Origin of the sequence: Mesorhizobium sp. M1396 (assembly GCF_040317725.1) — a bacterium.
In the GTDB taxonomy this organism is placed as follows: Bacteria; Pseudomonadota; Alphaproteobacteria; order Rhizobiales; family Rhizobiaceae; genus Mesorhizobium.
On record NZ_JAMYLA010000022.1, the window covers coordinates 1 to 55,918 of the forward strand.

Below are 55,918 nucleotides of genomic sequence, written 5' to 3' on the forward strand. Positions count from 1 at the left end.
GACAAAACCGACCAGAGCTTCAACGCCATCATCCATCTCGCCGCCGCCGTGATAAACTCCAGATGAATCTCAACAGGCCCTAGTCAGCCCTTTTCGCGACAGGCAGCCGAGGATCACATATCCTCGGCTGCCTGCTGTTCGAAAAGCGGCTGCAGATCTGTCCTTGACCTGGCCTGCCCGGATGCGGGAACAAACTTTGCGCAAGGCCGGATGCGACGACACGGTTTTGCCCTTTGGCGCCCTTCAATGACCTCGCTCTTGCCTTCAAACTGCCGTCACGTATCTCGTATAAGACCGGCTCGTGGCGGGAGAGGAAGAAGGAGGCGACCCGATATGCAGAACGAACGTGAAATCGACGCCCTGCTCTCAGCGGGCGAGGCTGGATCGATCATCGATAGGCTGATGGCAATGCCGCATCCGAAGGATGGCACACACCGCTCGAACGAATGGGACCGCGCCGTGGCCAGCCGCTTCGAGACCCATCTTGCCAGACAGATGCGCTCGCAAATCGACAGCGGCAGCGATCACCAGGACGCTGCCTGATCTTTCCGATTTTGTGCATGTCATTGTCCCAAAACCGAAATACACTTTTGGGTGACATGCACTCAGCCCCGGCGCAGCCTGACCGGCGCTTCGCCGAAAGCCCGTGAAAAAGCCCTCGAAAACGCCGCGGCGGACGAAAATCCGGTCCGCCCGGCAATATCGGCCATCGCCACCCTGGTGTCGACCACCAGCCTGCGGGCAGCACCGAGGCGCAGCCTGAGATAATAGGCGCCTGGCGTCTCGCCGATCGACTTGCGAAAGATGCTTTCCAGCGTCCGTGCCGTCACCCCGGCGCGTTTTGCCACCGCTTCTATGGTGAGCGGCTGGTCGACATGCGATTCCATAAGCCGAATGGCTTGCGCCAGCCGCGGATCGTAGCCGTCGAGCCGGCCGAGCGAGACCAGCGGCTGGGCGTCGGTCGCGGCACGCGCCTGGTCGTAGATGAAGACGCTGGCGACATCGAGCGCGACGGCCATGCCGAGCCGCGTGCGAATCAAATGCAGCATCAGGTCGAAGGTCGGCGACGCGCCGCCCGACGTGAACACCGGCCCGTCGATGACATAGCGGTCCGGGCGCACGTCGACGCCGGGGAAGGCCGAGGAAAAGTCCTCCATGTCCTCCCAGTGGGTGGTGGCGCTGCGCCCTTCCAGCAGGCCGGCGCGCGCCACCAGCCAGGTGCCGGCTTCGACGCCGCCGCACGCGCGTGCTGTCCGCGCCGCCCGGCGCAGGCCTGACAACAGAGCCGATGTCGCATAATTCTGGGTGCCGAAGCCGGCGACGACGACAAGAACGTCGGTTGGCTCGCCCGCATCGAAGCGGCCACTGACTGCCACCGGCAGGCCGCAGGTGGTGACCGGAGCCTCGCCGGTCACCGAGACCAGCCTGAAATCGAACAGGGTCTCGCCGGAAATACGGTTGGCGGCGCGCAGCGGATCGACGGCCGACGCCACGCACATGATCGACGAGCCGGAAAACACCAGCAGCGTCACCTTGAGCGAAGAGCGCTCGGCGCAAAAGATCGTCGGTTTTTCGCCTTTCGTCATGGAAGCTTCGTAAAACGCAAAACAGTTTCCGGCAAGTCGGGCATTGTGGGTCAGCTCTTGTGCATGTCGTCATCCCAAAACCGGCTCCCACTTTTGGGCGACATGCATGGCTTGTTCTATTCGGAGGAGAGTTCCATGCCGCTTGCGATGAACCGTGAGGTTTTCATTACCTGTGCCGTGACCGGGTCCGGCGGCTCGCAGGATCGCAGCCCGCACGTGCCGCGCTCCCCCAAGCAGATCGCCGATTCGGCCATCGATGCGGCCAAGGCGGGCGCTGCCATCGTCCACTGTCATGTGCGTGACCCCGAAACCGGCAAGCCCAGGCGCGACGTGCATCTCTATCGCGAAGTGACCGAGCGTATTCGCGCGGCGGAAGTCGACGTCATCTTGAACCTGACCGCCGGCATGGGCGGCGACATGGTGTTCGGCTCGCCGGAAGCGCCGCTGCCGCTCAACGAAAAAGGCACCGACATGGGCGGCGCCACCAACCGCATGGAACATGTGCGCCAGTGCCTGCCGGAAATCTGCACGCTCGACTGCGGCACCATGAATTTCGCCGAGGCCGACTATGTCATGACCAACACACCCGGCATGCTGCGCGCCATGGGCGGCATGATGACGGCGCTCGGCGTCAAGCCGGAGATCGAGGCCTTCGACACCGGCCATTTGTGGTTCGCCAAGCAGCTGGTCGAGGAAAAGGTGCTCAATCCCGACGCGCTGGTGCAGTTGTGCATGGGCGTGCCGTGGGGTGCGCCAGACGATCTCAACACCTTCATGGCCATGGTCAACAATGTGCCGTCGACCTGGAACTGGTCGGCCTTCGCCATCGGCCGCAACCAGATGGCCTATGCCGCCGCCGCCGTGCTGGCCGGCGGCAATGTCCGGGTCGGCCTGGAAGACAACCTGTGGCTCGACAAGGGCGTGCTGGCGACCAATGCACAACTGGTCGAACGCGCCGCCAGCATCGTCACCAATCTCGGCGCCAGGATTCTTGGGCCGGAAGAGGTCCGGCAGAAGCTCAACCTCACCAAGCGGGCGCCGATCGCGGCATAAGCATGATCCCGAAAAGTGGGAACCGGTTTTCGGATAAGATCATGCTCAAACAGGAAGGTTCATTCGCCGGGAGGGTCAGCATGACTACCGTCAAATTCACCGCGATGAAGGATGGCGACCGGGACGACTACGAGTTCCTGACCGCGCATGAAATCGACTATGCGGCCAAGACCGGCGAGCGGTTGCTCGATGCGCTGGTGCGACTCGACGAGGGCCTGTCGGGTTACAAGATCACCCGGCTCGGCCATTCGCTGCAGGCGGCGACGCGCGCCTGGCGTGACGGCGCCGACACCGACTGGATCGCCTGTGCCTTGCTGCACGACATCGGCGACATCTACGCGCCCTACAATCACGATGAATATGCCGCTTCGATCCTGAAACCCTTCGTGCGCGAACAATGCACCTGGGTGGTGGGAGAAGCATGGCGACTTCCAGCGGCTCTACTATGCCCATCATCTGGGCGGCAACCGCCATGCGCGCGATCGCTTCGCCGGCCACGCCTATTTCGACGATTGCGATCAGTTTTGCGAACGCTGGGACCAGTCGAGCTTCGACCCCGACTACGACACCCTGCCGATCGACTTCTTCCGGCCCTTCGTGCTCGAGGTGTTTGCCCGCAAGGCCTACGACGCCTCCGTGGTCCGCGCCGGCGAGCGCGTGCCTCTCATCGACCTTACAACAGCCAAGACAAGAACCGGAGCTTCCGCATGAGCATCATCAACAAGGCAGCCGCCATCGGTGGCGGCGTCATCGGCGCCGGCTGGGTGGCGCGCCTGCTGCTCAACGGCATCGACGTGTCGATCTTCGATCCCGATCCCGAGGCATCGCGCAAGGTCGGCGAAGTGATGAAGGGCGCGCGCCGCGCCTACAAGCAGATGGTGCCCGGCGGACTGCCCAAGGAAGGCAAGCTGACCTTTGCCAAGACCATCGCCGAGGCGGTTGCCGATGCCGATTTCATTCAGGAAAGCGTGCCCGAGCGGCTCGACCTGAAACACCGCGTGCTGGCCGAGATCGACGCCCACGCGCCGGCCAACGCCATTGTCGGCTCCTCGACCTCCGGCATCAAGCCGACCGACATGCAGGTGGCGATGAAGAAGCATCCGGAGCGACTGGTCGTCGGCCATCCGTTCAACCCGGTCTACCTTCTGCCGCTTGTCGAGATCGTCGGCGGCGAACAGACCTTCCCCGAGGCGATCGAGGTTGCCAAGGAGATGTACGCCTCGATCGGCATGAAGCCGGTCGTCATCCGTAAGGAGATCGAGGCCTTTGTCGGCGACCGCCTGCTCGAAGCGGCATGGCGCGAGGCGCTGTGGCTGATCAAGGACGGCATCTGCACCGTCGAGGAACTCGACGACATCATGCGTTACGGCTTTGGCCTGCGCTGGGCGCAGATGGGCATGTTCCAGGTCTATCGCGTCGCAGGCGGCGAGGCCGGCATGCGCCACTTCATGGCGCAGTTCGGGCCATGCCTGAAATGGCCATGGACCAAGCTGATGGACGTGCCGGAGTTCAACGACGAGCTGGTCGACCTGATCGCCACGCAGTCGGACGACCAGGCGCATGGGCTGTCGATCCGCGAGCTCGAAAAGATCCGCGACGACAACCTGGTCGCCATCATGGACGCGCTGTCGAAGCAGAACAAAGGCAAGGGCTGGGGCGCCGGCGCCCTGCACAAGGACTATACCAAACAACTGGCCAAGCTGGCGGCGAAGAAGCCTACGGCCTCCAAGGCCGCCGAGAAGGCCAAGGCGTTGAAGCCGGTGAAGAAAGCCGAAAAGCCGAAGAAAAAGACCGGCAAGAAGAAAGGCTGAGAGCATGGATTTCGGGCTGTCGGAGGAACAGAAGCTCATCGTCGAGACGACGAAGGCGTTCGTCGAGAACGAGCTTTACCCGCATGAGCGAGAGGTCGAGCGCACCGGCGTGCTGCGCCGCGAGCTGATCGAGGAAATCAAGGCCAAGGCGATCGAGGCCGGGCTCTATGCCGCCAACATGCCGGCGGATGTCGGCGGCGCGGGCCTGGATACGGTGACATGGCTGCTCTACGAGAAGGAACTCGGCCGCGCCAATTATGCGCTGCACTGGACCTGCGTGGCGCGGCCCTCCAACATCCTCCTGGCCGGTACGCCCGAGCAGCGCGAGAAATACCTGTTCCCTTGTATCCGTGGCGAGAAATGGGACTGCCTGGCGATGACCGAGCCGGGCGCCGGCTCCGATCTGCGCGGCATGAAGGCGACCGCCGTGCAGGATGGCGACGACTGGGTGCTGAACGGCACCAAGCATTTCATCAGCCACGCCGATCTGGCCGACTTCGCCATCGTCTTCATGGCCTCGGGCGAGGAAGAGTCCGCGCGCGGCAAACGCAAGAAGATCACCGCGTTCTTCGTCGACAAGGGCACCAAAGGCTTCACCGTCCGCGATGGCTACCGCAACGTCTCGCATCGCGGCTACACCAACGCCATCCTCGAATTCGACGATTGCCGGCTTCCCGCAAGCCAGGTGCTGGGCGAAGTCCATAAAGGGTTCGACGTCGCCAACTCATGGCTCGGCGCCACGCGCCTGCAGGTCGGCGCCACCTGTCTCGGCCGTGCCGAGCGGGCGCTTGGCCATGCCGTCGAATACGCCGCGCAGCGCCAGCAGTTCGGCCAGCAGATCGGCAAGTTCCAGGGCGTGTCGTTCAAGCTCGCCGACATGGCGACCGAACTGAAGGCCGCCGACCTGATGGTGTTCGAAGCCGGCTGGAAGTACGATCAAGGCACCGTCACCGATCAGGACATGGCCATGGCCAAGCTGAAGGCCACCGAGATGCTCGCCTTCGTCGCCGATGAGGCGATCCAGATCCATGGCGGCATGGGGCTGATGGACGACCTGCCGCTGGAGCGCATCTGGCGCGACGCCCGCGTCGAGCGCATCTGGGAAGGCACTTCGGAGATACAGCGACATATTATTTCGCGGGCGCTGCTGCGTCCGTTCGGGGCTTAGAGCATGATCCCCAAAGCCGGAGTTCGGCATGGGAGAAGATGATGCTCAAACGAAAAGATGACCATGCATAAACTCGAACGTCTTTTGCGCCCCAGATCGATTGCCGTCTTCGGCGGCGCGCAGGCCGCGGCCGTCGTCGCGCAATCGATCAAGATGGGCTTTTCCGGCGAGATCTGGCCGGTGCATCCGACCAAGGATGAGGTCGCCGGCCGCAAGGCCTACCGTTCGGTGGCCGACCTGCCGGGCGCGCCGGATGCCGCCTTTGTCGGAGTCAACCGGCATTTGACGATCGAAGTGGTCAAGGCGCTGGCCGAGCGCGGTGCCGGCGGCGCCGTCTGCTTTGCCGCCGGCTTCCTCGAGACCGAAGCCTACGACGACGACGGCGAGCGGCTGCAGGCCGAGCTGGTCGCGGCGGCGGGCCAAATGCCGATCATCGGGCCGAATTGCTACGGCCTGATCAACTATGCCGACGGCGCGCTTCTGTGGCCCGACCAGCATGGCGGCATCCGATTGGCCGAGGGCGGCAAGGGCGTCGCCATCATCACCCAGTCGTCCAACATCGCCATCAACATGACGATGCAGAAGCGCGGCCTGCCGATCGCCTTTCTGATGACCGCCGGCAACCAGGCGCAGACGGGCCTGTCGGAAATGGCGCTCGGCCTGATCGAGGACGAGCGGGTCACGTCGCTTGGCCTGCACATCGAGGCCTTCGATTCCGTAGCCGGCTTCGAACGGCTGGCGGCGCGAGCACGCGAGCTGAAGAAGCCGATCATCGCCATGAAGGTCGGCCGTTCCGAACAGGCGCGGCAGGCGACCGTCTCGCACACCGCCTCGCTCGCCGGCTCGGACGCGGCCTCGGGCGCTTTCCTGAGGCGGCTCGGCATTGCGCGCGTCGATTCGATCCCCGCCTTCATCGAGGCGCTGAAGCTGCTGCACATCACCGGACCTTTGCCCGGTTATAGGCTGTCGTCGATGAGCTGCTCCGGCGGCGAGGCCTCCGTCATGGCCGACAGCGCCGAAGGCCGCTGGGTCAATTTCCCGATGCTCAGCGACACCCACCGCGCCCATGTCAAATCGACGCTCGGGCCGCTCGTCGCGGTGGCCAATCCGTTGGACTATCACACCTTCATCTGGAACAACGAGCCGGCGATGACCGCCACCTTCACCGCCATGGTGTCGGGCGGCTTCGACCTCAACATGCTGGTGCTCGACTTCCCGCGCCCCGATCGCTGCTCGGTCACCGACTGGTGGGCGACGCTGCGCGCCTTCGAATCGGCGCTGAAGACCAACAAGGCGCACGGCGCGATCGTCTCTTCGCTGCCGGAGAACCTGCCGGAGGAATACACCGCCGAGTTGATGTCACGCGGCATGGTGCCGTTGTTCGGCATTTCCGAAGCCATGGACGCCGCCCAGGCGGCGGCCTTCATCGGCTGGGCGTGGCACGAGCCGCAGGCACAGCCGATCGACACCTCCGCCTCCGGCGCGCCTGCCGGCGACCACGTCACCCCCGATGAGGCCGAAGCGAAATCCCGCCTCATCGAGGCCGGCCTGCCGGTGCCGAAAGGCGAGTGCGCCGCCAATGCGGTCGAGGCGGTGATCTCGTCGATGGCGCTCGGCTTCCCGGTGGCGCTGAAGGCGCTGGGCGTCACCCACAAATCCGAGGTCGGTGCCGTCAGGCTCAACCTCAAAGACGCCGAGTCCGTCAGCACCGCGGCGCATGACCTCTTGCCGCTCGGCACCGGGCTCTATGTCGAGCGTATGGTGCGCGATGGTGTCGCCGAACTGATCGTTGGCTTCACCCGCGACCCGATGTTCGGCGCGGTGATGACCTTGGGCACAGGCGGTGTGCTGGTCGAGCTGCTGCGCGACAGCGTCACGCTGATGCTGCCGGCGACCCGCGACGACATCGAGGCGGCGTTGCGCGGCCTGAAGCTGTATCCGCTGCTCGAAGGCTATCGCGGCCGGCCGAAGGCCGATGTCGCGGCAGCCATCGACGCCATCTCGGGCATTGCCGCCTTCGTGCAGGAGAATGCCGGCGAGATCGAGGAACTCGACATCAACCCGCTGATCGTCTGCGCCGAGGGCAAGGGCGCCTGGATCGCCGACGCACTGCTGGTGCTGGGAGACAAGAAGAATGTCTGACGTCATCTCGATCCGCCGCGAGGGCACCATCCTCGAAGTCACGCTCGACCGGCCCAAGGCCAACGCCATCGACCTCAAGACCTCGCGGCTGATGGGCGAAACCTTCAAGGCGTTCCGCGACGATCCCAGCTTGCGCGTCGCCATCGTCAAGACCGCCGGCGACAAGTTCTTCTGCGCCGGCTGGGATCTCAAGGCCGCCGCCGGCGGCGACGCGGTCGACGGCGATTATGGCGTCGGCGGCTTTGCCGGGTTGCAGGAACTGCGCGATCTCAACAAGCCGGTCATCGCCTGCGTCAACGGCATGGCGGTGGGCGGCGGTTTCGAGCTGGCGCTGTCCTGCGATCTCATCTACGCCTCCGACCATTCCTCCTTCGCACTGCCCGAGATCCGTGCCGGCACGCTGGCGGACGCGGCGACGATCAAGCTGCCGAAGCGCATTCCCTACCATGTCGCCATGGACCTTTTGCTCACCGGCCGCTGGATGGATGTCGCCGAGGCGCATCGCTGGGGCCTGGTCAACGAAGTGCTGCCCAAGGAGAAACTCGAGGACCGCGTCTGGGAGATCGCCCGGCTGCTGGCCGGCGGCCCGCCGCTGGTGTTCGCCGCGATCAAGGAAACGGCGCGGGTCGCCGAGGCGCTCGCTTTCCAGGACGCGATGAACAAGGTGACGCGCCGGCAGCTGCCGACCGTCGATGCGCTCTACGGCTCCGAGGACAATATGGAAGGCTTTCGAGCGTTTGCGGAAAAGCGAGAGCCTGTATGGAAGGGGAAGTAGTGGTTTTTGCCGAGATGATGGCGTTCCGTCACACCCCCCTCTGTCCTGCCGGACATCTCCCCCGCAAGGGGGGAGATTGGATGTCGTTTCTGCTTTCGCCAACCGTCAACGCTGTAGGACGAGCGCCGCGATCAACGCTGCCGATCTCCCCCCTTGCGGGGGAGATGTCCGGCAGGACAGAGGGGGGTGCCTGGGCTCAACCTTTGCAGTCGGCGCGGCCAGCATGACCGACTACAAAACCCTCATCGACGCCGAGACCTGGGCCTTCATCGAGCGGACCAATTCCTATTACCCGCCCGATACGATCGACTATACGATCGCGCAGCAGCGCGAGATTTATGGCCGCATGTGCCGCGAATTCTTTGCCGGCTATCCGCAAGGCGTTACGGTCGAAACCTCGGCCATTGCAACGCCCACGCACGACATCCCGATCCGCATCTACCGGAGCGTGTCGCCAGCAGCGGTGATGGTGCTGTATTTCCATGGCGGCGGCTTCGTCCTCGGCGGGCTGGACAGCCATGACGATGTCTGCGCCGAACTCTGCGCCCGCACCGGCTATGAGGTGATCTCGGTCGACTACCGGCTGGCGCCGGAGCACTTGCATCCAGCAGCCTTCGACGACGTGATGAGCGCCTTCGAATGGGCCGCCTCCACCCGCAACCACCCAATTCTGCTTTGCGGCGACAGTGCCGGCGGCAATCTTGCCGCTGCCGTCAGCCACGCGACACGCGGCCACGCGAAAAGGCCGATCGGCCAGGTGCTGATCTATCCCGGCCTCGGCGGCGACCGGTCGAAGGGATCCTATCTCAGGCATGCCGAAGCGCCGATGCTGACCATGCGCGATCTTGAATTCTACAAGAACATCCGCACCGGCGGGCGAGACGGCACCGGCGACATCACGCAGTCGCCGCTTGCCGACGCCGATTTCGCCAACCTGCCGCCGACCGTGCTGATCACCGCGCAATGCGACCCCCTGTCGTCCGACGGCGAAGCCTATCGCGACCGCATCGTCGCGGCCGGCGGACGGGCTTACTGGTTCGAGGAACAGGGCCTGGTGCACGGCTATCTCAGAGCCCGGCACACGGTCGGTCGTGCCCGCGCGAGTTTTACCCGGATCGTCGATGCGGTGGCCGCCCTCGGACAGGGCGCCTGGCTCTGGTGAGCAGTTTTGTCGTCTCGCGGTTTGGGCCTTATCGCACGGCCGCGGCCGCCGCCCGGCCGGCGCCGCGGCCGGAAAAGATGCAGCCACCCAGGAACGTGCCTTCCAGCGCCGCATAACCGTGCACGCCGCCGCCGCCGAACCCGGCGGCCTCGCCGACTGCGTAGAGCCCCGCGACCGGCTGGCCATCGGCACCCAGCACGCGGCTGTCGAGGTCCGTCTGCAGGCCACCCAGCGTCTTGCGGGTCAGGATGTTGAGGCGCACCGCGATCAGCGGGCCGTTTGCCGGGTCGAGCATCTTGTGCGGCTTGGCCGTACGGATCAGCCGGTCACCAAGATAAGCACGCGCACCGCGTAACGCGGTGATCTGCATGTCCTTGGAGAACGGATTGTCGAGCTGCCGGTCGCGGGCGCGGATTTCGCGCTCGACCTGGGCCAGCTCCAGCAGCGGCTCGCCGCCGGCGAGCGCGTTCATGCGCGCGACCAGCGTCGGCAGATCCGCCTCGACAATAAAGTCCTCGCCCTTCTCCATGAAGGCTTTCACCGGACCCGGAATGCCTGACGTGGCGCGGCCGAGCACCTGGCGCCAGCTCTTGCCGGTCAAATCGGGGTTCTGCTCGGAGCCCGACAGCGCGAACTCCTTCTGGATGATCTTTTTGGTCAGGATGAACCAGGAATAATCGAAGCCGGTGCTCATGATGTGGCTGAGCGTGCCGAGTGTGTCGAAGCCGGGATAGAGCGGCACCGGCAGCCGCTTGCCGCGCGCATCGAGCCACAGCGATGACGGGCCGGGCAATATCCGAATGGCATGGTCGGTCCAGATCGGCGCCCAGTTCTTGATGCCCTCGACATAATGCCACATGCGGTCGCGGTTGATGATCGAGCCGCCGGCCTGCTCCGTAATCGCCAGCATGCGGCCATCGACATGGTCGGGCACGCCGGTGATCATGCGCTTTGGTGCCGCGCCCAATCGCTGCGGCCAGTTTTCCCGGACAAGCTGATGGTTGGCGCCAATGCCGCCGGAGGCGACGATCACAGCCTGCGCTCGGAATGCAAAATCGCCTGATATTTCGCGAGAACTCTTGTGACCGCGCTCGACGGCGCTCGGCTGCAGGAGGTCGCCGCGCACGCCGTCGACGGTGGCACCCGTGCGGGTCAACTCGTTGACGCGGTGGCGGAATTTGAAACTGACCAGTCCGCGCTTCTGGGCCTCGCACACGCGCTGGACGAAGGGTTCGAGCACACCGGGACCAGTGCCCCAGGTGATGTGGAAGCGCGGCACCGAATTGCCGTGGCCGATGGCATTGCCGCCGCCGCGCTCGGCCCAGCCGACGACGGGGAAGAATTTCAGGCCGCGCTGCAGGAGCCACGAGCGCTTCTCGCCGGCCGCGAAGCCGACATAGGCTTCCGCCCATTTGCGCGGCCAGAAATCCTCCGGCCGATCGAAAGCAGCGGTGCCCAGCCAGTCCTCCAGCGCCAGATCATGCGAATCGCGGATGCGCATGCGCCGCTGCTCGGGCGAATCGACAAGGAAAAGGCCACCGAACGACCAGAACGCCTGGCCACCGAGCGACTGCTCCGGCTCCTGGTCGACGATGATGATTTTCTTGCCGGCTTCGGCAAGCTCGGCAGCGGCAACCAGCCCGGCAAGGCCGGCGCCGACAATGATCACGTCCGCATCGTCAGACATTTTCCCCTCCCCATTAGCCGGCTAAAGCAATGCGTTAGACGGTCTCCCAGCTATCCTTGCCGCCGGCGCGGAAGATGGCGTCGATGACCTTCTGGTTGAGCACGGATTCCTCCAGTGTGAAGACGCGCTCCTTGCCGCCCTGTGCCGCTCGCGCGAAGGTCTCGACCTCCAGCCGGTACTGCTGCGTGCCGGGAAAGCGGAACACCTGCGCCTCGGTGTGGTTCTGGTTGTGCAGTTCGACGCGGTGATGATCGTAGAGCCCGGCATTGAAGGGCGAGAACACCTCGATGAAACCCTTCTCGCCGTGGAACACCATGAACTGGCGCGCCGCCATCTGCGTCGACAGGTAGAACGACAGTTCGAAGTCGCCGAAATCGGCACGGATCGAGGAATAGATGTCGGTGCCGAATTTCTTGTCGCGCTCGATCGTCGCCTGCACGCGCAGCGGCTCCTTGCCGGTGGAAAAGCGCGTCGACACGGTCGGATAGACGCCGATGTCGGGCAGCGCGCCACCGCCGAGATCGAGCTTGTTGCGCATGTTGTTGGGGTCGACATTGTAATAGGAGAACGCGCCCTGCACATGGCGCAGCCGGCCGATGGTGCCGCTGGCGATGAGATCGCGCACCTTGATCCATTGCGGGTGGTAGATGACCATGAAGGCTTCGCAGACCAGCACTTTTTTGGCGTCGCGCAGCTTGATCAGTGGGGCAATATCCTTGGCGTCGAGCGCCAGTGGTTTTTCGACCAGCACATGCTTGCCGGCTTCGATGGCCTTGGCCGTCCATTCGACATGCTGCGAGGTCGGCAGCGGGATGTAGACGCCGTCGATTTCGTTGGAGGCGAGCAGGTCCTCATAGGAGCCGAAGGCATGGCGGGCGCCGAAGCGCTCGGCCAGTGCCTTAGCCTTCGACAGGTCGCGGCTGGCGATCGCCGACAGCACGCCGTTCTCCGCCTCGACCATTGCAGGCAACAAATGCTCGCGGCCGATCTTGGCCGTGGACAACACACCCCATCGGAACATCAGGCTTCTCCATCACGATTACAGGCCACGAGGTTTGCCCGAAATCGCCGGAAAAGCCAATTGGAGACTGTCCATCGAAGCGCGCCTTCGTCATCCTCGGGCTTGACCCGAGGATCCATGCCGCGACATCAGCCGAGGAATGCAGCGGAACGGATTCTGGACCGTCGCAACGCCTTGATGTCGCGGCATGGATCCTGGGGTCTGCGCCGCGTCGCTTCGCTCCTTGCTGCGCCCCAGGATGACGATGCGCGAGGTGTGTCAGCTAACCCCTTTTCCCCGTCAGCGTCATGTCGAAATCAACAATGTTGGAATAGATCGGCGTGCCGACATCCATGCCGTAACGCGACCGCAGCACCTTGCCGGTGACATGGAATTTTATGGTGCCGGCCTTGAGACCGCCAAGCTCGGCCGTGAATTTTTCCGGGAACGTCTTGCCGCGCGCCGTCAGCCGGCCGGTGACGAGGGCCGTGGTGTCGCTGGTGCGGGTCACGCTGGTCGAACGGAACTGGATTTCCGGGCTGTTGGCGGTGTCGAACACCGCGTCGGAGCGCAGAAAGGCATCGATGCGGCCCTGGCCGGTGCCGACGCTTTCGGGAAAGATGGTGAAATTGACCTGCGAGCGGCCGACATCGGAATTGTCGATGCGGATCGTGCCCTTGAAGCGGGCGAAGGCGCCGTTGAGGCCGCCGCCGCCGACCTTGCCGATGGAAAAGCGGATGCTGGAGCTGGCCGGGCTGACCGAATAGCTGCCGGCGGCGGCGCCAAGCGCGACGGCAGCGGAAACAGGCATGGCAAGGCAAGCGGCGACCGCCGCAAATCCGAGGATGCGCGTGTACATGGAGGTGTTCCTTTTTTGGGCAGCGCATTATCCGCGCCCTCTCCAATGAACGAGCGAGCCGGCCGCTCTATTCCCCACTGTCATCCGACGAAGGCGTGATCATGCGCGTGAGCACGCCATCCCTGAGTTGGAAATGGTGCCGCAGCGCCGCCGCGACATGGAGAGCGACCAGCGCCATGCCGGCATAGGCGAGATACCAATGCGTTGCCGCCCAGAAACTCTCGGCCGCGTCCGATTCGGCCAACGGCAGGTTCGGCATGACGAACAGATTGAACGGCAGGCTGGGGATTTCCAGCATAGAGACCGACACCAGCGCCCAGCCGGACAAGGGCAAGGCAAGCTGAAAGGCATAGAGCGCAAGATGCGCGAGCGGGGCGGCCCGACGCTCCAGGGTTCCGACCGAGCGCGGCAGTGGCGGCCATACATTGCCAAGGCGCCAAGCGATGCGCAGGATCACTAGGCCGAGCAGCAGAAAGCCGAAGGATTTGTGCAGTTGGATCAGTTCGAAAGCGGTGCGCTGGCTGGTCAGCCGCACCATGACGAAGCCGAGCCCGAACTGACCGATGAAGATCAGCGCAATCAGCCAGTGGAGAATAATCGCGCCCCAGCCATAGCGGGTTGGAGTGTTGGTGATCGATGTTTGCATGATTGGCAAACGCCGCCGAACTACGCTTTCTTCCCGACGGCAGCGCTGCATTGCCCTGCCGGGCATTTCTCCCCGTAAACGGGGTGAAAGAAGCTGGCCGCGACGCCGGCGCAATCCTTGCGACGTCGGCGACTGGCGAAATCATCGATAAGGCGTCCCTCGCCCCGTTTTACGGGGAGAGGATGCCGGCAGGCAGGTGAGGGGCGGCGCCAGCCTTGGCTAGGCATACCCCCCAAACGGAGACGATTGCGCCGCCGCTCTCTACCCACTCACCTTGAAGAAATCGACAAACGCCCTGAGCGCTGGCCGCATCTGGCGGCGGCTCGGATAATAGACGAAGAAGCCATCGAAAGAGGGGCACCAGTCCTCCAGCACGCGGATCAGCCTGCCGTCGGCCAGCGGGGCACGGACATAGTCCTCGAAGACGAAGGCGAGCCCGGCGCCGTCGACCGCTGCCTGCGCGATCAGATGGTCCTCGTCGAGGATCAGGGGCCCTTGCGCGGAGATTTCGATCTCCTCGCCGTCCTTCTCGAACTCCCAGCGGTAGAGGATGCCGCTGGAGAAGCGGAAGCGGATGCAGCGGTGATCGGCGAGATCGTGCGGATGGCGCGGTTTGGGCATCGTCGCGAAATAGGACGGCGCGCCAACGACGGCGCCACGCAGATTGGGTCCAATGCGCATTGCGATCATGTCGCGCTGCAGGCTCTCGCCGAGCCGCACGCCGGCGTCGAAGCCGCCTTCGACGACGTCAGTGAAACGGTCTTCGACGACGATCTCCAGCACGATGTCGGGATAGGCCGCGGCAAAGGCGCCAAGCCGTGGCGTCAGTGTCAGATGAGCAGCCGTGCGGGGCACGGTCAGCCGCAGATTGCCGGCCGGCCGGTCACGCGCCTCGACAGCCGTCTCCAGCGCCAGGTCGATCTCCGACAGCGCCGGCCGCAGCCGCTCCAGCAATTGCGCGCCTTCTTCGGTGGGCGCGACGCTGCGCGTGCTGCGCGACAGAAGGCGAACGCCAAGCCGCGCTTCCAGGCTGGACACCGCATGGCTGACCGCCGACGGCGCGATGGCCAGTTCCCTCGCGGCGCCGCGAAAGCTGCCGCATTGGGCGACGGTCGCCAGCACCGCGAGTTGTGAGAGATGGGCTCGATTCATTGATCTGTCTTTTAGTACAGGCCGTGCGGCCGAACGACGATTATCGAACATAGGGCAAGGCGCTATTTTTGTCGCATCACAACAAGGAGACGCGTGATGCAAACCCGCAAGCTTGGAACTGAATTGAACGTCTACCCGGTCGGCCTCGGCTGCATGGGCATGAGCTTCGCCTACGGCGGCCAGGCGGAAGCCGACGCGATCGCCACCCTGCACCGCGCCGTCGAGATCGGCGTCAACTTCTTCGACACGGCGGAAGTCTATGGCCCCTACGAGAACGAGATCCTGCTCGGCAGGGCGCTGAAACCGGTGCGCGACAAGGTGACCATCGCGACAAAATTCGGCTTCAAGATTTTGGAAGAAGGCACCGGCATCGACCGCATGGCCGGCGTCGACAGCCGTCCCGAGCACGTCAAGGCCGTCGCCGAGGCTTCGCTGAAGCGGCTGGGCACCGACGTCATCGACCTCTACTACCAGCACCGCGTCGACCCCAACGTGCCGATCGAGGATACGGTCGGCGCCATGGCCGAACTGGTGCGCGAGGGCAAGGTGCGCGCGCTCGGCCTGTCGGAAGCGAGTGCCGCGACCATCCGCAGGGCGCATGCCGTGCATCCGATCGCTGCCGTGCAGAGCGAATATTCACTGTGGAGCCGCGACCCGGAAGACGAGGTGTTCGCCGTCTGCCGCGAACTCGGCATCGGCTTTGTTCCCTACAGCCCGCTCGGCCGTGGCCTGCTCACCGGAACGATCGCCAAGCCCGAGGCTTTGAGCGACGACGACTGGCGCCGTGGCCTGCCGCGCTTCCAGGCGGACGCCATGGCGGCCAACGCCGCCGTCATCGCCACGCTGGAGAAGATGGCGGCTGAAAAGGGCGTGACCTCGGCGCAGCTGGCGCTGGCCTGGGTGCTGCACCAGGGCGATTTCATCGTGCCGATCCCGGGTGCGCGCAAGATCCGCCATTTGGAACAGAACGCGGCAGCGGCCGGGATCGAGCTGAGCGTAGCCGAGGTGCAAGCCATCGGCGATGCGCTGTCGCCGGACAAGGTTGTTGGCAGGCGCTATACGGAGGAACTGCTGGCGCTGGTGAATGGGTGAGTTAGGTCATCACTGGTAGTCGAAAGGGGCGCCTCGGCGTCCCTTTTGCGTGGCGCGGGGCGTAGAAGATTGTGAGACCCTGGCGCGAGACACCCCCCTCTGGCCTGCCGGCCATCTCCCCCGCAAGGAGGGAGATTGGCAGCTCCACTGCCGGCACCTCTCCTTCGATGTTGCTGATTGGCGAAAGCCGGCGTGACATCCGATCTCCCCCCTTGCGGGGGAGATGTCCGGCAGGACAGAGGGGGGTGCCTCGCGCCGACATTCCGGCATTTCTACCAAGCCACCAAACTGATCTCCGGCCAGTGCTCCCTTGCCCGCGCGCCCTTCACCTCATGCGTCCGTTGGTTGTCCAACACCCGGTTCGGCACGATGCGGAACGAGAAGATGTCGTCGAGCCCGAACGGCGCAACCAGATCGAGCTGCCCGTCCGCATCGTATCGGACACCGACCGCATGGGTCTTCGACGCGAAATAGCTGACGGATTCGCTGGAGCTCATATAGCGCGGGCACGACTGGCCGAATTTCTGCGGATACCACAGATGCACCCGTGCCTGGTTGCGCACCTCGACCGGCAGCCGCAGCCCTTCGAAATGATCCGCCGCCCGGCGGATCACCGCGTCCTCCGCCTCATAGGACAGGTCGCTGTCATCGAAATAGAACAGGTCGATATCTTTGATGCCGTAGCCCGGCGGCTTGCCGGTCAGATGGTTCCAGACAGAGTTGTAGAGCACGCCGGAGACGACCAGCCAGTCGGCAAGACCAAGCGCGCGGGCATGCGTCAGCGCTTCGCGAACAAGCGGATCAGCCGAGAAGGGGACGCCAACGTCGCGGCGACGTCACCCCAAGAACGGCTTAGCCTTCATCGTCTCCGGCACCGGCACGCCGAGGCGCGTCAGCACCGTCGGCGCCAGTTGCAACTGGTCGAGCAGCGTGTCGGCCTGCGGGCCTTTGCCGGGCCCAAAATAATACAGCGCGAAATCCTGCATCTCGTCGTCATGGCCGCCATGATGGCCACGATCGGTCTGGCCATGGTCGGCGGTGACCATCACCTCATAGCCGGCTTCGATCCAGCGCGGCAGGAAGGCGGCCAGCATGCCGTCCATCGCATAGACCGCGTGGTCCATCTCGTGGCAGTCATGGCCGAAGCGGTGACCCATCGAGTCCAGCGTGCAGGTGTGCAGGATGCCGTAGTCGATGCCGTGGCGTTTGGTCAGCATGGTCAGCGTCGCGAACAGGTCGACATCGCTCGGCGTCATCTGGTTGCGGGCGTTGTAACCGGTCATGGTGTGGAACCGGCCATGCGTAATCGGTCCGCCCGGCTCGTCGAATTCCATATCCTCGACCAGGTCGAACGGATGGGCGCGGAAGAATTCCGACCAATAGGAATGTGTCACGGCGCCGGTCTTGCCGCCGGCCTTGCTGACTTCGGAGAAGATGTCGGGTTGCGCGATTCGAAACCGGTTCTCGTTGGATAGGATGCCATGCACCTGCGGCGAAACGCCGGTGTGGATGGAGGCGTAGCAGCAGGCCGAGGTCGACGGCAGCACGGAGCGCATCTTCCAGACCCGCGCCTCGCCCGATTGCACCCACCCTTCGAGATTGCCCATCAACCGGCGCCAGTTCCTGTAGGGAACGCCATCGAGGATGATCAGCAACAGTTTTGTCTCGAGCGCCATGGGCGACTCCGGAAGGCTTTGTCGTTGAAGGATGGCTTCGCGCCACGAATTCCCTAGTTCCCCGCGCTGGCCATGCGCCGTCCCTTGATCGCCTTTTCCAGCCAGCCGATCTCCATCTCGGGAACCGAGGAAAGCAGAAGATCGGTATAGGCGTCGAAGGGCGGCGCCAGCACCTTGCTCTTCGGGCCGTAGCGCACCACCTCGCCGCGATACATCACCGCGATCGAATCTGCGATCGACTTCACCGTGGCCAGGTCATGGGTGATGAACAAGTAGGCGACGTTCTCTTCCTTCTGCAGCTCGAGCAGCAGCTCGAGGATGCCGTGTGCCACCAGCGGATCGAGCGCCGAGGTTACCTCGTCGCAGATGATCAGCTTGGGCTTGGCGGCAAGCGAACGGGCGATGCAGACGCGCTGTTTCTGGCCGCCGGAAAGCTCGGCCGGGTAGCGATCGGAAAAGCCCTTGCCCATCTCGATCTTGTCGAGCAGTTCGGAGACGCGTTTGTCGCGCTCGCGGCCGCGTATGCCGAAATAGAATTCGAGCGGCCGGCCGATGATGGTGCCGACCGTCTGACGCGGGTTCATCGCCACGTCGGCCATCTGATAGATCATCTGCAACTGCCGCAGATCCTCCTTCGGCCGGTCGGCCAGCCGGTTTGCCAGCGGACGCCCATCGAAGGTGACAGTGCCTTCTTCTGGCGGCAGCAAACCGGTGATGGCGCGTGCCAGAGTCGACTTGCCGGAGCCGGACTCGCCGACAACGGCCAGCGTCTGGCCCGGATAGATGTCGACCGAGACGTTCTTCAGCACCTTGATGTGGCTGCGGCCATAGGCGGCGGTGACGTTCTTCACCGACAGGAACGGCGTCATGCCGGGCTTCTGCTCGTGGTGTTCGATCTCGTGCACCGACACCAGCGCGTTGGTGTACTCCTGGCGCGGCTCCTTGATGATCTGCCTTGTGCCGCCCCATTCGACCAGTCGGCCATGGCGCAGCACCATGATCTCGTCGGAGACCTGGGCGACGACGGCAAGGTCGTGCGTGATATAGAGTGCCGCCACATGGGTATCGCGAATGGCGTCCTTGATCGCCGCCAGCACGTCGATCTGCGTCGTCACGTCGAGCGCCGTGGTCGGCTCGTCGAAGACGATCAGGTCGGGCTCGGAGCACAGCGCCATCGCCGTCATCACGCGCTGCAGCTGGCCGCCCGAGACCTGGTGTGGAAAGCGTTCGCCGATGGTTTCGGGGTTCGGCAGGCTGAGCTTCCTGAACAGCGCGATGGCGCGCTTTTCGGCCTCGGCGCGTGTCGCCGTGCCGTGCAGCAGCGTGGCTTCCACCACTTGGTCCATCAGCCTATGCGCCGGGTTGAACGCGGCGGCCGCCGACTGCGCGACATAGCAGACCTCGCGGCCGCGCAGCTTGCGAAAACCGTCCTTGCCGCCCTTGAGGATGTCGCGGCCGTTCAGGATGACCTCGCCGCCGGTGATGCGCACACCACCGCGCCCATAGCCCATCGACGATAGGCCGATGGTCGACTTGCCTGCGCCGGATTCGCCGATCAGGCCAAGCACCTTGCCCTTCTCGAGCGTCAGCGAGACATCGTGCACCAGCACGATATTCTTCGGCGGTTCGCCGGGCGGGAAGACGGTCGCCTCGATGCGCAGATTGCGGATGTCGAGAAGCACGCCGGGCTTCGCTTTGCTGTCGGCCATCACCCGCGTCCTCCCTTCAGGCTTGTCGTCCGGTTGAGCACCCAGTCCGCGACCAGGTTGACGGAAATCGCCAGCAAGGCGATCGCCGCCGCCGGGATGAGTGCGGCCGCGATGCCGAAGACGATGCCGTCCTTGTTTTCCTTGACCATGCCGCCCCAGTCGGCGTCCGGCGGCTGCACGCCAAGGCCGAGGAACGACAGTGTCGACAGGAACAGCACGGCATAGATGAAGCGCAGGCCGAGTTCCGAAACCAGCGGCGACAGTGCGTTGGGCAGGATCTCGCGGAAGATGATCCAGGCGCTGCCCTCGCCGCGCAGTTTCGCCGCCTCGACATAGTCCATGACGTTGATGTCGACGGCGACCGCGCGCGACAGGCGATAGACGCGGGTCGAGTCGAGAATGCCCATCACGAGGATCAGCGTCACCAGATTGGTAGGCAGCACGGACAGCACGACAAGACCCATGATCAACGTCGGGATCGACATCAAAAGATCGACAAGGCGCGACAGCAGCGTATCGAACCAGCCGCCGAAGACCGCCGCCGAGAAGCCGAGGATGGCGCCGAGCGAGAACGACAGCGCGGTGGCCAGCACCGCGATGAACAGGGTGATGCGGGCGCCGTAGATCATGCGCGACAGCAGGTCGCGGCCGAGATTGTCGGTGCCCAGCAAATGGGTAGCCGACATTGGCTCCCAGACATCGCCGACGATCTCGCCATTGCCGTGCGGTGCGATCCACGGTGCGAAGACCGCCGCCAACACGAACAATGCCGTCAGCACGATGCCGATCAGCGCGGGGATGGGGATGCGTTTGATATCGAGCATATCCGCCCCCTATTTCGGATGTCTGAGACGCGGATTGGCGACGATAGCCCCTATGTCCGCAATGATGTTCAGGCTGATGTAGACGGCGGCGAAGATCAGGCCGACCGCCTGCACCACCGGCACGTCGCGCTTGGTGACGTGGTCGACCAGATACTGTCCCATGCCCGGATAGACGAAGATCACCTCGACCACGACGACGCCGACGATCAGGTAGGCGAGGTTGAGCATGACGACGTTGATGATCGGCGCGATGGCATTGGGAAAGGCATGCTTGCGGATGACGTTGAAGGCCGACAGGCCTTTCAGTTCCGCCGTCTCGACATAGGCCGACTGCATGACGTTGAGGATCGCCGCGCGCGTCATGCGCATCATATGCGCCAGCACGACCAGCGTCAGCGCCGTCGCCGGCAGGGCGATCGCCTGCATGCGTTCGCCGAACGGCATGCCGTCATAGACGGTCGAGATACCGGGGAATATTTGCCACTTCACGGCGAAGAAATAGACGAGCACATAGCCAATGAAGAATTCGGGAAACGACGTCGAGGCGAGCGCAAGTCCTGAGATCAGCTTGTCGACCCAGCCATTGCGGTAGCGCACCGCGATGAGACCGAGGATGATCGCCAGCGGCACAGCGACAACGGCCGCCCAGAAGGCGAGGAACAGCGTGTTCCACAGCCGGCCCTTGATCGACGTGGCGATGTCCTGGCCGCTCGACATGGCGGTACCCAAGTCGCCTGTCACTACCCCGCCGAGCCAGCGGAAATACCTGATATAGGCCGGATCGTTGAGGCCGAGCTGCTCGCGCAGATTGGCGAGCGACTCCGGCGTCGCCGATTGCCCGAGAATGGCTTGCGCGACGTCGCCGGGCAGGATCTGTGTGCCGGCGAAAATCAGGACCGAAACGGCCAACAAGAGGAGAATGCCCAGCGCAACGCGCTGGGCAATCAGTTTCAGGATGGGTGAAGACATATCCGCAAAGCCGGCTCAGGCTTCGAGCCAGCACTTCGCCAGTGCGTAGCCGTTCATTAGCTCCTGATGCGGATCGTCGATCCAGCCGCCGACCTTGGCGCCGGTCGCGTCGATGAACTGGTTGAACATCGGCAGGATCAGGCCGCCTTCGTCGCGCACCAGGACAGCCATGTCGTGGTACATCTGCTTGCGCTTGGTCTCGTCGAGCTCGGCGCGAGCCGCCAGCACCATCTTGTCGAAATCCGGACGCTTGAAACGCGTGTCGTTCCAGTCGGCCGTCGATAGATAAGCGGTGGAATACATCTGATCCTGGGTCGAGCGGCCGCCCCAGTAGGAGGCACAGAAGGGCTGCTTGTTCCAGACTTCGTTCCAGTAGCCGTCGCCCGGCTCGCGCTTGAGCTCGAGCTTGATGCCGGCCTTGGCGGCGCTCTGCTGGAAGAGCTGCGCTGCATCGACTGCGCCTGGGAAGGCGACGTCCGAGGTTCTCAGTAGCACGGCGCCGTCGTGACCGGACTTCTTGTAGTGGAACTTCGCCTTGTCGGGATCGTACTTGCGCTGCTCGATCTCGGTAAACAGCGGATAGGACGCATTGATCGGGAAGTCGTTGCCGAGGGAACCGTAGCCGCGCAGGATCTTGTCCAGCATCTCCTCGCGGTCGATGGCCAGCTTGAGCGCCATGCGCAGGTCGTTGTTGTCGAACGGCGCGGTGTTGCAATGCATGATGAACACGTAGTGGCCGGGGCCGGCGTGATTGCGGATGGTGACGCCCGGCAGACGCTTGATCAGATCGACAATCTTCGGCTCGACGCGATTGATCATGTTGACCTGGCCGCCCTGCAGGGCCGCTGTGCGCGCCGTCGCGTCGTTGATGACGATGACCTCGATCTGGTCGGCATGGCCCATCTTGTCGCCTTGCCAGTAATTGGCGAAGCGCTCGGCGCCATGGCGCACGCCAGGCTCGTTGGTCTTGACCATGTAAGGGCCGGCCGAGATGCCGGCGTCTGGCTTATCCTTGCCGCCATTCGGCTGGACGATCAGGTGATAGTCGCTGAGCAGGTAGGGAAGGTCGGCGTTCGCCTCCTTCAGCGTCAGCACCACTTCCTTGCCGCTGGCCTTGATGGTTTCGATGCCCTTCATGTAGCCGAGCGCGCCGGACTTCGACTTCTCGTCCGAATGGCGCTCCAGCGTGGCGGCGACGTCTTCGGCGGTCACGGTCTTGCCGTTGTGGAATTCGACGCCGTCGCGGATCTTCAGCGTCCACACCTTGGCGTCGTCCGAGGAGCCGATCTCCTCGGCGATACGGTTCTCGAGCTTGCCCTCGGGAGACAGCTCGACGATCATTTCGCCCCAGCACTTGCCGAAGGCGAACGGCACCTGCGTCATCATTAGCGCCGGATCGAGGCTGTTGGTGGATTCGCCACCGACCAGGCCGGCCTTCAGCGTGCCACCCTTGACCGGACCCGCCGCGCGCGCCGCACTTGAAAGCAGCGAGTTGGCGAAGGGGGCGGTGACGCCGAGCGCTGCCGCCCGGCCCAGAAAATCACGACGGCTCAGTTTGCCCGACGCGACACGCCGGCTAAGATATTCCAGTTCGTTTGACATTTTGAGTTCCTCACTCTGTTGGTTCGACTCTGGGGTCGTTTTTCTTGTTTCTTGTGGGGAGAATAATGACCGCAAGGGAAAGCGGTAAGCAAGACCGAATGCGACATGCCGTGGCGTAAATCGTACGTCGCAATTGGACCAACGAAACCGGCGTTCAAAGAAGCGCGCGCGGCACCTTCTCCTCGAAATTGCGTTCGAAAACGAGCCTTTCGCCCTCATAGGCCTCGATTCTGGCGCTGACGATGAAGTTTTGCGCGTCCGATCGCATTTCGGCGGATGTCTCGGTGCGCACCGACCATCCATTTCGCGACAGGGTCTGCGTCCAATGCGTCTTTCCCGAGGCCGACAGCGGATCGTCGGGATGGATCGTCCAGGTCTCGCGGGCGATGCTGCCATTGGCAAGGCCGTGATCGAGATCGCGCACCTCGCCAAAATCATCAACGATGGAAAGCGTGACAATTCCGGTCTTCTCGTCGCGACCGACATGGCGCTCGGAATTGGTGGCGCGGATCGTTTCTGTCGCCCAGGGGGAGGCGCCTTCCGGCTCGGCAAACGTCGCTTCGTCGCCAGTCGCCAGCGGCCGCAGTGGCAAGGACAGCGTCGCGGTCGACAGCGCGAGTTGGACCGGCTCCGGCGACGGCCAGATCATCGGCCAATAGGCGTTCGAAACAGCAATACGCAGGCGGTGGCCGGCCGGCACACGGTAGGCGCATTGATCGAGCACGACGCGCGCCGACACGGTTTCGCCCGGCACCAGCGCCTCGGGGAATTCGTGCGAGTTGCGATGCGTCAGGTTGAGTACGCCGTAAGAGATCAGCTCGGTGGCACCGTCGGGATGCACGTCGCAAAGCCGGACCGCGATGTTGGCCTGACGCCGGTCGGACGCGACCCGGACCAGGACTTCGGGCGCACCGACGATATCGATAGCCTCACGGAGTTCCGGCTGGTCGAAACACACCGACAGCGCATCGTCGGGGCGCTGGTCGCCGGGCAGTTCGGGGCCGAAGGTGAACGGAAAATACTCGCCGCCGGCCAGCCCGCAGCTTTGCGGCGAGGCGACGATCGCGGGGTTGCCGCCCTCGGCGATAAGCTCGATCGATTGCGTCTTGATATTGGACGAAGGCCATTGCTGTTCCGCCACCCAGCGGCCCGGCCGCTCGGGATGCCAGCGTGCCGGACGCACGCTGTCCATGACATAGGCGCGGTAGGCGGGGTCGGCCTCGACGCCCGTGTCGATATCCTTCAGCCAGCGGTCCCACCAGCGCAACGCCTCCTGCAGGAAGCCGATGGCGGGCTTGGGCCCGGCGTAGTGCGGGTATTTGTGGATCCACGGCCCGATGATGCCCTTGACCGGCGCTTCGATGTTGCTGGCGAGATGCGAGACGGTGTTGCGGTAGCCGTCATGCCAGCCGCCGATCGACAGCACCGCGGCTTTGACGGCGGAAAAATCCTCGCAGATCGAGCCGCGCTTCCAGTAGGCGTCGCGGTGCTGGTGCTTCAGCCACAGCGGCGCCAGGAAGGACTGGTTTTCCAGCCGAGTCAGCCACAGGTCGCGCCATCTATTGTCTCCGGCCAGCAGCGGATCCGGAGGCCGCGACGAGTAGGACAGCATGGTCGAGGCCCAGCCGAAATTCTCGATCAAAAGGCAGCCGCCCTTGTAATGGATGTCGTCGGCATAGCGGTCGACGGTCGAGCACAGGCTGATCACCGCCTTCAGCGCCAGCGGCTGCTTGGCCGCCACCTGCAGGCAGTTGAAGCCGCCCCAGGAAATGCCCATCATGCCGACATTGCCGTTGCACCAGGGCTGGCTTGCCGCCCAGGCGATGACGTCGCAGGCATCCTGCAATTCCTGCTCTGAATACTCGTCGTCCATCAGCCCTTCGGAATCGCCATTGCCGCGCATGTCGACGCGGATCGAGGCATAGCCGTGGCCGGCGAAATACGGATGCGTCAGCTGATCGCGAAAGATGGTGCCGTCGCGCTTGCGGTAGGGCAGATGCTCAAGGATCGCCGGCACCGGATCATCACCGGCATCTTCCGGCATCCACACCCGCGCCGACAGCCGGCAGCCATCGGGCATGACGATGGCCATGTCCGGAAATTCGACGACCTTGCGGGGAAATTCGGTGACGGTTTTCATGGGAGCTCTCCAGGATGTCAGTGACGCATGAAACGTGTACGTCACGAAGTCAAACGGGCGACGGTCCGTGTCGCCGAGACGACGCCTGGCGGGGACCGTTCGACTTTCCATCTTGCGTTGTCCCATTAATTTATGTATTACTTTTATTCGCTTAGGCCCGATGCATTGAGGACAATCTCGACTGAAGATCGTTTGGGATGAGCCAAAGCGCGTGACGAACTTCGAAGGCCGAGGTCTGGACTTTGCCGAACTCGATATCGAGTTTTTTGCGACTTCAACCGTCCTCCCGGCCAAAGCAGGCCGACTCAAGGCGATTGGCGAATTCGGAGAGATCATTCTCGCCGTGATCTTTAAGCCGCTTGGTTCCGAAGCGATTTCGGTAATCTCGATGCGTCGTGCCAGCCGAAAGGAAAGGTCCGTATATGAGCAATCCTAAATCGCATATTCGACCGCTTACCAATGAGGAGGAAGCGGAAATTCAAAGACAAATTGCCGCTGATCCCGATGATGCGGAGGCGACCGACGAAGAGCTGGTGCATGCCAAACCTTTCGCGGAAGTGTTTCCAGAACTTTTCGAGAGTATAAGGCGGTCCCGTGGTCGGCCGACCGTGGAAAAGCCGAAGCAAGTTGTGTCCATCCGCCTGGATCAGGATGTCGTCAGAAAATTCAAGGCCACCGGCAAGGGTTGGCAAGCCAAGATAAATGAAGTGCTGAAGAAAGCGAAAGTTGGTTAAGCATCCGCGTCAATTCAGCGGAATGTCGTTTTCATCCTTGCTCGCCTGGTAGGCGCCGGACAACTCGTCATAACGGGCCGAGATATTGTCGATGCGTGTTTCCAGCCGCTGGCGTTCGGCCTCGGGCAGGGACCGCACCAGCCTGCGGATCGAAAAGCTCTTCCAGTAGGCGTTCTCGGCATTGTAGCCGCCGGGATCGAGGGTGAAGACCTCCTTCAGGATCTTCAAATCATGCGGGATGGCGAAGCTGTCACGCGAATCCTCATGACTGAACAGATAGTAGAAATTGTCGAAGCCGGTCCAGGTGATCGCCGACAGGCACAGCGAGCATGGCTCGTGCGTGGCGATGAAGATTGCGTCCTTGGTGTCGACTCGCTCTGCCTTCGGCATTTCGTAGAAGCGCTTCAGGCAATGCACCTCGCCATGCCAGAGCGGGTTTTCCACCTCGTTGTTGGTCTCGGCCAGCACCAGCGAACGGTCGTCCTTGCGCAGGATCGCCGCGCCGAACAGTTTGTTGCCATGGGCGACACCTTCGGCCGTCTTCGGCACGATATCGTGCTCGATCACGTCGAGCAGGCGGTCGATCAGCGAAATGTCGGTCATTACTGGGTCTCCTGCTGCATGTCCCCCAAAAGTGCCCCGGTTTCGGGGTAACGACATGCACAAAAAATCAAGGGAGATGTATCTCGTAGGCGTGCGAGAAATGGAATTCCTCGAGGTTGGGGCCGTCGCCACCCCGGTCGACGATCAGAAAATCCTGCGCCTCGCCGAGCGGCGTCAGCACGCCATGCCAGAGATTGCGCCGGTAATTGATCCCTTGTCCGGGGGCAGTGATAAAGGCATGCGGCTCTCCCGGTCCTTCATCCCCGTCATGGCAGACGACGACCAGGAACGGGCGCGGCGACAGCGGAATGAATGCCTGGCTGCCGAACGGGTGGCGCTCTACCATGCTCAGCTTCAGCGGCAATTCGTAGGGCGTGCCGCGCACCATGGAGATCAGCACGCGGGCGTTCGGCCCGGTCGCCTCGGCGGTGGCGAGATCGTGGTAGCGCTCGGCCCTGCCGCCATTGATCGGGTAGTGGTTGTCGCCGCTCATGTCGATGACGTCGCCAAATGGAGCAAAGCTCTCGCGGGTCAGCGGCCGCGCGACGATACGGGTCATGGAGCGCGCTTTGCGATGCCGGCGCCACCGAGCTTGGCGTGGCGGTTGACGTCCTTGTAGAGCAGATAGCGAAATTTGCCCGGACCGCCGGCATAGCAGGCCTGCGGGCAGAAGGCGCGCAGCCACATATAGTCGCCGGCCTCGACCTCGACCCAATCCTGATTGAGGCGGTAGACCGCCTTGCCTTCCAGCACATAGAGCCCGTGCTCCATGACATGGGTCTCGGCGAAGGGAATGACCGCGCCGGGTTCCAGCGTCACGATTGTCATGTGCATGTCATGGCGCAAGTCGGCCGGATCGACGAAACGTGTCGTCGCCCAGCGGCCCTCGGTGCCGGGCATCGGCGTTGGCGCGATCTCCTGTTCGTTGGTGAAGAAGGCTTCGGGCGCATCGAGACCGTCGACCACCTCGTAGGCCTTGCGAATCCAATGGAAGCGGACATCGGCCTTGCTTTTGTTGCGAACCGTCCAGCCGCTGGCCGGCGGCAGGAAGGCAAATCCACCGGGCCGCAATACGTGCTTCTTGCCGGCAAGCAGAACCGTCAATTCACCTTCGACCACGAACAGGGCACCCTCGGCGCCGGCATCGGGTTCCGGCCGGTCGCTGCCGCCGCCGGGCGCGACCTCGACAATGTACTGCGAGAACGTCTCGGCAAAACCGGACAGCGGTCGCGACAAGATCCAGACGCGGGTCTTGTCCCAGAACGGCAGGGCGCTGGTGACGATGTCCTGCATCACGCCCCTGGGGATGACGGCGTAGGCCTCGGTGAAGACGGCGCGGCCGGTCAGCAACTCGCTCTGGCCGGGGTGGCCGCCATGTGGTGCGTAATAGGTTCGCTCGGGCATCCTGATCGTATCCATGGGTTCAAACCTATTGCGGAAGCATGTCCTTGAGGCGGAGCAGCGCGATGCGCTCGACCTGTTTGCAGGCGGTCTCGAATTCGACGCCGCGACTGTTGCCGATGCGCGTCTCGAATTCGGCGAGGATTTCCTCCTTGGTCTTGCCCTTCACCGCGATGATGAAGGGGAAGCCGAAGGTGGTGAAGTAGGCGGCGTTCAATTTGGAAAACAGTTCGCGCTCCTTGTCGGTTAGCGCGTCGAGCCCGGCCGAAGCTTGTTCCTTGGTTGATTCAGCCGTCAGCCGTTTGGCCTTGGCCAGCTTGCCGGCAAGATCGGGATGGGCATTGAGCACGGAAAGCCGCTCGGTCTCGCTGGCGGAGCGGAAGATACGGCAGAGTGCGTTGTGCAAGCCACCGGCCGTGTCATGCGCCGGGCCCAGTTCCAGCTCATGGGCGCGTTCGGCGATCCAGGGCGAATGCTCGAACACGCCGCCGAACGTGTGAACAAACGTCTCGAACTCCATCTTGGATGGACGCAATGCCGCCGGCTTATAGGGATGGTTCTCCTGCCAGTGCCTGGCGATATCGATGCGCCGCGCCAGCCAAACCTTGTCATGCGATTTGACATAATCGACGAAGCGCTTCAGCGCCGCGACGCGGCCCGGACGCCCGACGAGGCGGCAATGCAGGCCGATGTTCATCATGCGCGGCCGGCCGGCCTTGCCCTCGGCGTAGAGCGTATCGAAACAATCTTTGAGATAGGCAAAGAACTGGTCGCCCGAATTGAACCCTTGCGGCGTGGCGAAGCGCATATCGTTGGCGTCGAGCGTGTAGGGGATGATGAGCTGCGTGCCGCCTGCGTGCTCGAACCAGTAGGGCAGTTCGTCGTCATATGTGTCCGACACGTAGTCGAAACCGCCCTCTTCCGCCACAATCCGCACCGTGTTGATCGATGTGCGGCCCGTGTACCAGCCGGTCGGTCGCTGCCCGGTCACCTCATAGTGCAGGCGGATCGCTGCTTCGAGGTCGCGACGCTCATCTTCGGCGCTGTGGTCGCGGTAGTCGATCCATTTCAGCCCGTGCGAGGCGATTTCCCAGCCGGCTTCCTGCATGGCCGAGACCTGATCGGGCGAACGGGCGAGCGCGGTGGCGACACCGTAGCAGGTGATCGGCACCTCGGCCTCGGTGAACAGCCGCAGCAGCCGCCAGAAGCCGGCGCGCGCGCCATATTCGTAGATTGATTCCATATTCCAGTGGCGCAGGCCTACCCAGGGCGTCGCGCCGACGATTTCCGACAGGAAGGCTTCCGACGCCTTGTCGCCATGCAGCACGCAGTTCTCGCCACCCTCTTCGTAGTTGACGACGAACTGCACGGCGACATGCGCACCATCGGGCCATTTCGGATCCGGCGGATTGGCTCCGTAGCCGCGCATGTCTCTGGTGTATCGCATCGTCCCTCCTGCCGGGCATGGCCCGAAGTGTGGTGAGAATATCGAAAGGACTGCCTACGCATTCCCCCGAAAATTTTTGAAAGTGTTTTTGTCGCACTCCGCTCGACCAGGACTTATGCATCGCCTTTAATTGGCGCACAATTCACTGTTGATATTTGATCGTACCGGGCCAAATTCGCTCGTACCGAAAATGGGAGGCGGCCAATGGCAGAAACGTCGAAAGCCGATGGCGGGCGTCTGACGACCCATGTCCTCGACACGGCGACCGGCAAGCCGGCGGCGGGACTGTCGATCGCGCTCTATTACCTCGAGGGCAAGGCGCGAACACATCTGAAGACTGTTGTCACCAATGCCGACGGCCGTTGCGATAAGCCGCTGCTCGCCGGCGTGGAGTTCCGCACCGGCGAATACGAACTGGTCTTCGCGGCTGGTGATTATCTGCGCCAGCAGGGAACGAAATTGCCAAACCCGGCCTTTCTCGACTTGATACCAATTCGTTTCGGCGTGGCCGAGCCGGTGCACTATCATGTGCCACTGCTCGTCTCGCCCTATGGCTATTCGACCTACAGGGGGAGCTGAAGCATGGCCAAAGTCAGCATCCGTAACGAGATCCGGTTCATTCTCAATGGCAGGGATGTCGTGCTTTCATCGGTGGCCCCTGAGGCGACCTTGCTTGATTGGCTGCGGCTCGACCGTTCGCTGCGCGGCACCAAGGAAGGCTGTGCCGAAGGCGATTGTGGGGCCTGCACCGTGTTAGTGGGCAAGCTCTCGGCTGACGGACTGGTCTATGAAAGCGTCAACGCCTGCATCCGGTTCCTTGGCTCGCTGGACGACACCCATGTCGTCACCGTCGAGCATTTGCATGGGTCGCCCGGGCAGTTGCACCCGGTGCAGCAGGCGATGGTCGATTTCCACGGTTCGCAATGCGGCTTCTGCACGCCGGGTTTCGTCATGTCGCTCTATGGCCTGTGGATGAAATCACCGGACCCGTCGAACGCTTCTATTGAAAAGGCGTTGCAGGGCAATCTCTGCCGCTGCACCGGCTACGAGGCGATCATACGCGCGGCGCATGCCATCTCCAGCTACGGCAAGGTGGCGAAGGACCCGCTGGCCGCCGAGCGCAAGGCGATCACAGCGAGGCTCGAGGCCATGCATGACGGTGCGCGGGTCGAGATCGGCGCCGGCAAGAAGCGGCTGATCGTGCCGGCCAATGTCGATGATTTCGCCACTGTGCTGGACAAGGAACCTGGCGCCACAATCGTCGCCGGCGCGACCGATGTCGGCCTGTGGGTGACCAAGCACATGAGCGATATCTCGCCGGCGATCTTCATCGGCGATCTCGACGGGCTTTGCACCATCGGCGAAGACAATGGCCTCATCACCATCGGCGCCGGCGTCACCTACACCGAAGCATTCTCGACGCTCGCCAAACGCATACCAGCGCTGGGGCCACTGTTCGATCGCATCGGTGGCGATCAGGTGCGCAACATGGGCACCATCGGCGGCAACATCGCCAACGGCTCACCGATCGGCGACATGCCGCCGCCCCTGATCGCGCTTGGCGCGCGGCTGACGCTGCGCAAGGGCAACAAGCGGCGCACGATCCCGTTGGAAACCTTCTTCATTGCCTATGGCAAGCAGGACCGGCAGCCTGGCGAATTCGTCGAAGCGGTGCACGTGCCAGTGCCGGCCAAGGGCACAAAATTCGCCGTCCACAAGATCACCAAGCGCCGCGACGAGGACATCACGGCAGCCCTCGGCGCCTTCTTCCTGACGCTGGCCGAGGATGGCACGGTCGCGGATGTGCGCATCGCCTATGGCGGCATGGCGGCGACGCCGAAGCGTGCGCCGGCCGTTGAAAAAGCGCTGCTCGGCAAGCCGTGGACAGAACAGACGGTAGAGGCGGCGATGGCCGAGTACGCGAAAGACTTTACACCGCTCACCGACATGCGCGCCTCGGCAGAGTATCGAACTCTGGCGGCGAAGAACCTGCTGCTGCGCTTCTTTGTCGAAACCACGGATACCCGGGCACCATTCCAGGTGTCACGCAACGAGGCGGCATGATGAACACCAATGGTAGTGAACAAACAGCCGAACGGTCGCGAGTAGCGTCCCCGTTCACGGGGAGAAGATGCCGGCAGTCAGATGAGGGGCGGCGCCGTCATCGATCTTTGTCTGAAAGGCTGTCAACGTCGGCGCTGCCCCTCATCCGGCCCTTCGGGCCACCTACTCCCCGTGAACGGGGAGAAGGGAAAGGGGGCGCTCAATGACCAGCCACGCTCCCAACCTCAAGGCTGAAAAGATTTCAGGTGGCGTCGCCACCGACCAGCGCCACGATTCCGCGCACAAGCATGTCAGCGGCACCGCCGTCTATATCGACGACATGCCGGAGCCGGCCGGCACGCTGCATGGCTGCCTCGGGCTTTCGGCTGCAACACATGCCACCATCACCAGCATGGATCTCTCGGCGGTGCGTACGGCGCCCGGCGTTGTCGACGTGCTGACGGCCAAGGACGTGCCGGGCGAAAACGACATCTCGCCGACCGGCCGCCACGACGAGCCGGTGCTGGCCGACGGCAAGGTGCAGTTCTACGGACAGCCGATCTTTTGCGTCATTGCCGAGACGCGCGAGCAGGCGCGTCGTGCGACAAGGCTGGCCAAGGTCGAATACAAGGAATTGCCTTTCGTCACCGACATCGGCGAGCTCGATCCGAAGAAAGACAAGTTCGTCACGCCGCCGCTGACCCTGAAGCGCGGCGATGCCGCTACAGCGATCCGTCAGGCGCCGCGCCGGCTGAAAGGAAAAATGCGCATCGGCGGCCAGGAGCATTTCTATCTCGAAGGCCATATCGCTATGGCCGTGCCCGGCGAGGACCAGGACGTCACCATTTATTCCTCGACCCAGCATCCGAGCGAAATCCAGCACATGGTCAGCCACGCGCTGGGCGTGCCGAGCAACGCCATTACGGTGGAAATCCGCCGCATGGGCGGCGGCTTCGGCGGCAAGGAGACGCAAGGCAACCAGTTTGCGGCATTGGCCGCGATCGCCGCGAAGAAGCACCATCGCGCCGTGAAAATCCGGCCCGACCGCGACGACGACATGATAGCCACCGGCAAGCGTCACGATTTCCTGGTCGACTATGAGGTCGGCTTCGACAACGAGGGCAACATCCTCGGTGTCGATTTCATGTTCGCGGCACGCTGTGGCTTTTCGTCGGACCTTTCCGGCCCGGTGACCGATCGCGCGCTGTTCCACTGCGACAACACCTATTTCTGGCCGGCGGTGCATGCGCAATCGGCACCGCTCTACACCAACACCGTGTCGAACACCGCTTTCCGTGGTTTCGGCGGCCCGCAAGGCATGGTCGGCGCCGAGCGCGTCATCGACGAGGTCGCCTTTGCGGTCGGCAAGGATCCACTCGAAATCCGCAAGAAGAATTTCTACGGCACATCCGACCGCAACATTACGCCCTACCACCAGACGGTCGAGGACAACATCATCCAGCGCATCGTCGCCGAACTGGAGGAAAGCGCCAGCTACGCACGGCGGCGGCGGGAAATATCGGCCTTCAACGCCAACAGTCGTTTCATCAAGCGGGGCCTGGCGCTGACGCCGGTCAAGTTCGGCATCTCGTTCACCGCCACGCACTACAATCAGGCCGGCGCGCTGGTGCATGTCTATACCGACGGTTCGGTGCATCTGAATCATGGTGGCACCGAGATGGGGCAGGGCCTCTACGTCAAAGTGGCGCAGGTGGTGGCGGAAGAGTTTCAGATCGACCTCGACCAGGTGAAGATCACCGCGACCACGACCGGCAAGGTACCGAACACTTCGGCCACGGCGGCGTCGTCCGGCTCCGACCTCAACGGCATGGCGGCGCGGAACGGCGCTCGCCAGATCAAGGATCGGCTGACCGATTTCGCCGCCGAAAAATATCAGGTGCCGCGCGATCAGGTGCTGTTCCTGCCCAACCGGGTGCGCATCGGCAACCAGGAAATCGCCTTCGCCGACCTCGTCAAGCAGGCTTATATGGCCCGCATCCAGCTTTCGGCGGCCGGTTTCTACAAGACGCCGAAAATCCACTGGAACCGTGACAAGGGCGAGGGGCGCCCATTCTATTATTTCGCCTATGGAGCCTCGTGCTCGGAGGTCTCGGTCGACACGCTGACCGGCGAATACATGGTCGAGCGCACCGACATTCTGCATGATTGCGGCCGCTCTCTGAACCGCGCCATCGACATCGGCCAGATCGAGGGAGGCTTCATCCAGGGCATGGGCTGGCTGACGACGGAAGAACTGTGGTGGGACGACAAAGGCCGTCTGCGCACCCACGCGCCATCGACCTACAAGATCCCGCTCGCCTCCGACCGGCCGAAGATCTTCAACGTCACCTTGGCCGACTGGCCGGAAGCCAGCGAGCCGACGATCCACCGTTCCAAGGCGGTCGGCGAGCCGCCGTTCCCGCTCGGCATGTCGGTGCTGCACGCCCTGTCGGACGCGGTGGCGAGCGTCGCCGACAACCGGATCTGTCCGCGCCTCGATGCGCCGGCGACACCGGAGCGGGTTCTGATGGCGATCGAGCGGCTGAAGTCCGAGGCCAAGGCCTGAGTCTGCGCCACGGTCGGCATGCGTGCAATTCAGGCCGAAAAACCCTATGTTTCCCGCACGGGAATGCGAATGATGAATTCGAACGTGCAAAACCTCAAAGACTTCCTTGCTGGTCAAGGCCGCATCGCTTTGGTCGAGGTCGCCGGCACGAAAGGGTCGACGCCACGCGAGAAGGGCGCCTTCATGCTCGTCTCGCAATCGGCGATTTCAGGCACGATCGGCGGCGGGCAACTTGAGTATATGGCCATCGACAAAGCCAGGCAGATGCTTTTCTCCCCCCTTGAGGGGGGTGAGGAACGATCGGCTGAAGGCCGAGAAAAAGCCAATGATTTGGCTTTTTCAGCGACGAACGCCCGGAGCCATGGCGAAGGGCAATCCGCGAAGCGGCCAGAGGGGGCACTCTCAGAAGGCACCACAAGGGCGTCGAGCACTGCCGCAACGACCCCCTCTGTCGGCTTCGCCGACATCTCCCTCTCAAGGGGGGAGAGACCCCGCGCCGCGGCGACCCCACCCGACGGCTTCGCCGCCACCCTCCCCTCAAGGGGGAGGGATATTCGCGCCACCCTCGACGTCCCGCTAGGCCCCGAGATCGGCCAATGCTGCGGCGGGCGCGTCGAAGTGCTGATCCGGCTCGTCGATGCCGCGCTCGCCGCCGACCTGGTTGCGGCCGCGGAAGCCGAGGAGGCTCATCTGCCGCATGTCTATATCTTCGGTGGCGGCCATGTCGGCCAGGCGCTGGCGTCGACGATCTCACTTCTTCCCGTGCATGGCGTCGTCATCGAAACGCGGGCCGAGGCGCTGGAAGGCATGCCGGAAACCGTGGAGATGCGGCTGACGCCGATGCCCGAGGCTGAGGTGCGAAACGCTCCCGCCGGCACCGCTTTCGCCATCCTCACCCATGATCATGCGCTGGATTTCCTGATTGTCGCCGAGGCGCTGAAACGCGACGATGCCGCCTATGTCGGCATGATTGGCTCGAAGACCAAGAAAGCGACGTTCAAGAACTGGTTCTTGAAATCGGCGGATGGCAGCGAGGCGGAATTTGCCCGCCTCGTCTCGCCGATCGGCGGCGACACCGTCAAGGACAAGCGTCCGCAAGTCATCGCGGCGCTGGCGGCGGCCGAGATCATGACGGCGCTGGTCGCCCACGCCGCAGCATCAAATGTAGGCCATCAGGTTCCGCATGACAAGGTGACGGTCGGCTAAGCTTGCGCCTCAACGCATCTCAGCCAGGCCGCTTCAAGCCCAGATGCTCGCGCAGGGTGCGGCCGTCATAATCCCTGCGGAACAGGCCGCGCCGTTGCAATTCCGGCACGACGAGCGTTGCAAACGCATCGAGTTCGCCGGGGAAATACGAGGGCATGACGTTGAAGCCGTCGGCCGCTCCGCCCTCGAACCGCGCCTGCAGCTCGTCGGCGATTTGGGCCGCTGTTCCGACGATGCGCCAATGGCCGCGCGCGCCAGCGAAATGCCGCGCCAGCTGCCGGATGGAAAGTCCGTCGCGGCGCGACTGCTCGATCACCAGCGCCTGCCGGCTCTTCATCCCCTCGCTCTCAGGCAGCTCCGGCAGCGGTCCATCGATCGGATAGCGCCAGAGATCGGAGATGCTGAGATAGCTGGACAGCAGCGCCACCCCGACATCGTCGGGGATCAGCTCCTGCAATTCTTCGTATTTTTCCTGGGCCTCCGCCTCGGTTTCCGCCACCACTGGCGCGACGCCGGGCATGATCTTGATGTCGTCCGGCTCACGCTCATAGGCCGCCAGACGCCCCTTGAGGTCGTCGTAGAAGGCCTTGGCCTCCTCGAAAGTCTGCGCCGCCGTGAACACCACATCGGCGGTGCGGGCGGCGAGGTCGCGGCCGATCTCAGAGGCGCCGGCCTGGACCATGACCGGCGCGCCTTGCGGTGAACGCGGCAGGTCGAGTGGATCCCGCACCGAAAAGCTTTGGCCGGCATGACGGGAAGTTCCATCGAGCTTGCCGCGCCAAAGCCCGGCGACCACTTCGGCGAACTCGCGCGCCCGTTCGTAGCGGTCGGCATGGGGCTTGAGGCCAGTCGAGCCGAAATTGGCGGCTTCGATGGGGCTGGCCGAGGTGACCAGGTTCCAGCCGGCACGGCCGCCGCTTAGATGATCGAGCGACAAAAAGGTCCGTGCCAGCCCATAGGGCTCGTTGTAGCTTGTCGACGCCGTGGAAACGAGGCCGATGCGGCTGGTCTGGACGGCGAGCGCCGAAAGCAGGCTGATCGGCTCGAAGCCGATCGAGCGCGACGTCTGGCTGGCGATGCCGACATTGGCTTCGCGCAGGCCGGCGGCGTCCTCGCAGAACACCATGTCGAATTTCGCCGCCTCCGCCGTGCGCGCCAGCTGGACGTAATGGTCGATGTCTATGCCCGCCGTGACATGCGCCTTTGGGTGGCGCCAGGCGGCGATGTGGTGGCCGGTCGCCCACAGGAAGGCACCGAGCTTCATCTGACGGTGCGCGCCGGTCATTGATCTTCTCCGCCGGCAAGCCCAAGATGCGAGCGCAACGTCGCGCCGCGATAGCTCTGTCGAAACAGGCCGCGCAGCCGCAGCTCCGGCAAAACCAGATCGACGAAATCGTCGAGCGCTGAGAGTTGTGCCGGCATCTGGATATTGAATCCGTCGCAGCTTTTCGAGCGGAATTCTTTTTCCATGCTGTCGGCGATGGTCGGCTTGGTGGTGCCATTGGTGAGGAGCGAGATATTCGTCAGAAGCCTCACGGCATCAGGATCGCGTCCGCAGGCGACAACGCGGCGCTTCAGGTCCTCATAGCGCGCTTTCGCGCCATCGATCGGCCCGTCGTCCAGCAGAATGACATCGGCGGCGCGGGCGGCAATATCCAGGTCGGGCTCCGACAGACCGGACAGCACCAGCACCGGCCTGTCCTGCGGCGATCTCGCGACGTTCAGCGGTCCGCGCACGGAAAAGAACTCGCCCTTGTGGTCGAGCAGGTGCATTTTTCCGGGGTCGTGGAAGCGGCCACCGCTCTTGTCGAATAGCAGCGCATCCGCATCCCAGCCCCGCCACAAGCCCTGGACGATGCCGATATACTCCTCCGTGCGCCGGCGAAAATCGTCGGACGAAAAGCCTTCGGGCCGGCTGAAATTGGCCGCCTCGCGCGGGTTCTGCGCCATGGTCGCGTTCCAGCCGGCGCGGCCATGGCTGATGATGTCGAGCGAGGCGAAACGGCGCGCCAGGTTGTAGGGCTGATGGGCAATTGTGGAGGCCGTGGCGACGAGGCCGATCCTGCTCGTTACGGTTGCCAGTGCGGCCAGCAGCGTCGTCGCTTCAAAGGGCACCGGCCTATTCGCTGCATCGCCACCGGCAGTCGGCGCGGAATCGGCGAACAGCACCATGTCCAACCCCGCAGCTTCGGCCTTTTGCACAAACTTTGCCAAGCGACCGAATGGCGGTTCGGGTGATGGATCGGCGGTCCCCGGAAACAGCGAAACGGCAAGATGCATTGTGGCGCCGTTGTCCATCGATGGTCCCTGCAAGACGAAAATCGACCTGAACTATGTTCGCCGCTTCCCGGGATGGCAACCGCTTGCGCTGGGCCAACCGCCGGTCACTTGCCGGCCAGTCCTATTTACCCGCGAGCAGATCATTGATCAGCCGCTGGCAGCGTTCGGCCATGAAGTCGAGCAGCAGCCGCACTTTTGGATCCTGCAGCTTCTTGTGCGGGTAAACGGCGGCGAACTGCACTGGCGTCGGCGGCGTGTTGCTCAGGATCACCTTCAGGCGCTGGTCGCGGATGAACGGCTCGACCTCGAAGCGCGGCTTGTTGATGATGCCGCGCCCCGACAGCGCCCAACTGGTCAGCACGTCGCCATCGTCGGTGTCGTAGGGCCCGTGCACTTCGAATTTCTGCGGGCCTGTGGGTGTCTGCAGCGTCCACACATATTCGCGCGCGCCGGAGTAGCGCAGCATCAGGCAATCGTGTTTCTTGCCGATCAGCTCCTGCGGCTCCACCGGTTCGCCGCGCGCTTCCAGATATTCCGGCGCTGCCACCAGCACGCGCTCGCATTCCATGATGCCGCGCATCCTGAGGCTGGAATCCTCGATGATGCCCAGCCGGAAGGCGACATCGATCCCTTCCTTCATGATGTCGACATTGTGGTCCGAGAGCCTCAGCCGCACCTCGATATCAGGGTATTTGTCGTGGAAATCGGGAATGCCCGAAGCCACCAGCCGGCGGCCGAGGCCCAAGGGTGCCGTGACGCGGATGGTACCGCGTGGCTGGCCGGAAAGGGCCGAGACAGCCGCTTCGGCCTCGGTGATCGCCTCCAGAACCTGCTTGGCGCCAGAATAAAAAACCGTGCCGTGTTCGGTCGGCATCAATTGCCGCGTGGTGCGGTTGAAAAGCCGCACGCCAAGGTGCTTCTCCAGCTCCTTGATGCGGTTGGAGGCGACCGCCGGTGAAATGCGCATGTCGCGCCCGGCCGCCGACAGATTGCCGAGCTCGACGACGCGGACGAAGACGGCGATGTTGTCGAGATAGGCCATACGGAGCACCTTCGCCGGTTTGCAGCGATAAGCCTAGTATTTTCCATTTTTTTTTGAAAGTCATCGTGCACCTCGCCCCTTTCCGTTTGCGCTCCAGCCCGTAAAGTCACCCAATCGGCAGGGACGACTTCAATGATGGATTTCGCGATTTTCTGGGACTGGCTGAGCTTCGCCGTGCGCTGGCTGCATGTCATCACCGGCATTGCCTGGATCGGCTCGTCGTTCTACTTCGTCGCGCTCGATCTCGGCCTGCGCCAGAGGCCGGGCATGCCTGTCGGTGCCTTCGGCGAGGAATGGCAAGTGCATGGCGGCGGCTTCTACCACATCCAGAAATACCTGGTGGCGCCGGCCGAGATGCCCGAGCACCTGACTTGGTTCAAATGGGAATCCTACGCCACCTGGCTGTCCGGCTTCGCCATGCTGTGCGTCGTCTACTATGCCGGAGCCGATCTGTTCCTGATCGATCCCAACGTTCTGCCTATGTCGGTGCCGGTCGGGATCCTGCTGTCGCTGGCTACCATCGGCGTCGGCTGGGTGGTCTATGATCTCCTCTGCCGCTCGCCGCTCGGCAAGAGCGACACCGGGCTGATGCTGGTGCTCTACTGCGTGCTGGTGTTCATCGCCTGGGGACTGACGCATTTGTTCACCGGCCGCGCCGCCTTCCTGCATCTGGGCGCCATCACCGCCACGATCATGTCGGCCAACGTCTTCATGGTCATCATCCCCAACCAGAAGATCGTCGTCGCCGACCTTATCGCGGGGCGCAAGCCCGATCCGAAATACGGCAAGATCGCCAAGCAGCGTTCCCTGCACAACAACTATCTGACGCTGCCGGTGCTGTTCCTGATGCTGTCGAACCACTATCCCCTGGCGTTCGCCACGCAGTTCAACTGGGTCATCGCCTCGCTGGTGTTCATCATCGGCGTGCTGATCCGGCATTATTTCAACAGTGTCCACGCGCGCAAGGGCAACCCACATTGGACCTGGCTGGGCGCTCTTGTCCTGTTCATCATCATCATCTGGCTGTCGACCGCGCCGAAGGTGCTGACCGGCGAACCCCGGGAATCGGCGTCGGCGCAGGTCTATGTCGCTTCGGTGCATTTCCCAGCGGTGCGCGACACCGTGCTCGGCCGCTGCTCGATGTGCCATGCGGCGGAGCCGGTCTACGAGGGCATCTATCATGCGCCGAAGGGCGTGATGCTGGATACCGACGCCGGCATCGCCAACCATGCTCGCGAGATATATCTGCAGGCCGGCCGCAGCCATGCCATGCCGCCTGCCAACGTCTCGCAGATCACCGATAAGGAACGGGCGCTGCTGGTGGCCTGGTTCGAAGGCGCAGGGAAATAGCATGATTTCGACATTTCTGCGCGGCCGCACGCTGTCCTTTGTGCGCTGGCCGCAAACCATCGACGACCATGCCGCCTGGCGCTACGAGGAGGATGGCGGCCTGCTTATCCGCGAAGGCAGGATCGTCGCCGCGGGCGCCTATGCTGACGTGGAGAAACAGGCCGGTGAAGCGGCGAAAAGAATCGACCACCGGCCGCATCTGCTGCTGCCGGGCTTCATCGATGCGCATGCGCATTTCCCGCAGATGCAGATCATCGCTTCCTATGGCGCCGAACTGCTCGACTGGCTGAACACCTACACCTTCCCGGAAGAAACCAAGTTCGCCAACGCGCAGCACGGCCGCCGCATCGCGCGGCTGTTCCTCGACGAGATGGTGCGCCACGGCACCACGACGGTCGCCGCCTATTGCTCGGTGCACAAGGCGTCAGCCGAAGCCTTCTTTGCGGAGTCGCATGACCGCAACATGCTCAACATCGCCGGCAAGGTGATGATGGACCGCAATGCGCCCGACGGCGTGCTCGACACCCCGCAATCCGGCTACGACGACACGAAAGCGCTGATCGCCGAGTGGCACGGCAAGGGGCGGCAGCTCTATGCCATCACCCCGCGCTTCGCCATCACCTCGTCGCCGGAGCAGATGGAGATGGCCGGCGTGCTGTGCCGCGAGCATCCCGACCTGCACATGCAGACGCATCTGTCGGAAAATCATGGCGAGATCGCCTTCACGCAGGAACTCTATCCGTGGTCGCGGGACTATACCGACGTCTACGAGCACTATGGGCTGTTGGGCAAAAAGAGCCTGTTCGGCCATTGCATCCATTTGTCGGAGCGCGAGGCGGATGCGCTTTCGGACTCGGGCTCGGTGGCGGTGTTCTGCCCGACTTCGAACCTGTTCCTTGGCTCCGGCCTGTTCGACTATCAGCGCTTTCGCCGCCGCGACAAGCCGGTCCGCATCGCCGCCGCCACCGATGTCGGCGGCGGCACCAACTATTCGATGCTGCGCACCATGGACGAAGGCTACAAGGTGATCGCGCTGAATGGCGAGAAGCTGAACCCGTTCCAGTCCTTCTGGCAGCTGACGCGCGGCAATGCCGAGGCGCTGTCGGTGGCGGAAAAGATCGGCACGCTGGATGCCGGCACCGACGCCGACATCGTCGTGCTCGATGCCAGGGCCACGCCTGCGATGCGGCTCAGGATGGAAACGGTCGAGACACTGGCGCAGGAATTGTTCCTGCTACAAACGCTGGGCGACGACCGCGCCGTGCGCGAGGTCTATGTGGCCGGCCGTCCGGCCAAGACTGATATTGCAATTTAGAATCCTTGCTTGACCCCACGGCAGCCATCGGTCAAAGCGTGCGGCGAAGTTGACAGGGGAACGACATGGCCGTTGCTGACGACATCGCTTTGATCAAGAGACAGGAAGAGACCCTTGTTTTTCCGGCCTTTGACGAGGCCGTCGCGTTCAAGCTCGGTTCGGCCATCCGCGACCGGGCACTGGCCGAGAACCTGCCTGTTATCGTCGATATCAGGACCTTCGACCGGCCGCTTTTCTATGCCGCGATGCCGGGCTCGAACGCTTCCAATCCCGACTGGGCGCGACGCAAGATCAATGTCGTGAAGCGGTTCCTGAAAAGCACTTATCGGATGGTGCTGGAACAGCAGCGCCCTGACCGCACCTTCAAGATCGGTGAGGGCCTCGACATCGCTGACTACGTGCTCGCCGGCGGCGGTTTTCCGGTCACGGTTGAAGGCGCCGGGGTCATTGGTGTGATCGCCGTCTCCGGCCTGCCGGAGCGCCAGGATCACGGCGTCGTCGTCGAGGCACTGTGCGATCATTTGGGCATCGACAAGCTCGGGCTGGTACTGCCCCCGGAAGAAAAATGAGCGACCCCAAATCGTTCCTCACCGCCATCTTCAACGCGGCCGTCGCCGCCGCCGATCCGGAACGAACCATCCGGGATCATTTGCCGGCCAAGCCCAAGGGCCGCACCATCGTCATTGGCGCCGGAAAAGGCTCGGCGCAGATGGCGGCGGCGTTCGAGAAGGTGTGGGACGGCCCGATCGAAGGGCTGGTCGTCACCCGCTATGGTTATGGCGCGACCTGCGAGCGTATCGAGATCATCGAAGCGGCGCATCCGGTGCCGGATGCAGCCGGGCTTGAAGCCTCGCGCCGCCTGCTCGCGAAGGTCCAGGGACTGACGGCGGACGACCTGGTCGTGGCGCTGATTTCGGGCGGCGGCTCGGCGCTGCTGCCGTCGCCGGCCGGCACCCTGACGCTGGCCGACGAGATCGCCGTCAACGAGGCGCTGCTCGCCTCCGGTGCGCCGATCGCGGCGATGAACACCATCCGCAAGCATCTTTCGACCATCAAGGGCGGTCGGCTGGCGGCTGCCGCCTGGCCGGCCAAGGTGGTGTCGCTGGTCGTTTCCGACATTCCCGGCGACAATCCGGCGCTCGTCGCCTCCGGCCCGACGGTGCCGGATACCGGCAGCCGCGCAGACGCACTGGCCTCGATATCAACCTATGGCATGAAGCTGCCGGCCTCGGTGATGGCGCATATCAATTCGCCGGCCGCCGATGCGCCAGACCCGGATGATGAACGCTTTTCGCGCAACGAGGTCCATCTGATCGCCTCGGCCGGCGTATCGCTCGAGGCAGCGGCCGCGGAAGCGAAACGACAGGGCGTCGAGGCCGTCATCCTTTCCGATGCGATCGAGGGTGAGGCGCGCGAGATCGGCGGCGTCCACGCGGCAATCGCCCGCGAAGTGACGACGCGCAACCGCCCATTTCCAAAGCCGGTGCTGATCCTGTCGGGCGGTGAAACCACTGTGACACTTCGTGCCAAGGGCAAGGGCGGCCGCAATTCGGAATTCCTGCTCGCCTTCGCCATCGGCATCAGCGGCGTCGAAGGCATTCACGCACTGGCCGCCGACACCGACGGCATCGACGGTTCGGAAGACAATGCCGGCGCCTTTGCCGACGCTTCGACCGTATCGCGCATGCGGGCAGCCGGGGTCGATGCCAAGGCCATGCTGGCCGGCAACAATGCCTGGACGGCCTTCAATGCGATTGGCGATCTTTTTGTGCCGGGCCCGACCGGCACGAATGTCAACGATCTCAGGGCGATCCTGATCAGGTAGCTTCAGGCGGCCATCAGCCGCTTCACCTTTCTGATATCGTCCAGGAACCGCTCGCGTTCGGCTTGCTTGTCCGCCGGCTCACGAATGCGCAGGATGAGGGAGGGATGGATAGTGACAAAGACGCGCAAACCGTCCTCGCGCTCGATCACCTGGCCGCGCATCTTCATTACCGGGATCGCCTTGCCCAGCAGCGACGTCGCCGCTGTCGCGCCGAGTGCCACCGCGATGTTCGGCTTGATCAGCTCGAACTCCTGGTCGATCCACCAGCGGCAGGCCTGAATCTCGCCGGCATTCGGCTTGGAATGGATGCGCCGCTTGCCTCGGGGTTCGAATTTGAAGTGCTTGACCGCGTTGGTGACGTAAACTTTCTGACGGTCGACCCCAGCGTCATCAAGGATGGCGTCGAACACCCTGCCCGCGGGCCCGACGAAAGGCTTGCCGGCGAGATCCTCCTGATCACCCGGCTGCTCGCCGACGAAGATCACCTTGGCATTGTCCGGTCCTTCGCCGAACACGGTCTGCGTCGCATGACGCCAGAGCGGGCAGCGGCGGCAGCCATTCGCGGCCTCTTGCAGTTCCGTGATCGAGCTGGCTTTAGCCTCGTCCGCTATCGGCTCCGCACGCGCTATGGAAACACGCCGGGCTGGGATCTTCGCTTCGTGCGGAAGGCCCGTGCTCGCCATCATCTTGCCTCGTCCATTTCGATATTGAAATGAACGAGATCGACGATGGTTCCTTTCCTTACACCTCGTGCAGATAGAGGTGGTAATCCAGTTCGCTGACCGTGCGCGCCACGCGCAGATATTCCGACTGCTTGATCGCCACGAAGGTCCGGTGCAGGTCTTCGCCGAGCGCGCCCTTCAGGAAGCTGGATGCTCGCGCGGCTTCGATCGCGGCGCGCCAATCGACAGGCATGGTCGTGCGCGTGACTGGCGCCTCGTAGCCGTTGCCGGTGGTTTCGGGACCAGGGTCGAGACCGTCGTCGAGCCCTTTGGTTATAGCGGCCAGCACCGTTGCCGCGATCAGATAGGGGTTGGCATCGACGCCGGATGGCCGATGCTCGATGCGCCGATTTTTCGCGTCGCCCGCCGGCACGCGCAGCGCCACCGAACGATTGTTCACGCCCCAGGTCGGCGCCACCGGCGCATAGGATTGCGAGACGAAGCGCCGCCAGGAATTGGCGTGCGGCGCAAACACCAGCATCGATTCCGCCATCGTCTGGATCAGGCCGCCAAGCCCCTGCAGCAGCGGCAGCGACCAGCTCTCGCCGCCGGCTTCGGCAAAGACGTTTCGGCCAGCCTTGTCCTGCAGCGAGACATGGAAATGCATGCCCGAGCCGGCATATTTCTCGATCGGCTTGGCCATGAAGCAGGCGGTGACGCCATGGCGGCGCGCCTGCGCCCGCACCAGGCGCTTCAGCATGACCAGGTCGTCGGCGGCCCTCATCACGTCCTTGCGGTAGTTCAGCGTCAATTCGTACTGGCCGGGCGCATATTCGGAAATCACCGTCTCGGCCGGAATGCCTTGTGCCTTGGCCGCGGCATAGATGTCGGAAAACAGCGGCTCCATGCCGTGCAGGTGATCGACGGAATAGACCTCGGTCTTGCCCGAGACGCGGCCGTCGAGCACGGCGCGCGCCGGCTGCACCTTGCCGTCGGCATCGCGCTCATTGGCAAGGAGAAAAAATTCGAGTTCGAAGGCGCCGGCCGGATAGAGACCCTTGGCCGCCAGTATGTCGACCTGCCGTGCCAGCGCCAGCCGCGGATCCGATGACATCGGCCGGCCGTCGAGCTGGTACATGGCCATCAGCAACTGGCCGCGCGGCGGGTTCGTGCCGTAGAGCGGCACCAGCGTGCCGGGGATCGGCCAAGCCCTGAGGTCGCCGTCGCCGGTCGTCCAGATCAGCCCGGTCTCGTGCACATCCTCGCCGGTGATGTCGAGGCCGAGGATCGAGATCGGCATATGTCGGCCGCCTTCGAAAATGCTCTTCAGCTCGTGCCGGCGCACGATCTTGCCGCGGCCCACGCCATTGGCGTCGGTCAGCACGATATCGAAGGCTTCGATCTCGGGATGGGCCTCGAGAAAGGCTTGCGACTCGGTGGGTGTCGAGCCCGAAGGGGAGGTCATCATGGCATTGGGGTTGTCCATCGCCGCTTGTCTCATGCCGCAAGCTTTGCCGCAACCGCGCCGAAGGCGGCAATCAGCCGGTTGACCTGGGCCCCTGAAGTCGCCGGCGAGATCAGCATCATGTTGTGGAAGGGGGCGATCAGCACGCCGCGATTGACCAGCGCGACATGGATGGCCGCCTCCAGTTCCGGCGCATGCGCCACTTCCGCCTCGGCGCCATTCCTCAAGGGGCCGGGCGCGCAGATGAACTCGACGCGCGCGCCGACGCGGGAAACATGCCAGGGCAGGCGGCAGCGGTCGATCACGCCGGTCAGCCCGGCATCGAGCCGCCGCGCCAGATGATCCATGCGGTCATAATTTTCTTCAGTCATCACCTCTTCGAGCGTGGCGCGCATCGCCGCGAACTGCAGCGGGTTGGCCGACAGCGTCGTGCCCATGCCGGAATAGCCCGGCTCCTTGGTCCTGTTGTAGGCGGCGTAGCGCGAGGCGACGTCGTCGCTCATACCCCACACACTTGCCGGCACGCCGCCGGCGATCGGCTTGCCCAGCACGAAAAAATCCGGCTCCAGTCCGTATTTCCTGGTGTAGCCGCCCGGACCGGTCGAGATCGTGTGGGTCTCGTCGATCAGAAGCAGTGTGCCGGCTTCGCGCGTCAGTCTGCGCAGCGCATCGTGGAAACCGGCATCGGCCAGCACCATGCAGGAATTAGTCAGCACCGGCTCGGCAATGACACAGGCCACGTCCTTGTCCCTGAGCGCGGCTTTCAGCGCAGCGACATCGTTGAACTCGATGACCTTGGCCGTACGGGTCAGGTCGCGGAACTCGCCGGCCAATCCCGGCCGGTTGACAGGCTTGCCGTCGATCAGCCGCACCATCGTCTCGTCGACCGAGCCGTGATAGCAGCCATTGAAGACCAGGATATTCTCCCGGCCGGTGACGGCGCGGGCGACGCGCAACGCAAAGCGGTTGGCGTCGGTCGCTGTCGTCGCGATCTGCCAGAACGGCAGGCCGAAACGCTGCCGCAGCAGCGGCCCGATCGCGAGCGCGTCTTCCGAAGGCAGCATATAGGTCAGGCCGCGTCCGGCCTGGCGGCGGATGGCGCGCGCCACCGACGTCGGCGAATGGCCGAACATCGAGCCGGTGTCGCCAAGGCAGAAATCGTCGAGCCTGATACCGTCGATATCGGTGATGGTCGCGCCCTTGGCGCTGTCGACCAGGATGGGAAACGGCGTCGGCCAGTCGTTCATCCAGTGCATCGGCACGCCGCCGAAGAAGCCGGGCAGGCCATTGCCGGCCTTGGCTTGCGACTTTGGCCGGGCCTTGCGGAAGGACGCCCCCTCGGTCTCGCGCAGTTCGGCAATGCGGTCGCGGCCGATGCCGCCGATGGCCGTCCTTGAAGTGTCGCTGTGCATGAAAACCCCTCTGGTCTGTCCCTCTTAGCCAATCCATGTCCGCATCTGCAATTGGCCGCGCATCTGTCCTGCATTGGCTCAGCCGGCATTGGCACTGCTTGACCCCGTTGGTGAAGTCAGCGCCAATACAGGCGGCAACGGGGGACAAAAATGCGGACGATCATCTGTGTGGCAATGCTTCTGTCGTCGGCCAGCGCGGCCTTCGCTTCAGGCGGCATCTGGTGCAATGTTGACGATGCGGCTGTGACGTTCGACGTCGGCGCCGGCGTCACCAGAGGCATGGGCGGCCCGACCTTCAACTTTCGCGGCGATCTCGAAATCAAGGCGAGGCCAGTTGGCGATCATCTGCGCAAGACGGTGTTCGAGGATTCCAACCTCACCCAGTACTGGCTGGACGGCAAGGAATTGCGGCTGAACATCTACCGCGAGCATCAGCTCGCGGATACCTACAACTATGTCGAGCTGACGATCCTGACCAAGACCAGCGACGAAGGCGTCTATGACGGCCAGTACACGCTCGCCGTCTATGACCATGCCGCCGACACGGACAAGGACGGCAAGACGGTCGAACTGACCGGAAAGGTCTCCTGCGGGGCCGAATGAACCTGAAATTACGCCGTGATGTCGATGACGCCGCAATCTCCGGCCGCACTGCCGAAAGCGACGCGGCGTTCTTCCTTGTCCCACATCATCGAGGTGATGGCGCCCTTGCCCGGCCGCCGCAACAGCACTTCCTTGGCGTCGGCAAAACGCACCGCCATCACCATGCCGTCATCATAGCCGACGGCGACGACATCCTGGCTCGGGTGGCAGGCGACAGCCGTCACCATGGCATTGCCGCGCGTGCCGAGTTCCAGCGGTGCCTTGCCCATCGGACCGTCCTTGCCTGAAAACGGCCAGACGATCGCCGCCGGCGCGCCGGAACTCGCCAGCCACTTGCCCTTCGCGCTCCACGACAGACTCTTGACCTTGGCGGGATAACCGCTCATGCGCATGTGCTTGCCGTCGGCGAGCTTCCAGCCGTGCAATGCGTTTTCCTGCATGGTGGTGACCAGGAAGGCGCCATCCGGCGAGAAGGTGATGCCGGTGTGGGCGCCGGCCCATTCGAGCTCCACCGGCTTGCCCTCGGCGGCCGGGAAATGCAGCGTCGCGCCATTGTAGCGGGCAACGCCGAAGCGCATGCCCTTGGGCGAGAACGCCAGCCCCTCGACCGAGCGCGGATGGACGAATTCCCGGGTCTTGCCGTCGGCGAAGCGCACGAAGGCGGTCTTGCCGGTCGCATAGGCGATGGCGCCTTGCGGTCCGGCGGCAACGCTGGTGATCCACTTCTTGGCCGCGCTTGCCAATTCCGTGGCCTCGCCGCCCGCTTTCACGGCAAACACCTTGCCGTCCTCGCCGCCGGTGACCAGCCGATCGTTGGCCGCATCGTGAAAGGCGGCGAGCAGCCCGTCATTGGCCTGCACCGTCTTGTGGCCATGGTCCAGCCGATGGATGGCGCCGTCGGCCATCGCGAAATGCGGCACGTCGCCGAGAAAGACGGCGGCGATGCAATGGCCTTCGAGATCAAGCGGGGCGACTGTGGGCATGACTATTCTATTCACCTGGACGAGATTGTAGAAACAGTCCGGGCGGCTTACTCGACGTTTGCGGTTCCGGCAACCATGAGGTTCGGCAAGTCCCGAGAGGGGATTGTCAAAGCAGTCCTTTCTCCCGCAGATCGGTTGCAAACGTCGCCAGGGGCATCACCAGGGTCAAATCCGATCCTTGGAGGGGCTCGGCGCCATAGCTGGCATACCACCTTGCCGCTCGCTCGCTCTTGGCGTCGATGATGAGCAGGATACCGCCGCCCTCGCCAGCAAGTCGCAGGCAGCGCAACGCCGCGGCAGCAAGCAACTGGCCGCCGAGCCCTTGCCCTGCGACGGCGCGGTCGGTCGCGAGCCGTGCAAGCTTGAAGCCGGAAACCTCGTGTCGGGCTAAGCCTCTCGTCATGTCTTCGGGCACGGTTTCGTAGGCGACTGCAGACGGTGCAATCGTATAGAAACCGAAGATATGCTCCGAAGCCGCGTCATCGACCGCACAGAAGGTCTTGGCTGCATTCTGATCGTGGCTCTGTCGCGCGAAACGCCGTAGAAAATCGTTCATCTGCGCGTCGCCGCAATCGAAGGAAGCCCGATCATGACGTTTCGCAATCGGTTCTTCGTGCCAGGATGGAAGCGTCACAGAGTAGCCGGCAAGGCAGCGATCGCGGCCTTGAGCTTGGCGTTTGGCTTTGGCGGGTGCTCCAACAGGTCGAGGATGCGCGAGAAATCGCGACCGGACACCTTCGTCACCTCCGCTGCTTCGATCACGGCCTGCGCTTCGGGCACGACCTTGTCGAGGATAAAGTCGGCCATATCCTTGTGCGACAGCGCTGCGGCGCGGGAGATCATCGCCTTTTGCTCAGCCGGAATGCGGATTTGGTAGCGCTCGGTCTTGTTGTCGGCTGATCTAGGCATAGGTCACTCCTCGCCGCTAATATCGTGTACACATGATATGTGTACACGAGGAGATATTCAACCCGCAATGAGCAGCGCTACGAAGAATGACCTAGGCCTGGCAGGCGTCAAAACTCTTCTTCAGCCGCTCGGCGTCGAGTTCGCGGCCGATGAACACCAGCCGGCTTTCATGCTTCTCGCCGTCCTTCCAGGCGCGCTGGTGGTCGCCCTCGATGATCATGTGGACACCCTGGATGACATAGCGCTCGTCATCGCCCTTGAGCGCGATGATGCCCTTCAGCCGCAGGATGTTGGGGCCTTCCATCTGGGTGATCTTCTCGATCCACGGGAAGAATTTCTTCGGGTCCATCTCGCCGCCGCGCAGCGACACCGACTGCACGGTCACGTCATGGATGTCGGAAGGATGCGCGTGATGGTGGTGATCGTGTCCGTCATGATCATGATGATCGTGGCCGTCATGGTCGTGGTCATGATGGTCGTGATCGTCATGCGCCTCGAGGAAATGCGGATCGTTTTCCAGTGCCCGGGACAGGTCGAACGCGCCGCGGTCGAGCACTTCGGACAAAGCGACGCCGGCTCGCGTCGTGCGATGGATCTTCGCCGCCGGATTGATGGCGCGGATCGTCGCCTCGACCTTGGCAAGCTCTTCGGGGGTGACGAGGTCGGTCTTGTTGAGCACGACGACGTCGGCGAAAGCAATCTGGTCCTCGGCTTCCCTGGAATCCTTGAGCCGCAGCGGCAGATGCTTGGCGTCGACCAGCGCCACCACCGCGTCGAGCCTGGTCTTGGAGCGCACGTCGTCGTCCATGAAGAAGGTCTGCGCCACCGGCACCGGATCGGCGAGCCCGGTGGTCTCGACCACGATGGCGTCGAAGCGGCCGGGTCGGCGCATCAGGCCCTCGACGACGCGGATCAGGTCGCCGCGCACCGTGCAGCAGACGCAGCCATTGTTCATCTCGTAGATTTCCTCGTCGGATTCCACGATCAGGTCATTGTCGATGCCGATTTCGCCGAACTCGTTGACGATGACGGCGTAGCGTTTGCCGTGGTTTTCCGACAGGATGCGGTTGAGCAGCGTCGTCTTGCCGGCGCCGAGATAGCCGGTGAGAACGGTTACGGGAATCTGCGTCTGTGCGTCGCTCATGGGTTGCCTCGAACTATCTGGGCCGCGAAAGATCCGGCCATCGAAATGAGATTGTCGGCTCCATATAGGATGTGCGCCGGGCTTTTGCACGAGGCAAACCGATGGGCCAAACAAGCTGCTGCCATTACCGAATTTTGACTGGCGAGAGCCGCTGTGACCGCCTAGATCAGGACACGGGAGGCCAATTCGAGAGGCAAGATATGTCCGGCAAGCCATCCTCCTTCCCATTGAGCCGGCGCCAGGCGCTCGGCTTGATCGCGGTCACGGCCGGCGGTGGTGCCTTCCTGCCCGCCTCCGCAATGGCCGCCCAATCTTCGGCTACCCAAGTTTCACCCTATGCCGGACTGGCTCTGTTCGAAACCGGCGCGGGCGTGTGCGTCATTACGCCTGAGGTGACCGAGGGGCCGTTCTATTTCGACCCGAAACTCGAACGTGCCGATGTCACCGAAGGCAAGAAGGGCATTGCTCTTGCTGTCCGGCTGCAGGTCGTCGACGCTGCCTGCCGCCCGCTTGCCGGCGCTCGCGTCGATATCTGGCATTGCGACGCCCAAGGTGCCTATTCGGGCTATCCTGGACAAGGTGACGGCAGGGATGTCGATACATCGGGCCAGACCTTCCTGCGCGGTTGGCAGAAGACCGATGCAAGCGGCATCGTTTCCTTCGCCACCATCTATCCCGGCTGGTATCGCGGCCGCACCACCCATATCCATTTCAAGGTTTTCCCCGACGACAGTTCGGTGATGACCGGCCAGTTGTTTTTCCCCGACGGTCTCAGCGAGCAGATATTCACCACCGTCGCACCCTACAATGACCGGCCCGGCAAGCGCGACACCTCGAACGCCAGTGACGGCATCGCCAGGCGGGCCGGACCGCTGTCGCAGGCCGCACTGCGCGAGGTGGAGGATGTCTATCAGGCGCTGATGATCGTCGCGGTGAAGCCCGGCTGAGCGGCATTCCCTCACGTACCTGCCCACGGCGAAAACTCCGGCCGCGAAAACTCGTTTGTCATCTAACTGAAATAAACATCTGGCATTAGCCACGGCGGACGCCACAATGCTTGCCGGCAAAGCTGTTTGAAGCGCCGGAATCTTTTTGATCGTCGATTGCCAACCGGCCGGCTGCCTCTATGCTACCCGCACCGGTACGGCCGAAGAGGGATGACCATGGCCAAGGCGGACAAGACTGCGACAATGAGCCGGCTGCATTCGGCGGCAAGGCTGGCAAGAACCGCGCTGGCGGCACGGCTTCTGGCGCACGGCTTCTATGCCGGCCAGGACCAGATCATGCTGTCGCTCGACCGTGAAGATGGCCAGACGCCTGGCAATCTGGCAGGACGCCTCGGCGTGCGCCCGCCCACCATTACCAAGACCATCAACCGGCTTCAGGCCCAGGGTTTCCTGGAGAAGCGCGCCTCCGAGGCCGATGCCCGCCAGGCGCATATCTTCCTCACCGACACCGGGCGCGACATCATTCACGCTATCGAGAAATCGGTGAAGAAGACGGAAAAGCAGGCGCTGAAAGGCCTCGACAAGAAGGACCAGAAGACGCTGTTCAAGCTGCTCGCCCGCATCGAGGCCAACCTCTCGAACGAAGAACTGGCGTTGATCGACGACGACGCCGAGCTGGACGACTGATCGTACGGCAGGCGTTCAAGCCGCCGCTGCGGCCGATCCACGGATCAGCGAAGACCAGCGTCCCGGCGTCATGCCGAACGCCTTCTTGAATTGTCTTATGAAATGGCTTTGGTCGCTGAAGCCGGCGTCGACGGCGATCTGCGCCAATGGTTCGCCGGCGGCGATCATCCGCCGCGCGCGCTGAAGCCGGCGCATCACCAGAAAGCGATGCGGGCTGGTCGAGAAGGCGGCGCGGAAATGCCGTGACAAGGCATAGCGGTCGAGCCCGGTGACCGCTTCCAGTTCGCCCGAACGCACCGGCCGGGCGAGGTTTTCCGTAAGATAGTCGCGCGCCAGCATAGCCGCCCGCCACGCCGTTCTGGCCATTGGCTTGGCAGGTTGGCCGGCATGCCGTGTCAGGCTTTGCATCAGTTGCGTCAGGAAGTCGTCGACGAACAATTCGTCGAGTTCCTGCTCCAGCGGCCCCAGCGCCGAAAGCAGCATTGCGCGGAAAGCCGCGTCCGTCACCACGCCATCCCCAACAAAAGGCAGCGAAGCGCCGCCAAGGCAGTCGAGCATCAACGACGGCTCCAGGTAGAGCATTCGGTAGCGCAGGCCGTCCTCGGTGCCCGCGCCGCCGTCATGCAACTCGTCGGGATGCAGCACGATGATCTGGCCGGGCAGGCTGTGGCGCGTCTCGCCGAGATAGCGAAACGTCTGCACCCCGTGCAGCGTCACGCCGATCGCATAGGTATCGTGACGATGCAGGTCGAAGGCGCTGCCATGGAACCGCGCCTCGATGCGCTCCATGCCGGCGGGGTCGGGGGCGGAGATGATGCAGTTTTCCGCCGCATCGACGCACAAACGTCCAAGACCTCTAAAGGCCTGGCTGTCTAGATCGTGAGACATCGTCTCCTTCAGTCCCGAAACCGGGGCGCAACCTCGAATGGTCTATTTTCTCATGTTCGATACGAAATTTGCAATCGTGCTCAGGCAGGATCTGCCGGTCTGGCAGAAACTCAACGTCACCGCCTTCCTGACCAGCGGCATCGCCGCGCAGTTTCCGGACATCATCGGCGAGCCCTATCGCGACCGCGCTGGCAATCTCTACAACCCGCTGTCTATCCAGCCCGTCATCGTGCTGTCCGCCGACCATGCGACGCTGGCCACCATCCACAGGCGCACGCTGGAGCGCGGCGTGACCACCTCGCTCTATGTCGAGGAGATGTTTTCGACCGGCTTCGACGCCGCCAACCGCGCCGTCTTCGCCGAGTTCGCGCCCGAAGACGCCAAGGTGGTCGGTATTGCGCTTCGCGCCGAGAAGAAGCTGGTCGACAAGATCACCAAGGGTGCCCGCATGCACGCCTAGCTTTCCGACGCATGGACCAAGCCTGTCGCCGCGTCTTGTTGTGCCAGGCGCTTTTGGCTTGCCGGGAGCCGGCAATTCCCGCAAAGGTGGGCTTCAGCCAGCTTCCCACCCGGCCTGCAAGTGAGTGCTCCCCAAAGATATCCAGAAAGCGCGACGCCCCCGGTGGCGATCCTGTGCATGCTTTCCACCTATGTCTGCTTCACCTTCCTCGACACCAGCAGCAAGTATCTCGTCCTGGCCGGCGTTTCCGTGCTGATCGTCGCCTGGGTGCGCTTTGCCGTGCATGTGGTGCTGGTCGGCACGCTGCTGCGCGGCTGGCGCCAGCCGGCGCGATTTCGCCCGGTCAATCTGCCGGCACATGTCCTGCGCGGCCTGTTCCTGTTTGGATCGACCATATTCAACGTCCTGGCGCTGCGGTCCCTGCAACTGGCCGAGACCACCTCGATCTATTTCTTCGGGCCGATGGTGATCACGGCGCTGGCCGGTCCGCTGCTTGGTGAGTGGGCCGGCTGGCGCCGCTGGCTGGCGATCCTGGCGGCCTTTGCGGGGGTTCTCATCATCACCCGGCCAGGCGTCGGGGTTTTCGGCATCGGGCATCTCTTCGCGCTCGGCTCGATGCTGTCGAACTGCTTCTACGTCATCATGACGCGCCGCATGTCGGCGACCGAGACGTCGGAGAGCCTGATCCTGTTCTCGGCGCTGGCGCCGGCGCTGCTGCTGTTGCCCTTGCTGCCGTTTTCGTTTTCGCTCCCACATGACGGCTGGCACTGGTTCGTGCTGCTCATGCTTGGCGTGTTCGGCGGCGTCGGCCACTGGCTGCTGGTTCAGGCCTACCGGCTGGCGACGACCACGGCATTGGCGCCCTATCCCTATTCCCAGATGGTGTGGATGATCATTTCCGGCTGGATCGTCTTCAAGCAGTTTCCCGACCGCTGGACGCTGGTCGGAGCCGCCATCATCGTCGCCAGCGGCCTCTACATCGTCCACCGCGAGCACCGGCTTCGGCTGCAGAGCCGCGCGGCCTCGGATGTCGAGGCGGAAGCGCTGGCAAAAAAACTTTGATTTGCCTCCGATCGGTGGCATAACGCCGCCTTTAAACAGTTTAGGTCTGAATTCAGGTCGTTCGGGGGGCGCAAGGCGCTGGCACAGAAAATCAAGCTTTCGACGATCGCGGATGCGCTCGGCGTGTCCACGGCCACGGTCTCGCTGGCGCTGCGCGACAGCCCTCTGGTTGCCGGAATCACCCGCGACCGCATCAAGGAACACGCCCGCGCCATCGGCTATATCTACAACCGCCGCGCCGCCAGCCTGCGCACCTCGCGGTCGGGCATTGTCGGCGTTGTCGTCCACGACATCATGAATCCGTTCTTCGCCGAGATCCTGCGCTCGATCGAAAGCGAGCTCGACCGCAGCCGGCAGACCTTCATCCTGTCCAACCACTATGATCAGCTCGAAAAGCAGCGCACTTTCATCGACACGCTTTTGCAGCTCGGCGCCGACGGGGTCATCATGTCGCCGGCCATCGGCACACCGGCCTCCGACATCGTGATGGCCGAGGAGAATGGCCTGCCGGCGGTGCTGATCGCGCGCACCGTCGAGGGCGCCGACGTGCCGGTCTTTCGCGGCGACGATGCCTATGGCACCGGGCTCGCCACCAACCATCTGATCTCGCTCGGCCACAAGCGCATCGCCATGATCGGCGGCACCGACCAGACCTCGACCGGCCGTGATCGTTACCAGGGCTACGTCAACGCCATGGACGCGGCCGGGCTGGAAGTCAGGCCGTCCTGGCGCATCGCCGGCCCGCGCACCAAGCAGGCCGGCTTCGAGGCAGCCGGCCAGTTCCTGGCGCTGAAGGACAGACCGACGGCTGCCTGCTGCTGGAACGACCTCGTTGCCATCGGCCTCATGAACGGCATTGCCCGCGCCGGCCTGGTACCTGGCGTCGATATCTCCGTCACCGGCTATGACGATCTCGAAGAGGCGGCGATCGCGACGCCGGCGCTGACCACCGTCTGGAACGGACAGCGCGAGGTTGGCCGCCGCGCCGCCAGCGCGCTGCTCGACAAGCTAAACGGGCAGATGGTGCGGCCCTCGCAGGAATTGATCAAGCCGGAACTGCATGTGCGTCAGTCGACCGGCAAGCCGGTGGAGCGTGCATGACCAAGGCCGAACAGCTGCAAACCGTCGCCATCCTGGTGCCGGGCGATTTCAACGATCATGCGATCGACCGCATCAACCGCACATTCAGGCGTGTCACAATCGAACGCGCCGATCCGTCCCTGGTCACCGACGAGATGCGCGGCAACGTGCGTGGCATTGCTTCGTTTGCCGGCATCAACGCGGCGATGATGGATGCCCTGCCCAATCTCGAACTCATCGCTTCCTTCGGCGTCGGCTATGATTCGGTCGATGTCGGCCATGCGGCGGCGAAAAACATCATGGTCACCAACACCCCCGATGTGCTGACCGAGGAGGTTGCCGACACCGCCATCGGGCTGCTGATCAACACTGTCCGCGACCTGCCGCGCGCCGAAACCTGGCTGCGCGACGGCAGTTGGGTGCGCAAGGGCAACTATCCGCTGAGCCGGCTGACCTTGCGCGGGCGCAGTGTGGGTATTTTTGGCATGGGCCGCATCGGGCAAGCCATCGCCCGGCGTCTGGAGGCTTTCGGCCTGCCGGTTTCCTACCACAACCGGCGCCAGGTTGAAGGCTTGAGTTATCAGTATCACCCGACGCTGAAAGGGCTTGCCGAAGCCGTCGATACCCTGATTTCGGTGGCACCTGGCGGAGCTTCGACGGAGAAGGCGGTCAATGCCGAAATCTTGTCGGCGCTTGGCGCCGACGGCGTCTTCGTCAACATCGGCCGTGGCAGCACGGTCGATGAGACGGC

The 55,918-nt window shown here is 63.5% G+C and carries 52 protein-coding genes and 2 pseudogenes (1 of these 54 cut by a window edge); 26 read left to right on the forward strand and 28 right to left on the reverse strand.

Going from position 1 to position 55,918, the window contains the following annotated elements; translation table 11 throughout:
• Positions 1 to 333: 333 nt before the first annotated feature.
• Positions 334 to 543 (forward strand): hypothetical protein, encoded by a 210-nt coding sequence (locus NKH02_RS16205; protein WP_352869357.1) that lies wholly within the window; start codon positions 334 to 336, stop codon positions 541 to 543.
• Positions 544 to 605: 62 nt separating this feature from the next.
• On the opposite strand, the gene NKH02_RS16210 is transcribed toward NKH02_RS16205, so the two are convergent.
• On the reverse strand, positions 606 to 1,586 hold the full coding sequence (locus tag NKH02_RS16210) for a GlxA family transcriptional regulator (RefSeq protein WP_352880016.1): 981 nt from the start codon (positions 1,584 to 1,586) through the stop codon (positions 606 to 608).
• A 135-nt stretch (positions 1,587 to 1,721) separates the two neighbouring features.
• On the opposite strand from NKH02_RS16210, the gene bcoG reads away from it, so the two are divergent.
• The 7 genes and pseudogenes from bcoG to NKH02_RS16245 all read left to right on the forward strand — a co-directional run bounded on the left by bcoG (position 1,722) and on the right by NKH02_RS16245 (position 9,697).
• Complete coding sequence (bcoG, locus tag NKH02_RS16215; RefSeq protein WP_023810589.1) at positions 1,722 to 2,639, forward strand: 3-dehydrocarnitine:acetyl-CoA trimethylamine transferase BcoG; 918 nt, start codon at positions 1,722 to 1,724, stop codon at positions 2,637 to 2,639.
• Between the two features lie 80 nt (positions 2,640 to 2,719).
• Positions 2,720 to 3,350: pseudogene (locus NKH02_RS16220) on the forward strand (HD domain-containing protein).
• Entirely contained in the window at positions 3,347 to 4,450 is a 1,104-nt protein-coding gene (locus NKH02_RS16225; RefSeq protein ID WP_183446035.1) for a carnitine 3-dehydrogenase, read from the forward strand. The pseudogene NKH02_RS16220 and the gene NKH02_RS16225 overlap by 4 nt, the downstream one beginning before the upstream one ends.
• 4 nt (positions 4,451 to 4,454) lie before the next feature.
• Entirely contained in the window at positions 4,455 to 5,618 is a 1,164-nt protein-coding gene (locus NKH02_RS16230; RefSeq protein ID WP_352880018.1) for an acyl-CoA dehydrogenase family protein, read from the forward strand.
• 63 nt (positions 5,619 to 5,681) lie between these two features.
• Positions 5,682 to 7,760, forward strand: coding sequence for an acetate--CoA ligase family protein (locus tag NKH02_RS16235; protein WP_352880020.1), 2,079 nt, complete (start codon positions 5,682 to 5,684; stop codon positions 7,758 to 7,760).
• Positions 7,753 to 8,535, forward strand: a complete 783-nt coding sequence (locus NKH02_RS16240; protein WP_352880022.1) for a carnitinyl-CoA dehydratase — start codon at positions 7,753 to 7,755, stop codon at positions 8,533 to 8,535. The genes NKH02_RS16235 and NKH02_RS16240 overlap by 8 nt, the downstream gene beginning before the upstream one ends.
• 223 nt (positions 8,536 to 8,758) lie before the next feature.
• Positions 8,759 to 9,697: an alpha/beta hydrolase gene (locus tag NKH02_RS16245; RefSeq protein WP_352880024.1), complete on the forward strand. Its 939-nt coding sequence runs from the start codon at positions 8,759 to 8,761 to the stop codon at positions 9,695 to 9,697.
• Positions 9,698 to 9,725: 28 nt separating this feature from the next.
• Here the strand turns inward: NKH02_RS16245 and NKH02_RS16250 are convergent, their stop codons facing one another.
• From NKH02_RS16250 to NKH02_RS16270, 5 genes are all read right to left on the reverse strand, one after another.
• Positions 9,726 to 11,384 carry an FAD-binding dehydrogenase gene (locus NKH02_RS16250; protein WP_352880026.1) on the reverse strand — a complete coding sequence of 553 codons (1,659 nt, stop codon included), beginning with the start codon at positions 11,382 to 11,384 and terminating at the stop codon, positions 9,726 to 9,728.
• A gap of 34 nt (positions 11,385 to 11,418) precedes the next feature.
• Entirely contained in the window at positions 11,419 to 12,405 is a 987-nt protein-coding gene (locus tag NKH02_RS16255) for a Gfo/Idh/MocA family protein (protein WP_352880028.1), read from the reverse strand.
• A 262-nt stretch (positions 12,406 to 12,667) separates the two neighbouring features.
• On the reverse strand, positions 12,668 to 13,243 hold the full coding sequence (locus NKH02_RS16260; protein WP_352880030.1) for a YceI family protein: 576 nt from the start codon (positions 13,241 to 13,243) through the stop codon (positions 12,668 to 12,670).
• A 67-nt stretch (positions 13,244 to 13,310) separates the two neighbouring features.
• Positions 13,311 to 13,889 (reverse strand): cytochrome b, encoded by a 579-nt coding sequence (locus tag NKH02_RS16265; protein WP_352880032.1) that lies wholly within the window; start codon positions 13,887 to 13,889, stop codon positions 13,311 to 13,313.
• Positions 13,890 to 14,150: 261 nt separating this feature from the next.
• Positions 14,151 to 15,041, reverse strand: coding sequence for a LysR family transcriptional regulator (locus NKH02_RS16270; protein ID WP_352880034.1), 891 nt, complete (start codon positions 15,039 to 15,041; stop codon positions 14,151 to 14,153).
• Positions 15,042 to 15,137: 96 nt separating this feature from the next.
• Between NKH02_RS16270 and NKH02_RS16275 the strand changes: the two genes are divergently transcribed.
• Positions 15,138 to 16,133 carry an aldo/keto reductase gene (locus tag NKH02_RS16275; RefSeq protein WP_352880035.1) on the forward strand — a complete coding sequence of 332 codons (996 nt, stop codon included), beginning with the start codon at positions 15,138 to 15,140 and terminating at the stop codon, positions 16,131 to 16,133.
• Positions 16,134 to 16,405: 272 nt separating this feature from the next.
• Here NKH02_RS16275 and NKH02_RS16280 read toward each other — a convergent pair.
• The 7 genes and pseudogenes from NKH02_RS16280 to NKH02_RS16310 form a co-directional block, all read right to left on the reverse strand.
• Positions 16,406 to 16,942: pseudogene (locus NKH02_RS16280) on the reverse strand (nucleotidyltransferase family protein); the annotation flags it as partial.
• 27 nt (positions 16,943 to 16,969) lie between these two features.
• On the reverse strand, positions 16,970 to 17,809 hold the full coding sequence (locus NKH02_RS16285; RefSeq protein ID WP_352869293.1) for an alkaline phosphatase family protein: 840 nt from the start codon (positions 17,807 to 17,809) through the stop codon (positions 16,970 to 16,972).
• A gap of 53 nt (positions 17,810 to 17,862) precedes the next feature.
• Positions 17,863 to 19,518: an ABC transporter ATP-binding protein gene (locus NKH02_RS16290; protein WP_352880036.1), complete on the reverse strand. Its 1,656-nt coding sequence runs from the start codon at positions 19,516 to 19,518 to the stop codon at positions 17,863 to 17,865.
• Positions 19,518 to 20,342, reverse strand: coding sequence for an ABC transporter permease (locus NKH02_RS16295; RefSeq protein ID WP_127262628.1), 825 nt, complete (start codon positions 20,340 to 20,342; stop codon positions 19,518 to 19,520). Before NKH02_RS16295 ends, NKH02_RS16290 begins: the two co-directional genes overlap by 1 nt.
• Before the next feature lie 9 nt (positions 20,343 to 20,351).
• Entirely contained in the window at positions 20,352 to 21,311 is a 960-nt protein-coding gene (locus NKH02_RS16300) for an ABC transporter permease (RefSeq protein WP_352880037.1), read from the reverse strand.
• 15 nt (positions 21,312 to 21,326) lie between these two features.
• Entirely contained in the window at positions 21,327 to 22,913 is a 1,587-nt protein-coding gene (locus tag NKH02_RS16305) for an ABC transporter substrate-binding protein (RefSeq protein ID WP_352880038.1), read from the reverse strand.
• A gap of 154 nt (positions 22,914 to 23,067) precedes the next feature.
• Entirely contained in the window at positions 23,068 to 25,053 is a 1,986-nt protein-coding gene (locus NKH02_RS16310; RefSeq protein ID WP_352880040.1) for a CocE/NonD family hydrolase, read from the reverse strand.
• A gap of 181 nt (positions 25,054 to 25,234) precedes the next feature.
• Between NKH02_RS16310 and NKH02_RS16315 the strand changes: the two genes are divergently transcribed.
• The gene (locus tag NKH02_RS16315; protein WP_352880103.1) at positions 25,235 to 25,489 is read left to right on the forward strand and encodes a BrnT family toxin; all 255 of its coding nucleotides are present in this window, start codon (positions 25,235 to 25,237) and stop codon (positions 25,487 to 25,489) included.
• Positions 25,476 to 25,787, forward strand: a complete 312-nt coding sequence (locus NKH02_RS16320) for a BrnA antitoxin family protein (protein WP_352869282.1) — start codon at positions 25,476 to 25,478, stop codon at positions 25,785 to 25,787. Before NKH02_RS16315 ends, NKH02_RS16320 begins: the two co-directional genes overlap by 14 nt.
• A gap of 9 nt (positions 25,788 to 25,796) precedes the next feature.
• Here NKH02_RS16320 and NKH02_RS16325 read toward each other — a convergent pair whose 3' ends face one another.
• The 4 genes from NKH02_RS16325 to puuE all read right to left on the reverse strand — a co-directional run bounded on the left by NKH02_RS16325 (position 25,797) and on the right by puuE (position 29,238).
• Positions 25,797 to 26,390 carry a nucleoside deaminase gene (locus tag NKH02_RS16325; protein ID WP_352880042.1) on the reverse strand — a complete coding sequence of 198 codons (594 nt, stop codon included), beginning with the start codon at positions 26,388 to 26,390 and terminating at the stop codon, positions 25,797 to 25,799.
• 67 nt (positions 26,391 to 26,457) lie between these two features.
• Complete coding sequence (locus NKH02_RS16330) at positions 26,458 to 26,949, reverse strand: ureidoglycolate lyase (protein ID WP_352880044.1); 492 nt, start codon at positions 26,947 to 26,949, stop codon at positions 26,458 to 26,460.
• Positions 26,946 to 27,809, reverse strand: coding sequence for a bifunctional allantoicase/(S)-ureidoglycine aminohydrolase (locus NKH02_RS16335; protein WP_352880046.1), 864 nt, complete (start codon positions 27,807 to 27,809; stop codon positions 26,946 to 26,948). Before NKH02_RS16335 ends, NKH02_RS16330 begins: the two co-directional genes overlap by 4 nt.
• Before the next feature lie 10 nt (positions 27,810 to 27,819).
• Entirely contained in the window at positions 27,820 to 29,238 is a 1,419-nt protein-coding gene (gene puuE / locus NKH02_RS16340; RefSeq protein ID WP_352880048.1) for an allantoinase PuuE, read from the reverse strand.
• Between the two features lie 204 nt (positions 29,239 to 29,442).
• Between puuE and uraH the strand changes: the two genes are divergently transcribed.
• From uraH to xdhC, 4 genes are all read left to right on the forward strand, one after another.
• Positions 29,443 to 29,817: a hydroxyisourate hydrolase gene (uraH, locus tag NKH02_RS16345; protein WP_352869271.1), complete on the forward strand. Its 375-nt coding sequence runs from the start codon at positions 29,443 to 29,445 to the stop codon at positions 29,815 to 29,817.
• Positions 29,818 to 29,820: 3 nt separating this feature from the next.
• Entirely contained in the window at positions 29,821 to 31,302 is a 1,482-nt protein-coding gene (gene xdhA / locus NKH02_RS16350) for a xanthine dehydrogenase small subunit (protein ID WP_352880049.1), read from the forward strand.
• Between the two features lie 202 nt (positions 31,303 to 31,504).
• Positions 31,505 to 33,847 carry a xanthine dehydrogenase molybdopterin binding subunit gene (gene xdhB, locus NKH02_RS16355; protein ID WP_352880051.1) on the forward strand — a complete coding sequence of 781 codons (2,343 nt, stop codon included), beginning with the start codon at positions 31,505 to 31,507 and terminating at the stop codon, positions 33,845 to 33,847.
• Between the two features lie 72 nt (positions 33,848 to 33,919).
• Positions 33,920 to 35,053: a xanthine dehydrogenase accessory protein XdhC gene (gene xdhC, locus NKH02_RS16360; protein ID WP_352869396.1), complete on the forward strand. Its 1,134-nt coding sequence runs from the start codon at positions 33,920 to 33,922 to the stop codon at positions 35,051 to 35,053.
• A gap of 19 nt (positions 35,054 to 35,072) precedes the next feature.
• Here xdhC and NKH02_RS16365 read toward each other — a convergent pair whose 3' ends face one another.
• The 3 genes from NKH02_RS16365 to NKH02_RS16375 all read right to left on the reverse strand — a co-directional run bounded on the left by NKH02_RS16365 (position 35,073) and on the right by NKH02_RS16375 (position 38,375).
• Positions 35,073 to 36,338 (reverse strand): LLM class flavin-dependent oxidoreductase, encoded by a 1,266-nt coding sequence (locus NKH02_RS16365; RefSeq protein ID WP_352869265.1) that lies wholly within the window; start codon positions 36,336 to 36,338, stop codon positions 35,073 to 35,075.
• Positions 36,335 to 37,351, reverse strand: a complete 1,017-nt coding sequence (locus NKH02_RS16370; protein WP_352869263.1) for an LLM class flavin-dependent oxidoreductase — start codon at positions 37,349 to 37,351, stop codon at positions 36,335 to 36,337. The genes NKH02_RS16365 and NKH02_RS16370 overlap by 4 nt, the downstream gene beginning before the upstream one ends.
• 103 nt (positions 37,352 to 37,454) lie before the next feature.
• Entirely contained in the window at positions 37,455 to 38,375 is a 921-nt protein-coding gene (locus tag NKH02_RS16375) for a LysR family transcriptional regulator (protein WP_352869261.1), read from the reverse strand.
• A 132-nt stretch (positions 38,376 to 38,507) separates the two neighbouring features.
• On the opposite strand from NKH02_RS16375, the gene NKH02_RS16380 reads away from it, so the two are divergent.
• The 4 genes from NKH02_RS16380 to NKH02_RS16395 all read left to right on the forward strand — a co-directional run bounded on the left by NKH02_RS16380 (position 38,508) and on the right by NKH02_RS16395 (position 42,865).
• Positions 38,508 to 39,725 (forward strand): urate hydroxylase PuuD, encoded by a 1,218-nt coding sequence (locus tag NKH02_RS16380; protein ID WP_352869259.1) that lies wholly within the window; start codon positions 38,508 to 38,510, stop codon positions 39,723 to 39,725.
• Position 39,726: 1 nt separating this feature from the next.
• On the forward strand, positions 39,727 to 41,040 hold the full coding sequence (gene guaD / locus NKH02_RS16385) for a guanine deaminase (protein WP_352869257.1): 1,314 nt from the start codon (positions 39,727 to 39,729) through the stop codon (positions 41,038 to 41,040).
• A gap of 65 nt (positions 41,041 to 41,105) precedes the next feature.
• Positions 41,106 to 41,609, forward strand: coding sequence for a heme-degrading domain-containing protein (locus tag NKH02_RS16390; RefSeq protein ID WP_352869254.1), 504 nt, complete (start codon positions 41,106 to 41,108; stop codon positions 41,607 to 41,609).
• Complete coding sequence (locus NKH02_RS16395; protein ID WP_352869253.1) at positions 41,606 to 42,865, forward strand: glycerate kinase type-2 family protein; 1,260 nt, start codon at positions 41,606 to 41,608, stop codon at positions 42,863 to 42,865. The genes NKH02_RS16390 and NKH02_RS16395 overlap by 4 nt, the downstream gene beginning before the upstream one ends.
• Positions 42,866 to 42,867: 2 nt before the next feature.
• Here the strand turns inward: NKH02_RS16395 and NKH02_RS16400 are convergent, their stop codons facing one another.
• From NKH02_RS16400 to NKH02_RS16410, 3 genes are read right to left on the reverse strand one after another with little or no spacing between them, the layout of a single operon-like run.
• Entirely contained in the window at positions 42,868 to 43,548 is a 681-nt protein-coding gene (locus NKH02_RS16400) for a UdgX family uracil-DNA binding protein (RefSeq protein WP_352869394.1), read from the reverse strand.
• Between the two features lie 58 nt (positions 43,549 to 43,606).
• Entirely contained in the window at positions 43,607 to 44,992 is a 1,386-nt protein-coding gene (locus tag NKH02_RS16405) for a glutamine synthetase family protein (protein WP_502913820.1), read from the reverse strand.
• Positions 44,993 to 45,024: 32 nt separating this feature from the next.
• A complete protein-coding gene (locus NKH02_RS16410; protein WP_352880055.1) occupies positions 45,025 to 46,404 on the reverse strand; it encodes an aspartate aminotransferase family protein in 1,380 nt (459 codons plus the stop codon).
• 150 nt (positions 46,405 to 46,554) lie between these two features.
• On the opposite strand from NKH02_RS16410, the gene NKH02_RS16415 reads away from it, so the two are divergent.
• A complete protein-coding gene (locus NKH02_RS16415) occupies positions 46,555 to 47,007 on the forward strand; it encodes a hypothetical protein (RefSeq protein WP_352880057.1) in 453 nt (150 codons plus the stop codon).
• Positions 47,008 to 47,015: 8 nt separating this feature from the next.
• Here NKH02_RS16415 and NKH02_RS16420 read toward each other — a convergent pair whose 3' ends face one another.
• From NKH02_RS16420 to NKH02_RS16435, 4 genes are all read right to left on the reverse strand, one after another.
• Positions 47,016 to 47,990, reverse strand: a complete 975-nt coding sequence (locus NKH02_RS16420; protein WP_352880059.1) for a WD40 repeat domain-containing protein — start codon at positions 47,988 to 47,990, stop codon at positions 47,016 to 47,018.
• 106 nt (positions 47,991 to 48,096) lie between these two features.
• Positions 48,097 to 48,624, reverse strand: coding sequence for a GNAT family N-acetyltransferase (locus NKH02_RS16425; RefSeq protein ID WP_352880060.1), 528 nt, complete (start codon positions 48,622 to 48,624; stop codon positions 48,097 to 48,099).
• On the reverse strand, positions 48,621 to 48,899 hold the full coding sequence (locus NKH02_RS16430; RefSeq protein WP_352880062.1) for a type II toxin-antitoxin system TacA family antitoxin: 279 nt from the start codon (positions 48,897 to 48,899) through the stop codon (positions 48,621 to 48,623). Before NKH02_RS16430 ends, NKH02_RS16425 begins: the two co-directional genes overlap by 4 nt.
• 91 nt (positions 48,900 to 48,990) lie before the next feature.
• On the reverse strand, positions 48,991 to 50,043 hold the full coding sequence (locus tag NKH02_RS16435) for a CobW family GTP-binding protein (protein WP_352880064.1): 1,053 nt from the start codon (positions 50,041 to 50,043) through the stop codon (positions 48,991 to 48,993).
• Between the two features lie 200 nt (positions 50,044 to 50,243).
• Here NKH02_RS16435 and NKH02_RS16440 point away from each other — a divergent pair, with 200 nt between their 5' ends.
• Entirely contained in the window at positions 50,244 to 50,990 is a 747-nt protein-coding gene (locus NKH02_RS16440) for an intradiol ring-cleavage dioxygenase (protein ID WP_352880066.1), read from the forward strand.
• Positions 50,991 to 51,206: 216 nt separating this feature from the next.
• On the forward strand, positions 51,207 to 51,677 hold the full coding sequence (locus tag NKH02_RS16445; protein WP_352869234.1) for a MarR family winged helix-turn-helix transcriptional regulator: 471 nt from the start codon (positions 51,207 to 51,209) through the stop codon (positions 51,675 to 51,677).
• 15 nt (positions 51,678 to 51,692) lie between these two features.
• Here NKH02_RS16445 and NKH02_RS16450 read toward each other — a convergent pair whose 3' ends face one another.
• Positions 51,693 to 52,565, reverse strand: a complete 873-nt coding sequence (locus NKH02_RS16450) for an AraC family transcriptional regulator (RefSeq protein ID WP_352869232.1) — start codon at positions 52,563 to 52,565, stop codon at positions 51,693 to 51,695.
• A 52-nt stretch (positions 52,566 to 52,617) separates the two neighbouring features.
• Here NKH02_RS16450 and NKH02_RS16455 point away from each other — a divergent pair, with 52 nt between their 5' ends.
• The 4 genes from NKH02_RS16455 to NKH02_RS16470 all read left to right on the forward strand — a co-directional run.
• Positions 52,618 to 53,025: a DUF2000 family protein gene (locus NKH02_RS16455; RefSeq protein ID WP_352880105.1), complete on the forward strand. Its 408-nt coding sequence runs from the start codon at positions 52,618 to 52,620 to the stop codon at positions 53,023 to 53,025.
• A gap of 177 nt (positions 53,026 to 53,202) precedes the next feature.
• On the forward strand, positions 53,203 to 54,087 hold the full coding sequence (locus tag NKH02_RS16460; RefSeq protein ID WP_352880068.1) for a DMT family transporter: 885 nt from the start codon (positions 53,203 to 53,205) through the stop codon (positions 54,085 to 54,087).
• Positions 54,088 to 54,165: 78 nt separating this feature from the next.
• Positions 54,166 to 55,188: a LacI family DNA-binding transcriptional regulator gene (locus tag NKH02_RS16465; RefSeq protein ID WP_352869391.1), complete on the forward strand. Its 1,023-nt coding sequence runs from the start codon at positions 54,166 to 54,168 to the stop codon at positions 55,186 to 55,188.
• Positions 55,185 to 55,918 carry the 5' portion of a 2-hydroxyacid dehydrogenase gene (locus NKH02_RS16470; RefSeq protein ID WP_352880069.1) on the forward strand. The gene runs 250 nt beyond the window's last position, so the window shows 734 of its 984 coding nt (coding positions 1-734); its start codon is at positions 55,185 to 55,187; its stop codon lies off the right edge, out of view. The genes NKH02_RS16465 and NKH02_RS16470 overlap by 4 nt, the downstream gene beginning before the upstream one ends.

Excerpts from the sequence above, each read along its gene's own strand:
- NKH02_RS16205 (WP_352869357.1), top strand. The coding sequence starts at position 334 with ATGCAGAACGAACGTGAAATCGACGCCCTGCTCTCAGCGGGCGAGGCT.
- NKH02_RS16210 (WP_352880016.1), bottom strand. The coding sequence starts at position 1,586 with ATGACGAAAGGCGAAAAACCGACGATCTTTTGCGCCGAGCGCTCTTCG.
- bcoG (WP_023810589.1), top strand. The coding sequence starts at position 1,722 with ATGCCGCTTGCGATGAACCGTGAGGTTTTCATTACCTGTGCCGTGACC.
- NKH02_RS16225 (WP_183446035.1), top strand. The coding sequence starts at position 3,347 with ATGAGCATCATCAACAAGGCAGCCGCCATCGGTGGCGGCGTCATCGGC.
- NKH02_RS16230 (WP_352880018.1), top strand. The coding sequence starts at position 4,455 with ATGGATTTCGGGCTGTCGGAGGAACAGAAGCTCATCGTCGAGACGACG.
- NKH02_RS16235 (WP_352880020.1), top strand. The coding sequence starts at position 5,682 with ATGCATAAACTCGAACGTCTTTTGCGCCCCAGATCGATTGCCGTCTTC.
- NKH02_RS16240 (WP_352880022.1), top strand. The coding sequence starts at position 7,753 with ATGTCTGACGTCATCTCGATCCGCCGCGAGGGCACCATCCTCGAAGTC.
- NKH02_RS16245 (WP_352880024.1), top strand. The coding sequence starts at position 8,759 with ATGACCGACTACAAAACCCTCATCGACGCCGAGACCTGGGCCTTCATC.
- NKH02_RS16250 (WP_352880026.1), bottom strand. The coding sequence starts at position 11,384 with ATGTCTGACGATGCGGACGTGATCATTGTCGGCGCCGGCCTTGCCGGG.
- NKH02_RS16255 (WP_352880028.1), bottom strand. The coding sequence starts at position 12,405 with ATGTTCCGATGGGGTGTGTTGTCCACGGCCAAGATCGGCCGCGAGCAT.
- NKH02_RS16260 (WP_352880030.1), bottom strand. The coding sequence starts at position 13,243 with ATGTACACGCGCATCCTCGGATTTGCGGCGGTCGCCGCTTGCCTTGCC.
- NKH02_RS16265 (WP_352880032.1), bottom strand. The coding sequence starts at position 13,889 with ATGCAAACATCGATCACCAACACTCCAACCCGCTATGGCTGGGGCGCG.
- NKH02_RS16270 (WP_352880034.1), bottom strand. The coding sequence starts at position 15,041 with ATGAATCGAGCCCATCTCTCACAACTCGCGGTGCTGGCGACCGTCGCC.
- NKH02_RS16275 (WP_352880035.1), top strand. The coding sequence starts at position 15,138 with ATGCAAACCCGCAAGCTTGGAACTGAATTGAACGTCTACCCGGTCGGC.
- NKH02_RS16285 (WP_352869293.1), bottom strand. The coding sequence starts at position 17,809 with ATGGCGCTCGAGACAAAACTGTTGCTGATCATCCTCGATGGCGTTCCC.
- NKH02_RS16290 (WP_352880036.1), bottom strand. The coding sequence starts at position 19,518 with ATGGCCGACAGCAAAGCGAAGCCCGGCGTGCTTCTCGACATCCGCAAT.
- NKH02_RS16295 (WP_127262628.1), bottom strand. The coding sequence starts at position 20,342 with ATGCTCGATATCAAACGCATCCCCATCCCCGCGCTGATCGGCATCGTG.
- NKH02_RS16300 (WP_352880037.1), bottom strand. The coding sequence starts at position 21,311 with ATGTCTTCACCCATCCTGAAACTGATTGCCCAGCGCGTTGCGCTGGGC.
- NKH02_RS16305 (WP_352880038.1), bottom strand. The coding sequence starts at position 22,913 with ATGTCAAACGAACTGGAATATCTTAGCCGGCGTGTCGCGTCGGGCAAA.
- NKH02_RS16310 (WP_352880040.1), bottom strand. The coding sequence starts at position 25,053 with ATGAAAACCGTCACCGAATTTCCCCGCAAGGTCGTCGAATTTCCGGAC.
- NKH02_RS16320 (WP_352869282.1), top strand. The coding sequence starts at position 25,476 with ATGAGCAATCCTAAATCGCATATTCGACCGCTTACCAATGAGGAGGAA.
- NKH02_RS16325 (WP_352880042.1), bottom strand. The coding sequence starts at position 26,390 with ATGACCGACATTTCGCTGATCGACCGCCTGCTCGACGTGATCGAGCAC.
- NKH02_RS16330 (WP_352880044.1), bottom strand. The coding sequence starts at position 26,949 with ATGACCCGTATCGTCGCGCGGCCGCTGACCCGCGAGAGCTTTGCTCCA.
- NKH02_RS16335 (WP_352880046.1), bottom strand. The coding sequence starts at position 27,809 with ATGGATACGATCAGGATGCCCGAGCGAACCTATTACGCACCACATGGC.
- puuE (WP_352880048.1), bottom strand. The coding sequence starts at position 29,238 with ATGCGATACACCAGAGACATGCGCGGCTACGGAGCCAATCCGCCGGAT.
- uraH (WP_352869271.1), top strand. The coding sequence starts at position 29,443 with ATGGCAGAAACGTCGAAAGCCGATGGCGGGCGTCTGACGACCCATGTC.
- xdhA (WP_352880049.1), top strand. The coding sequence starts at position 29,821 with ATGGCCAAAGTCAGCATCCGTAACGAGATCCGGTTCATTCTCAATGGC.
- xdhB (WP_352880051.1), top strand. The coding sequence starts at position 31,505 with ATGACCAGCCACGCTCCCAACCTCAAGGCTGAAAAGATTTCAGGTGGC.
- xdhC (WP_352869396.1), top strand. The coding sequence starts at position 33,920 with ATGAATTCGAACGTGCAAAACCTCAAAGACTTCCTTGCTGGTCAAGGC.
- NKH02_RS16365 (WP_352869265.1), bottom strand. The coding sequence starts at position 36,338 with ATGACCGGCGCGCACCGTCAGATGAAGCTCGGTGCCTTCCTGTGGGCG.
- NKH02_RS16370 (WP_352869263.1), bottom strand. The coding sequence starts at position 37,351 with ATGGACAACGGCGCCACAATGCATCTTGCCGTTTCGCTGTTTCCGGGG.
- NKH02_RS16375 (WP_352869261.1), bottom strand. The coding sequence starts at position 38,375 with ATGGCCTATCTCGACAACATCGCCGTCTTCGTCCGCGTCGTCGAGCTC.
- NKH02_RS16380 (WP_352869259.1), top strand. The coding sequence starts at position 38,508 with ATGATGGATTTCGCGATTTTCTGGGACTGGCTGAGCTTCGCCGTGCGC.
- guaD (WP_352869257.1), top strand. The coding sequence starts at position 39,727 with ATGATTTCGACATTTCTGCGCGGCCGCACGCTGTCCTTTGTGCGCTGG.
- NKH02_RS16390 (WP_352869254.1), top strand. The coding sequence starts at position 41,106 with ATGGCCGTTGCTGACGACATCGCTTTGATCAAGAGACAGGAAGAGACC.
- NKH02_RS16395 (WP_352869253.1), top strand. The coding sequence starts at position 41,606 with ATGAGCGACCCCAAATCGTTCCTCACCGCCATCTTCAACGCGGCCGTC.
- NKH02_RS16400 (WP_352869394.1), bottom strand. The coding sequence starts at position 43,548 with ATGGCGAGCACGGGCCTTCCGCACGAAGCGAAGATCCCAGCCCGGCGT.
- NKH02_RS16405 (WP_502913820.1), bottom strand. The coding sequence starts at position 44,992 with ATGACCTCCCCTTCGGGCTCGACACCCACCGAGTCGCAAGCCTTTCTC.
- NKH02_RS16410 (WP_352880055.1), bottom strand. The coding sequence starts at position 46,404 with ATGCACAGCGACACTTCAAGGACGGCCATCGGCGGCATCGGCCGCGAC.
- NKH02_RS16415 (WP_352880057.1), top strand. The coding sequence starts at position 46,555 with ATGCGGACGATCATCTGTGTGGCAATGCTTCTGTCGTCGGCCAGCGCG.
- NKH02_RS16420 (WP_352880059.1), bottom strand. The coding sequence starts at position 47,990 with ATGCCCACAGTCGCCCCGCTTGATCTCGAAGGCCATTGCATCGCCGCC.
- NKH02_RS16430 (WP_352880062.1), bottom strand. The coding sequence starts at position 48,899 with ATGCCTAGATCAGCCGACAACAAGACCGAGCGCTACCAAATCCGCATT.
- NKH02_RS16435 (WP_352880064.1), bottom strand. The coding sequence starts at position 50,043 with ATGAGCGACGCACAGACGCAGATTCCCGTAACCGTTCTCACCGGCTAT.
- NKH02_RS16440 (WP_352880066.1), top strand. The coding sequence starts at position 50,244 with ATGTCCGGCAAGCCATCCTCCTTCCCATTGAGCCGGCGCCAGGCGCTC.
- NKH02_RS16445 (WP_352869234.1), top strand. The coding sequence starts at position 51,207 with ATGGCCAAGGCGGACAAGACTGCGACAATGAGCCGGCTGCATTCGGCG.
- NKH02_RS16450 (WP_352869232.1), bottom strand. The coding sequence starts at position 52,565 with ATGTCTCACGATCTAGACAGCCAGGCCTTTAGAGGTCTTGGACGTTTG.
- NKH02_RS16455 (WP_352880105.1), top strand. The coding sequence starts at position 52,618 with ATGTTCGATACGAAATTTGCAATCGTGCTCAGGCAGGATCTGCCGGTC.
- NKH02_RS16460 (WP_352880068.1), top strand. The coding sequence starts at position 53,203 with ATGCTTTCCACCTATGTCTGCTTCACCTTCCTCGACACCAGCAGCAAG.